Consider the following 42,712-nt stretch of genomic DNA (forward strand, 5'->3'; position numbering starts at 1 on the left):
CATGGCGGTCTTGTGGCAATTGACGCACTTGCCGTCCTTCATGAACACGTCGAGGCCGGCGCGCTCGCGGGGGCCGAGGGCGTGCTTGTCGCGGCCGTCGCGCCAGCGGTCGAACGGGCTGTCGTCGGACACGAGGGTGCGCTCGTAGGCCTGGATGGCGAGGCCCCAGAACAGGCTGAAGTTGGCCTCCATCAGGCTGAAGCGCTGACCCTCGGGGACGGCCTTGGGGTTGGCGAGCAGCTTGCCGTCGGCGTCGAACCATTGATCGGAGTCCCACAGCTTGTCCGCGAACGCCTGCTCGATCAGCTTGGCGTAGGTGGTGTTCAGGCCCCTGGTGGGCCTGGCCAGGTGTCCGAGCACGGAGTCCTGCGGGTGGACCTTCTGGTACGCGAGCGGGATGGTCGGGGCGCGCAGGAGCTTGCGGCCGACGTCGGGCAGGGTGCGGCCGGCGCACGAGGCCTCGAACTCGTTCAAAGGCGGGCCTACGGCCTGCGAGGCGAGCGCGGCGTTGACGAGCTCGAGCTTGCGCTGGACCGGCTTGCCGGCCTTCATCTCGAGGACGAAGGCGTCCTTGTTGCGGCGGCCGAACGGGTCACGGCCGTTGAAGATGCGATTGGCGCGGCCGTCCCAGAAGTTGCGGAAGTTGAAGGCGGCGTTGATGACGGTCGGCGTATTGCGCAGCTCGACCCGGCGGACGTTGATATCCTTGACCTGAAACGGCGGGTCGTCGACGACCTCGCAGATGTCGGCGAGCTGGCCCGGCTTGACGGCCTCGAAGCCGGTGCGGAGAACGCCCTGAGAGGATGTGACGTCGTCGGTGTCGAAGATGACCTTCGACTTGCGGTCGTCGGGGTCCTTCTTGACGTGAAACGGATAATCGTGGGCGACGAGCTGGAGGTTGACCCCCTGCCCGCCGGTCCGCGTGGGGTCGAATTTGCCGTTCCCGCCGAGCAGGCCCGGGCTCAGCTGATTGCGCGAGCGGTTGTCCGCGCCGGCGGCGAAGTGGCAGCTCGCACACGCCTGGCCGTCGCTGCCGGACTGCATGTCCCAGAACAGCGCCTTGCCGAGCGCCACGGCGGCGTCGAGATCCTCGATCAGGTCGGCCTCGACCCGCTTGCCGGTGATCCGGTCGAAGATCGGCGGCAGCTCCTTCGTCGCCAGCGATTCGGGGACGTCGGCCGGCTTTCCGTGCGGTCCGTGCGGTCCGTGCGGCCCATGCGGGGGCTTGCCGGGCCCGGGCCCGGGCGGCGGGTCCTCGTCCCAAACCCAGTCGAAGTCGCATGCGGCCGACGATATTGATCCGATACTTATACCTGTGATTGTGAGCGTGTAGATCCACGCACTCGAGCGAATACGCATGCCCGGTTCATTCGTCGCGGCGCAGCCTCGAGTTTGTGATCCGCTCGATGTCGTCGCGGCCCCTCATGGGGCAGGGGCGCGAACGATGTACCGGGGGGCTCTCTCGCCGGCCAGGGCATTCAACCGGCGAACTGCGGGGCCGACGCCGGCTTCGTGACAGCAACCACAGCGAATGCTGCGAATCACGGGTCACCCGATGTGGTATCGGGCGAGCCCCGGGCTTCGCTGCGGCGCGGGCCGTCGACGAGGCGGAGACGCGGGCTCACGCCGCGCCGGGGTCGCGGCGGAGGCGGGCGCACAGGTGGCGGACCGAGTCGAGGCTCATGTACGCGTAGCCCAGGAGCCACGGCAGATTGGGCGCGTAGAACAGGAAGAACGTGTAGGGCGACTGGTAGCGCATGTCCGGGTAGCCGGTGACGTGCGCGGCCCAGAAGTACAGCACCACCGAATAGGTGAGGTACGAGCCGACCAGCAGCTGCAGGACGTGGCGGTAGTAGACGCGCTGGACGATGGCCCAGATCAGCCAGACGTTGACGATCTGGGTGACGAACACGTTGATCTGCTCGAGGCCGATCGCCATCGGCGTGATCCGGTCGAAGTAGGCCCGGTCGGCGTCGCCGTAGATCTGGAACAGGCGGGCGAACAGATGGTGGTCGGCGCGGGCGACCAGAGAGTCGTTATAGACGATCCAGTACAGCTCGAGCGTGAAGGCGATGATGAGGAAGAAGGTGAGCAGGCCGATGATGACGCGCTCGCTGGCGGAGAGGCCGGAGGTCCTGGACATGGCGCGCGAGTCTAAAGGCCCGACCGGCGCCGCGTTGCCGGGCGGATCACACTGCGTTCGCGGTGCAGCGGATTGACGCGCGTCGCGGTTTGTCGCAGGCTCGCGACCACGGCGCCATGATCGAGGTCGGCACCCTGTTCGCGAGGTCGTGGCGGCGGAGCCAAGGCTGTCGCCGCTGCGGCTTCGTCGGTCGCGCCGATCGCGGAGGCTCGCTGTCGCAGCAGGAGCTGGCCTCGCTGAGGGTCAGCGCGGGCGCGGCACGTAGGTGACGTCGGCGATCGCGTCGGACAGCGCCTGGTAGCGCTCGGCGAACCGCGCCTCGACGTGGAGGGTGCCGCGGCCGGTGGCGGCGTTGTAGAAGCTGCTCTCGACGCGGGCCTCCTCGGCCTCGCCGGGGAGGCGGACGAAGCCCTCGATGAGGAATTGCCCGGCGTGCTCGGCCTCGCGCTTCAGGCCCGTGACGCGCACCTGCAGCGCGGTGCCCGGCTTGTCGCCGTAGAGCTCGACGGTGCCGCCGGCGGGCAGCGCCAGCAGCTGCTCGGCGGTCGGGTTGGCCGGGTTGGCCGGGTTGTTGACGATGTCGATCGACTGCGTGGCCATGGGCCGGATGGTACCAGCGCGCCGCGGCGGTCGGCGACGGCGCCGGCGAGCCGGCAGATCCGCGCGCGCGTCCCGGGGGCTATGCTCGACACGTGGTCGCCGTCCGCCCCGACGAGTTCCTGCTGCCGCTCCACTTCGACCTCGGCGCGACCCTGCTGTTCGGGCTCAGCGGCGCGCTGCTGGCGGCTCGTCGCGGCTACGATCCGGTGGGCCTGTTCGTGGTCGCGCTGGCCACCGGCGTCGGCGGCGGGCTCCTGCGCGACGGCCTGTTCCTGCAGCAGGGCCCGCCGGTGTGCGTGCAGGACGGGCGCTACTTGCTGGTGGTCCTGATCGCCAGCGTGTGCGGCTACTTCTTCGCGGCGGGGCTCGACAAGATCCGCGGGCTGTTGTTCGTCGTCGACGCGCTCGGGCTCGGCATTTACGCGGTGGTCGGGGCGCAGAAGTCGCTGGCGCTCGGGCTCGGCGTCGGCGCGGCCAGCTTCATCGGGGTGATCAACGCGGTCGGCGGCGGCCTGCTGCGCGACGTGCTGGTGCGCGAGGAGCCGTTCCTGTTCAAGCCCGGCGAGTACTACGCGCTGGTCGCCGGCGCCGGCGCGACGCTGTTCTGCCTGTTGGCGGTGGCGCTGGCGTGGCCGCCGTCGCGGGCCGCGGTGGTGGCGATCGCGGTGACGTTCGCGCTGCGGGTGGTGTCGCATCGCCTCGGCTGGACGACGCCGCCGGCGCGCACGGGGCCGCACCCGCGGGTCGAGGTCGAGCCGCGCGAGTGATCAGCTGGTGGCGACCTCGCTGCTGCCGACCCACCACGTCGGTAGGTCGCCGAGGGCGTCGGCCCCACACCCGATCGGTCCCCATGCCTCGTCCCCTCGCCGGCCATGATGCAGGCGAGGGGGACGGGCGCGTCAAGCCACGACTTTCGCGCGGCCGCTCGCGGCCCACGAGCGCCCGCGCCCGGGCTCATTGCGGGACCGGCGGCGGCGGCTCGAAGCCCTGAACGATGTAGATCCGGTCCTGGCCGGCGCCCCAGGTCAGGAACATGAAGTCGCCGGTGAGCGGCTCGAAGTAGGCGCCCCACGGGCTCGGGAAGTCGAGGTAAAAGTCCTTGCGCGAGGCCGGCAGCGGATCGCCCTGGTCGTCGACCTGGTACACGCCGACGGTCCCGGCCGACCACTCGGAGACGATCAGGTGGTCGACCTCGAACCCGGGCGAGCCGTCGGGCACGTAGGCGAAGCCGCCGGGGCCGAACAGCAGCGCGGCGGTCTGCTGGGCGTTGGCGAGATCGAAGGTGTTGCCATTGGCGGTGCGGTCGAGGTGATACCATTTGCCGCCGGGCCAGGTGATCGTGCGCATGCCCCCGGCGTCGGCGAAGCCGGGCGGGACGAACCCGAGGCCGCTGACCGAGTTCTCGACGCCGAGCGCGGCCATGTCGGTGGTGACGCCGGGGGCCATCTGGCCGGGCAGCAATTGGCTGATCTGGTTGACGGGCCAGGCGGTGTAGAACAAAAGGCCCGACTCGACCAGCGCGAGGTTGGCGTCGACGTAGGGGGTCTCGGCGACGACCTGGGCGACGCCCTTGAAGTTGACGATGTGGTCGCAATTGCCGCGCACGACCTCGATCGCCCACACCTTGCCGGTGGCGGTCTCGGAGTCGCCGGCGACCAGGAGGACGTTCGGGTCGGTGTTGGAGATGACGCAGCCGCCGAGCCGCGAGTCGGTGGGGATCCCCGGGACCTGCCCGAGCTCGTAGGTCTTGTAGAACTCGGCGAACTCGGGCGCGAGCACGACGTCGGGCCCGGCGGGGATCGGCGGCTCGTCGCTGCAATCGACCGGGCCGCCGGTGGTGGTGGTCGTCGTCCCCGGATTCGTGGTGGTCGAGGTCGCGGTCGATTCGTCGGTGGTGCTGGTGCCGGTGGTGCCGGTGGTGCCGGTGGTGGAGGTCGGCTCGGTGGCGGTCACGGCCATCGTCGTGGCGACGCCGGTGGTCGGGGTGACGTCGGTGCTCGCATCGGCGGTATCCAGGGTCGCGCTCACGCCGCCGGGATCGCCGGTCGGTCCGCCGGTCGGGCCGGTGGTGGCGGTGGTCATCATCCCGGTATTGTCGGGACACGCCGCGCCGGCGAGACCCGACAGCGTCACTGCGATCGCCGTGTGCCTGTGCATCGCCCGCGAGTCTAAACGAAGCTCCGCGCAGGGCCGCCCGATTCGCTCGTGGATGGGCGATGGCAGGCGGTTGGCGAGAGATTGCGGTCTTGAACCCCCAATGCCTCCGCAGGCGGCGACCGCGGCGTTCGCGGTCGCCTCCAGGTTCAATTCATGGGCGCGCCGAGGGCGGCCGGTACGGCTTCCCGGTCACCGTGTCGTGCTCGCGGCCGCGAGGGCATCGTCACCGCGTCCATGACGAATAGCGAAGCGCGTCGCGTCGGCCCACATGGGCGATCGACGCTGACGAGCCACCCCCCCGTGTCGGCTGCTCCGGGGCCGACAAGCCGCGTGAGCTTGGTGTTCGAATGCCGCGCCGGAATGTTCGCGTGCTCGAATCGAGTGACTCCGAGCCGCTGGCCGAGACCAGAGCGGGGTCATCGTCGCCCCGAAGGAGGCTCGCGTCGTATTGGCATGAGCGCGTCGTCTCGCCGGCGTGGGATCGACTGCCGCGGCCCGTGGCGAGGACGACACGACGGGCGAAGGCGTCGCCTCCAGCGGGCACGACCGGCGCGTGAGGAGCCCGGGCTCCGCGAGACGCGCGAGCGCGACGTGCTCGCGCTGTCGTCGCTCGGCGCGTCGCCGGAGGTGCTCTCGCACCCCAGCTTGCCAGATCTGCGGCGAGGTACCGGACGAGGTCTCGACGCGTGCGAGCGAGCCTCGTGCGGCGCCGTCACGCGGTCGCGCCCGGTCGGTCGTCCGCGCGTCGCTGCGATCGCCGCGCGGCGCGGAGAACCACGGCGCGGCGCGGTGTCTCGGGGACCCGTGCAAAAGGCGCGATCCAGCGCGCCGGGCCGCTACGGGGCGATCGGTGCGGCTGTGCAGATTCACCGCCGCGACGCCGGTATCCGCTCGGCGCCGAGGTGCACACAAGCTGCGTCGCTGCGGGGCGCCGAAATTTTCGTTGACGTGGCCGCGGGCCGTGCCTTTTCATGGCGGGGTGCGCCTCAGGGGTCGCTGTCTTCGCGTCAATGTCATGTTCGCGCTCGCAATTGCGGGCTGTCACAAGGAGCCGCCGCCGACAGCGCCGGGTGACGACTCGTGCTTCGGGGCGGAGTGCGTCGAACAGGCCGAGGCGGCCATGTACTACAAGGATTACGACAACGCCCGCGAGCCGTTGACGGCGGTGTGCGAGAAGAACGACGGCTTCCAGTGCTTCCGCCTGGCCGAGCTGTACCAGACGGGCAAGGGCGGGCCGGTCGACCTGGCCAAGGCGGCGGAGGTGTACGAGAAGTCGTGCGCGGCCGACTACCCGGAGGCGTGCGAGCGCCGCTCGGACATGGCGCGCGACGGGCAGGGCACGCCGCAGGTCGAGTACGAATACGCGGTCAAGGCGTGCACCGGCGGGCGCCAGCTGGCGTGCACGCACGCGGGCCAGATGCTGGGCGCGGGCCGCGGGGTCGAGCCCGATCCGGCGGGGGCGATCGAGATGTTCCAGAAGGGGTGCAAGCTCGGCGACATCGACGGCTGCACGGGCGCCGGTGACCTGCTGCTGCAACAGAGCTCGGCCGAGGCCAAGTCGCGCGGGCTGACGGCCTTCATCAACGCGTGCGTCGGCCACAGCGGCTACGGCTGCCTCAAGGCCGGCATCGCGTTCCACGAGGGCGTCGGCACCAAGCGCGACGTCATCAAGGCGGAGCAGCACTTCAGCCGCGCGTGCGAGTTCCAGATCGCCGACGGCTGTCACGTCGCGCAGCAGCTCAAGGACGCCGCGGGCAAGCCGGTCGAGCTCGAGCTGACGTCGAAGGCGGCGGAGCTGGCGGCCGGCGGGCTCGAGACGCGCGAGCTGTCGTGCCGCATGGCGGGGCAGGGCGAGCCGGCGCTGTCGCGGGTGATCGCCGGGGTCGCCCGCGGCAAGGACTCGCTCGACTCGTGCGCGAAGGACGGGGCGGCGGTCGGGGTCCGGTGGGTGTTCGAGGACGGCAAGTTCCGCGACGCGAAGTTCCTCGGGCGCGTGCCGAAGAAGCTCAAGCAGTGCGTGGCCTACGTGCTGCGCAAGAAGGCCAAGTTCTCGCGCAACGGCTCGTGCGAGGCGGTGCTGCTGCTCGGCGACCCCGAGGGCGCGGCCAAGGCCCTGGCCGCGCGGGCGAACGCGCCGGCCGACGACGGCAAGGTCCACATCCGCATCAGCAGCGAGGACGAGGAGTAGCGACACGATTGTCGCGGTGCGCCGCAGGGGCGACGCATGTCGCTGCGAACGCACGCGGGCCCGGCGCGGTACGGCCGTTGCAAGCGGGCCGGGGCATGCAACCTCGTCCGTATATCGTCACCTCCCTCCTGCTCGTCGCTGCCGCCGACCTCGCGTGCATCTTCGTCGAGCCCGGCCACGGCACGGAGGGGACCAGCGCCGCGACCACGGAGGCGTCGAGCAGCGGGAGCAGCAGCAGCGACGCGAGCAGCAGTGAGCCGACCGGGACCGACACCGACGCGAGCAGCAGCGACGCGAGCAGCGGCGACGCGAGCAGCACCGACGCGAGCACCACCGAATCGACCGGAACGGACAGCACGACAGCCGATCCCAATTACAAGCGCGACTGTCAGCCGGGCGACTTCGTGTGCGACGACTGGGGCTGCCAGGCGGCGACGGAGTCCGGCGAGTGCTACAAGCCGTGCACGCCGAGCGGCGAGATCGGCGGGACCGACAGCGAGTGCGACGAGCCGGAGCGGCCGTTCTGCAGCCAGGTCGGGCTGGCGTTCGGCGGCGACTTCGACTGCAACGGCTGCAAACACATCTGCGTGGCGGAGCCGCTCAACTGGTGCGACTACGGCGCGAACGAGTGTGAATAGCGGCAGGCTGTGAAATGGTGCATCGGACATGTCTGAAAGGGCATGAGCTCCGAGCGCGAACGGTCTTCGAGTCGGCGACGTCCGGCCCCGGGACCTCGCGCCCCGGCACGAGTCCTGGCCGGAGCGTGGTGGGGCGGTGCGGGCGCTGGGCCGCTGCCACCAGCAAGACGCGATCCTCACCGCGGGTGGCCGAGGCGGCGCGCCGGGGGCCGATCGAGGTGTGGTAGCGAGGCGGGGGCGGTTCGTGTACCCTCGCCGAGATGCGGCCGTGGCTCGCCCTCACGTTCGTCGCGGCCTGCCAGGCCGGCGACTCCGCCGCGACCGGGTTCGGTCCCGGCGACGCGGTGACGGTGGCACCGATGAGCGCGGGGAGCTCGACGGGGTCGGGCTCGTCGAGCACGACGTCGACGGGGGCCGAGACGACGGGCACGTCGGCGGCGGACACGTCCACGAGCCTGCCGGAGACCGGCGCGCCGCAGATCCCCGACTTCGGCGACCACAAGCCGATCGGCTGCAAGGGCAAGGTCGACCTGCTGTTCATCATCTCGCGGCAGGGCGTGATGGACGAGGTGCAAGAGCAGCTGCTCGCGGCGATGCCCGAATTCATCGACACGATCGAGACGGAGCTGCTCGGCTTCGACGCGCACGTGATGGTCGCGGACGCCACCGGCTTCTGGAAGATGCCCGATTGCAGCATGTGCGCCGATCCGCAGGACTGCGATCCGCTGGGTGAGCCCTACTGGTGCGGGGCCGAGACGGACCAGTGCGACCAGACGCGCGGAGCAGGCGCGACGTTCCCGGTCGGCGCGAACGCGACGAATCGCCGGTGCAAGCTGGCGGGCGGGCGCCGCTACATCATGACGAAGGAGGAGCCCGATCTGCTCGAGGCGTTCTCGTGCCTCGCGCGTGTGGGCACTCAGGGGGTCGAGCCCATGTCGTTCAATGCGATGATCGACGCGCTGTCCCCCAAGCTCAACGGGTCCGGAAGGTGCAACGACGGGTTCCTCCGCAACGACGCCCTGCTCGTGGTCACCATCATTCATGCTGGCGACAGCTACTCGACGGGGTATCCTGGCGAATGGGTCGAGGCGCTCTACGCGGCCAAGGGGGGCAACCGGGACGCGGTGCAGGCGCTCGTCATTGCACCCGATTCTCACACTGCGCACCCCGTCTGCCCGGACTCGGAACCAGGCGAGAAGAACCCCTCCTACGAATTCGTGCAGAAGATGGAACATGCCATCTTCGCGTCGGTCTGCGAGCCGAGCTACGGGCCCTACTTCGCTGACATGATTGCGCAGCTCACCGAGCTCTGCGCGACCTACATCCCCGAGTGATCAGGGGTGATAGACCCGCAGGAAGGCCTGGGTCTTGATCTGGGTCGTCTGCACGCCCCCGGCCGCGCAGAAGCCACGCTCGTCGCAGGCGGCGGCGTTGAAGCCGTCGAGGGAGGCGCCGCCGTGCTTGATGTCGTAGGCCAGCGGGCTGTCGGCGTCGCGGAAGGCGAACACCCGCCCGTCCGAGTCGCCGAGCAGCTCCTGGGTGCCGGCGCTGAACACCTTGCCCTCGCGATCGCAGGCGATGCCGCGAGTCAGTGTATTGGCGATCGATTCCGGGCGGCGGTCTGCAGCGGTCCCGTCCCAATCGATAAATCGCGTCAGTGGATTCAGCTCGCTGTCCTCCCGGCCCCATCCTCCCATCACCAGTGAATCGCCGCAGGCAGAGACCGCGCGTGCGCCGTCGTGCAGGGTCCAATTGCCGTCGGACGTCCATTGGCCCGAATACGCACCGTCCGGCGAGAACCGAGCGAGGAACCCCCGCTCTCGATCGACCGGAAACACCTTGGACCGATACGTACGTTCGCCGACGACGACCATGACGTCCTGCGAAGGATGCAGCGCGACCCCTCGAAGTCGTTCACTTCGAATGTTCAGATCGTCTGGATCCTCGTCGGCCTGCAGCGGGGCAGATAGCACGTTCACGACCGTGAGATTCTTGCTCGGTGTGTGCGACCACACAATCGCATCATGGGAGATCGGCTCCAGCGACGTCACCCGCGATCCGACGGCGAGCAGGTGCTCGTCGGGTGCATGCGCGGCGGCGACGCCGGCGATCTCGTCGCCGGGACTGCCGAGGTACTCCCAGATCGCCGAGCCCTCCGGCGACAGCAGGGCCAGGTACGGCTGCGACAGCGGCGCGGCGCCGAGGTTGGCGGCCACGGCCAGGTAGCCGTGGTCGTCGACGGCGAGCGCCGCGGCCTGCGACGTCGCGGCCATCCACTCGAAGTGGGCCGTCCACTGGGTCAGCGTGCGCGGCCAGCCGGGCAGGGGCGCGCAGGTGTCGGGGTCGAGGCGCCACACGGCGGCGCGCAGGCCGTCGTCGGTGGCGATCGTGCCGGCCGCGAGGAGCGCGTCGGTCTCGTAGACCACGCTCGCGATCCAGCTCATCGTGCCGGCCTGCTCGGCGAAGGTGCAGCGCTCGGTGCCGGCCGTCGGGGCCAGGACGGTCAGCGTGGCGTGGGCGACGGCCTTCGCGCCGTCGTCGTTGAACACGCGGACCTCGAATTCGTGCTCGCCGTTGGCCATCGCCGCGGACGTGGCGAAGAACTCGTAGGCGAACGCGTCGGGCGTGGTCGTCTGCGCGAGGGCGCCGTCGACCCGCAGCTCCACCGCCACGACGTCGGCGCTCGCCTCGAGGTGAAGCACCGCCGGGCCGGCCTCGCTGAGGAAGCTCGGCTCGATCGTGAAGGCGGCGATCGTCGGCTTTTTGAGCTCCGGCTCGCCCGTCGTCGACGATGACGAGGCGTCCGCGGACGTCGAGGTCGAGGTGATCGCGCCGGTCACCGTCTGCACGCTCCCGGTCGACTCGTCGCCGTCGCTCGTGCCGGTCGAGGTCGTCCCCGTCGAGCTGCTCGTCCCATCGATCGCGGGAAATTTCCTCGACGCGTCGGCCCACAGATCGGACAGGCAGCCCGACGTCATCAGCAGCAGTGCAGGGGTCAGCGCGCGCATGATCGATCTCCTAGAACCTGAGCGAAAAGACCAGTCCGGGGCCGGCGACACGGGCCGCGGCACGAGCTCGCGAATTCTTGTGCTTGTGCATGGTCCCGAGGAGCGCCGCGCCGACGGCGATCGTGACGGCAGCGGCGACGCCCGTGCCGATGGCCACGTGCTGCGCCTGCTCCGCCTTGCCGTAGACCTGCAGGAACTCCTGTTGCTCCGGCGCGGTCCAGTCGCGTCCCGGCGCCTGGCGGATGAGCTGCCGTCCTTCGTGCTCGTGGTCGGCGAACACGACCAGCGAGCCGAGCAGCGCCCCGAGCAGACCGCCGCCGACCGCGACGAGGGTGCCGCCGACGACGACCTGCGGGCGCACGGGCTTGCGCGGCGGGACGCGAGCTCGGGACCGCCGAGGAGGGGGCTTTTGCGAGCCGACGGCGATGACGACCTCGAGATCGCGGTGCTTGGCGGCGAGGGCGAAGTAGTCGTCGGGGTCGTGCGGTCGCCCGCAGTTCGAGCCGCACTTCGGCGCCTCGGCCGGCGGCGAATCCGGCGGCGGCTCCGGCGGCTCCGAATTGGCCGGCGGGGTCTTCTCGTCGCACGCGCCGGCGAGGCTGGCGAAGCGGCGCTCGAGCACCGCGGGACGGGGGTTCTCAGGCGCGGCCCGGTACGCCTGCAGGAGCTCGAGGGCCTTGCAGCGGGAGGCCGGCGTGGCCTCGAACTCGAGCCACACGCCGCTGGCGATCTTGGCGCCGAACTGCCGGTGGACGGCAGGCACGGCCGGATCGAGGGCCAGAGCCGCCGCGAGGTCGGCCGCCGCGGCGTTGTCTTCGCGTTCGAGCGCGTCGCACACGGGACGGATGACCGGAGGGCACACATCGAGCGTGAGGACCAGCGCGAGCACCATCATGGTCATCTCCTGCGGGGTAGGTTCTCGTTCGTTGACGCTACAAGATCCTGGGCCTGCAGCCAATAGCGCTCTCGGGCCGCGTGCCCGACGTGCTATCCGGTTGCACGAGCGGCGTCGAGTCTACGACGTTGACGGCTGATCAAACTCCTATGAGGTTGATCGCGCGACGGCCTGCGAATCGCCTCTTACGAGATGTTTAAAAAAACATGTCTGAACGGGCATGTCACACGGCTCGCCCGAAGCGCGCGGCAGTCACGCGCGTGATGCGAGCGGTGTCATGAGATGATAAAAGGGACATGTCGAATACGACATGTCCCTTGATGCTCATGACGGCGGCTCACGCCCGGCGCCGGCGCCGGCCCGCGAGGCCGAGCGCGGCCAGGCCGGCGAGCAGCGCCGCGGACCCGCCGGGCGCGTCGCTGCGGCAGCCGCAGCCCTCGCTGGCGCCCTCGTCGCCGCCGGGGCTGGTGTCGGTGCCGTCGACGCCGGCGGTGGCGTCGGTGCTGCCGTCGCTGCCGGGGCTGCCCGGGCCGTCGCCGGTGGTCGGGCCGTCGCCGGTCGTCGCGTCGGGGCCGCTGGTGTCGCCGCCGGGCCCGCCGGAGGTCGGCTCGTCGGAGGTGGAGCCGCCCTGGGTCGGGTCGCCGGGCTCGTCGCCGGTCGTGTCCGGGTCGGGGCCGGTCGGGCCGGCGCTCGTCGAGTCGTCGCCGGTGGTGGAGTCGTCGCCGGTCGTGCTCTCGTCGACGCCCCACTCGTACGCGCCGACGTCGGGCGCGCCGACGACCGGGCGCATCTCGGTCTGCAGCGGGTGGAGGTACTGCGTGTCGGGCACGAGGAGCGCGTCGAGGGCCTCGCCGACGTCGATCGCGGCGGCGCCGTCGACGAGGTGGTAGTCGTAGCCGGCGCGGTCGACGAGGACGGCGTCCTCGGTCTGGAGGTTGCCGAGGTCGACCACCATGGTGTTGGCGTCGTCGGTCTTGATCGGCGTGCCGGGCCCGACGAACAGGTTGTTGGCGACGTGGACCTCGGCGCCGGTCGGGGCGTGCACGAACGCCGCGTTCGGCGAGCCGTCGTTGACGAACGTGTTGTGGCTGACGAACAGGCGCAGGTCGGGGTTGGTGGCGCCCTCGCCCTTGTAGAAGACGATGCGGTTCTTGTTCTCGGCGGCCGGCCCCTTCTGGATCAGGTTGCCGATCACGTACGACAGGCCGCCCTGCGGCAGGTCGATCAGCGCCGAGCCCTTGCCGTCGGCCTCCTCCATCAGGCGGTTGTAGAGGATGTGGTTCTCGAGCGCGCGCGACTTGACGGCGTGGCCCGACTTGACGTGGTGCGAGTAGTTGCCGCGGAACACGAACTTCGGCCCGGCGCCGACGTAGATGTTGTGCTCGTAGCCGGCCTCGCCGTTGAACGCGAACTCCGAGTACTCGACGGTCATCGCGCCGTCACCGGCGAGGATGCCGTTCTGGTTGTCGTGGAAGTAGCAGTTGCGGACCGTCAGGTCGGTGCCCTGGGCGCGGATGCCGGCGCCGTTGTTGCCGTCGGCCGCGCTGATCTTGGCGCCCGAGAACTCGAGGTTCTCGACCGTCACCGGCCCGACGCCCAGCTCGACCACGAAGATGCCCTTCTTGTTCGGCGGCGGCACGGTGGCCTTGAGGTGGGGGCGGGTGTCGCCGACGCCGCGGATCGTCAGGTCGCCGACCTTGATCGACGAGATGTCGTTGACGTACTCGCCCGGATCGATCTCGATGACGTCGCCGCTCTTGGCCGCAGCGACCGCGTCCTTGACCGCCTTGTAGGTCTTGTCGGCGCCGACCTGCAGCGTGGCGGCGAGCGCCAGCGACGGCGCGAGCAGGCCGAGGACCGCGCCGCCGAGCGCCGCAGGGATGAAGTGTGCGTATTCGAACCGTGTCCGCATGCCAAATCTCCGGCGTGTCGTTTGCCCGCCCGCGTACATCCCGTCAAGTGCGTCCCCGTTCGCGGGGACGCGAAGACGTGCAGTTGGACGCCCCTAGGGGGCTATCCTGAGGGACGCTCGACCCCAATGTGCGGAGGCGAAGAGGCGCCGGACACGCACGATATGTCCACAGGGACACGTGCGAAATCGTCGGAGGCGGCGGACCTCAAAGGGCGCCGTACATGGTCCGCCAGACCGGCTCGAATACGTACATGTCGAGGTCCTTCGGCGAGGAGCCGCCGGCCTGGGTCGAGCTGTGGCCGTCGCCGGTGGGCGCCGAGGTGACGAGGCGGTGCGAATCCATGTAGGGCGCGGCGGCGCCGTCGACGACGAACGGCTCGCCGGGCAGCATCATGTCGGCGAAGCTCTGCAGGTGGCCGGCGTGCTGGTCGTCGGCCGTGTGGGTGAAGGCCCAGAAGCGGTCGATCGGGGTCAGCGGGGCGCCGGTGAGCCAGGCCTGGCCGCTGTCGAGCGGGCCCGACAGCATGACCACGCGCTCGACCTCGCGGTTCATGCCGATCACGCCCGAGCTGCTGGCGCCGTGGGAGATCCCCGAGATCACGATCTCGGACCAGCGCGGCTTGCCGTCCGCGATGAAGTACTGCCAATCGCCGCCGGGGTGGAGCGCCTGCAGGTGCTCGAGCATCTTGACGACGCGCGTCTCGATGCTGTCGGCCGGCGGGATGGCGATGAAGGGGTGGCGGTCGACGCCCTCGAACGCCTCGAGGCGGCAGCCGCCGATGTCGTCGCCGCAGTTGCCGACGCCGTAGTCGCTGACGTAGCACGGGTGAATGACGTGGAAGCCCATGCCCGCGAGCAGGATGCCGTGGGCCTGCGAGCCGCAGGTGGCCGGGGCGCCGGCGCCGTGCAGGTAGACGACCAGCCGGCCCTGCAGCGGCGCGGCGGTGTCGAGGTGGGCCAGCTGGGTGTTCAGCGCCAGCGCGGCCGCGGGGTCGGCCTCGTCCGGCTTGAACGAGAACTCGTACAGCTGCGGGCCGGAGACGTCGACCATCGGCCCGGCCGGCATCGCCTCGGTGGTGGTGCCCGGATCGGCGGTGCCCGTGGTGGCCTCGGCGGTGGTGCCGGTGGTCGCGCTCGTGGTCGTGGGTTCGAGCGAGGTCGACGAGGTGGTGGTGCCGGTCGGGGCGTCGGTGGTGCCGTCGTCGCCGCTCGAGGTGGAGGTGCTCGCGGTCGTCGTGGTCGAGGCGGTCGAGGTGGTCGTGTCGGTGGCAGAGTCGGCCGGCTCGCCGCCGCAGGCGGCCAGCAGCAGCGCCGCGCAGATCGATCGCGTGCTTCGCATGCGGGGGAGGATGCCAGAAGACGTCGCGCGGCGGTGCTCGCCGGACGTCGTGGTCTCACCGAGCGAATGACCGTGCGATCGTCACGCCGCAATTGCGTACATGGGGGCGGCCCGCCCGAGCCCGCCGTGCAGCTCGCGCACGCGCTCGCACCACGCGACGACAGAATCGTCGCGCTCGAGCCGCGGCAGGTCGTGATCGACGCGGACCACAGCGAGAAGCTCGCGGCGATGTCGTCGGCGTACCCCAGCGGTCGTCGATGCCGGCGAGATCGTGGCGGACGCGAGGCGCGGGCATGGTGGCAGAAGGCCGGGACAGCGGACGGGCGGCGGCGCCGGCCTCGCCGGAGCGCTCCGACGAACACGGCCGTGCGCGGCGCTGCCGTGCCGGCGGGTGTTCTCGGCCGTTCGAGCTGCGGACGCCCGGCCCGCCGGACCAGGTTCCGTTACCCTGGCCGGACGATGTCGACGGGCTCGCAGCAGGCGCACGCGCTGGCCGAGCAGCTCGAGCGCGACCGCCAGGTGATCATCGCGCGGTGGGTGGAGCGCATGCGCCGGCGTCACGTCGACAGGCAGACGCTGCCGACGCTCGAGACGCTGCCGACGCTCGAGCTGATCGACAGCCTGCCCGAGTTCCTGGTCCGCGTGGCCGAGGCGCTGCGCCAGGGCCTGCCCCAGGACGAGCTCGACGCCGAAGTGACGCAGCCCACCGTGGAGGTGGCCCGCGAGCACGGCATCCACCGCTACCGCCACGGCTTCGACGTGCGCGCGGTCGTCGACGAGTACGCGATCTTGATCGACGTGCTGCTCGACTATCTCGCGGAGAAGGAGCACCGAATCGAGTCGTCGGAGCTGCGCTCGATCCTCCGCGTGGTCTCGGTGGGGGTCGCCGCGGCCGTCGACCAGTTCTCGGCCGAGCGCGACGCCGCGGAGCAGGCGAGCCACGCCGAGCTGCTGCAGGCGCGAGAGTACGAGCGCCAGTTGATCGGCGTGGTGTCGCACGACCTGCGCAATCCGCTGGCGATCATCCTCAACTGTGTGACCATTTTGATGCGCAGCCCGGGCCTCAGCGAGCTGGCGATGCGGTCGCTGCAACGGCTGCGGAACAACGCGGAGCGGGCGGTGCGGCTGATCGGTGACCTGCTGGACTTCACGCAGGAGCGCAGCCTCGGCCGGATGCCGGTCCGGCCGGCGGACTGCGACATGCAGCAGTTGATCCGCGAGGCGATCGAGGAGGCCGCGTTGACGCATCCGGGCCGCACGATCGAGCAGTCGGGCGAGATGGGGGCGATACCGGGTCACTGGGACCGTGACCGGGTCGCGCAGGTGCTGACGAACTTGCTGGACAACGCCCTCAAGTTCAGCCCGCTCGATTCACGGGTGTCGGTCGACGTCGACGTCGACGAGGAGCAGGTGACGGTGGCGGTGCACAATTGGGGGAACCCGATCCCTCCGGAGCGGCTCGGCTCGGTGTTCGAGGCGTTCCAGCGCGCCGACCCGACGGCCCCCTCCCGCGGGTCGCTCGGGCTCGGTCTTCACATTTCGCGGGAGATCGCGCGCTCACACGGCGGCGGCCTCGACGCTGATTCGGCGGCGGACCGCGGAACGACGCTGACGCTGACGCTCCCGCGCCGGCCCCGGGGCGCGAGCAACGCGAGCTGACGCCGACCTCGGCCGTATGCGCGGCGAGCCGTTCGTCGGTGAGCCCGGAGCCGCGAGTGGCGGCGCGTGCCGGCGCCCGGCGGGCGGTCGGCTACCGCGGGGCCGCGACTCGAGTCATGGAAGCGGCCATGAAAGCCCTGCGCTACCAAGGTACCCGCGACGTGCGGATCGAGACCGTCCCCGATCCGGCGATCGTCGACGCCAGGGACATGATCCTCAAGGTCACGTCCTGTGCGATCTGCGGCTCCGACCTGCACCTCTACGACGGCCTCATCCCCACCCTGCTGAAGGGCGACGTCCTCGGCCACGAGTTCATGGGCGAGGTGGTGGAGGTCGGCCGCGAGGTGCGCTCGGTCAAGCCGGGCGACCGGGTGGTGGTGCCGTTCAACATCGGCTGCGGCGATTGCTTCTTCTGCAAGCGCGAGCTGTGGTCGCTGTGCGACCGCAGCAACCCCAACGCGGCGCTGGCGAGCAAGCAGTTCGGCTACGCGCCGGCGGGGCTGTTCGGCTACTCGGCGCTGTTCGGCGGCTACCCCGGGGGACAGGCGGAGTACGTGCGCGTGCCGTTCGCCGACATCAACCACGTGAAGATCGAGAGCGACCTCGACGACGAGCAGGTGCTGTTCATCGGCGACATCTTCTCGACGGGGTTCATGGCGGTCGACGTGTGCGGGGTGCAGTCCGGCGACGTGGTGGCGGTGTGGGGCTGCGGCCCGGTCGGCCTGTTCGCGCTGCGCAGCGCGAAGATGCTGGGGGCCGAGCGGGTGGTCGCGATCGACCGCTTCCCCGAGCGCCTCGCGCTGGCGAAGATGAAGTGCGACGCGATCACGATTGACTACGAGAAGACCGACGTGCTCGACGCGCTCAAGGAGCTGACGAGCGGCCGGGGACCCGACATCTGCATCGACGCCGTCGGCATGGAGGCCCACGGCCACGGGCTCGAGTTCTGGTACGACCGCGCCAAGCAGGCGGTCGGCCTGCAGCCGGACCGGCCGACAGTGCTGCGCCAGGCGGTGATGGCCTGCCGCAAGGGCGGCACGGTCTCGGTGCCGGGCGTGTACGGCGGGCACATCGATCACTTCCCGTTCGGCGCGGCCTTCAACAAGGGCCTGACGCTGAAGATGGGGCAGACGCACACGCACCGCTACGCGCCGGCGCTGCTCGAGCGGATCGAGGCGAAGGAGATCGATCCGTCGTTCGTCGTCACCCACCGGCTCCACCTCGAGGAGGCGCCGAAGGGCTACGACATCTTTCAGAACAAGAAAGAGGGCTGCATCAAGGTGGTGCTGAAGCCGTGATGCGGCACGGCCGCTCGAGTCGGTCCTGGTGCCCCAGTGCGACCAGACGTTCGTCGGCTGCTGCATCCCGTCCTGGACGTCACCGGGCCGAACGTCTGCGCCGCCCTGGGCCTCGAGTGCGTGCCGCTGTTCGTCGCGGGCGAGGCGCCCGGCAAGGAGACGCTCGGCACCTGCATGCCCGCCGTGGCGCAGCGCGGTGTGATCATTCGCCTGCGGCGGAGGCGCGCGAGCGATGAAGACCTCGTCGATCGCCGGCCTCGCGCGCGTGTCGTAAGGGCTCACCCCGACCTCTCGCTGTCGCTCCTCCAAGTCTGCAGAGCGCGCCGGATGGACACGCCGGCCGCCCGGGCGGTACAAGCCCTGCGGATGAACGCGACGAAGGCGGAGTACTCCGGGGCGGCCTTGAACTCGTTCGTGCTGGCGTTCGGCGCGGCGAACAGCGTCGTGCGGAAGATCCTCGCAGACGCCGGCGTCGAGCGGATCGACCCCGAGGGCTGGTACGACTACGAGTGGGCGAGCTCGATCTACTACCGGATCGGCGAACAGGTCGGGCGCGCCGCGGTCATGGCCGTCGGCCGCAAGATGATCGAGGCGGCCGTGTTCCCGCCGGGCATCGACAGCGTGCAGAAGGTGCTGATGAGCCTCGGCGCGGCCTTCAAGCTCAACACCCGCGGGGGCGACGTCGGCGACATCCTGTGCACGATCGAGGACGACTACAGCGCGACGATCGTCCGCACGCAGCGCGGCCTGTGCCCGTTCAACATCGGCATCATCGAGGGCTGCTGCGCCCGCTACGGGGTGAAGCCGCTGATCGAGCACGGGGCCGGCGGCTGTCAGGACGACGGCGCGCCGACCTGCACGTACCACGTGAACTGGTAGAGTCGCGGTCGCTGCATTCAGGCGCGACGCGTCCGCCCATGCCTGTCCTTTGGGCCATGTAGTTCGCCAGCGTGGCCGGCGGCGCGCGTGACCGCAGGGCGCTCGCCGCCCCCGGCTCGGGCTCGGCCTGATGTCTCGGGGCGCAGCGCGGCGCGCGTGGCCGCCAAGAATGCCCAAGCGGGGCGGCGGCGAGGCGCTATGATCGCCGGCATGGCCACCCGGGCTCAGCCCCTCCCTGTCTCGTTGCCTGGCCTGCACGCGGCGCGAGTGGCGAGCGACGCGCCGTTCGCCGGGGTGAAAGAGACCTTCCTCATCACCCGGTTCGAGTCGGGCCGCTCGGAGTTCTGGACGCACGGTCGCGCGTGGACGGGCGCGCCCGGCTCGATCGTCGTGTTCCAACCCGGCGACGTGCACCGCGACCTCAAGCGCGAGGGCCCGGTCACCTATCAAATGATCGGCTTCTCCACGCCCGAGGTCGACACGCTCCGCGTGCAGTCGTGTCTCGCGGCGGACGACCCGCGAGGCGGACCCTTTCGCCGCCTGCACGACGCGGTCGCCGTCGGGGCCGATGCCTTCACGCTCGAGTGTTTGCTCGCCGAGGTCATCGCGGCGATGACGGCGATGCGCGAGTCGAAGCTCGAGCCGACGCGACCGGTGCGGCGCGCGCTCGGGCTGATGCGCGAGCGACTCGCCGGGGCGCTGTCGCTCGACGAGCTGTCCGAGTACGCTGGGATGGACAAATTCCACCTCAGCCGCGCCTTCCGGGCGCAGGTCGGCATGCCGCCGCACGCCTACCTGACGCGGCTGCGCATCATGCAAGCGAAGGCGCTGCTGGCGGCGGGCACGAAGCCGAAAGACATCGCGCCGCAGGTCGGTCTGTACGATCAGAGCCAGCTCAACCGCCACTTTCGCCGCATCGTCGGGATGACGCCCGGACAGTTTTTCGCCAAGAACCGCCAATCCCCGGCGCAGGCGGACCGGTAGTTTCCTGGACATGAAAATCTTCGTCACGGGAGCCTCGGGCTTCATCGGCAGCGCTGTCGTTCGGGAGTTGATCCACCACGGGCATCAGGTGCTCGGCCTCGCGCGCTCGGACGCGAACGCGGAGGCGATCGCCGCGGCGGGAGCCGAGGTGCTCCGCGGGTCGCTGGCAGATCTCGCAAGCCTCGAGCGCGGGGCCGCAGCGAGCGACGGGGTCATTCACACCGCGTTCATCCACGACTTCTCGGACTACGCGGCGTCGATCGCGGTCGACCGCCGCGCCATCGAGACGCTCGGCAATGCGCTGGCAGGCTCGGGGCGGCCGCTGGTGGTGGCGTCCGGGACGTTGCGGGCGCCCGGGGGCGGCCCGGCGACCGAGGACACGCCTGTCGATTCGACATTTCCTCGCCTCTCGGAGGCGACCGCGCTGCCGTTCGCGGAGCGTGAGGTCCGCGTGTCGATCGTGCGACTGCCCCCGACCGTGCACGGCGACGGCGACCACGGCTTCGTGCCCGAGCTGATCCGCATCGCGCGGGACAAGCGGGTGTCCGGGTTCGTGGGTGACGGCAGCAATCGCTGGCCCGCGGTGCACCGGCTCGACGCGGCGGTGGCGTTCAGGCTCGCGGTGGAGAAGGCGCCCGCGGGGACGCGGGTCCACGCGGTCGCCGAGGCGGGGGTTCCGACGCGGGACATCGCGGCGGTGATCGGCCGAAGGCTCGAGGTTCCGGTCGAGGCGCGGCCGGTCGAGCACTTCGGGTGGCTCGGGCCGTTCTTCGCGCTCGACCTCCCGACGGCGAGCGAGAAGACGCGCGAGCTGCTGGGGTGGCGCCCCGTTCAGGCGGAGCTGCTGACGGATCTCGACCACCCCCGGTATTTTGCGCGCTGAGGTGTGACAGTGAGGGAGGGTTCATCTATGCTGACTGCCCTTGCCTCGCGCCACGCCATGAAGCTCCTCGCCCCGCTGCTTTGTTGTTCGCTCGTCGCCTGTCAGGTCATCTCCGATCTCGGGCACGAGCGCGAGTCCGCGATCGTCACGTCCTCGCTCGCCATGGTCTCGGAGGGGCAGGAGCTCGCCTTCGACAGCGAGCGTGAGGGCTGGGCCGCCGACCCGACGGCGTCGTGCGAGGTGGACGGGAGCGACAACGAGGCCACCGGGCGGTTCAATCGCAGCTTCGCGTTCGCCATGGCCGCCAACGAGGCCGACCCCGTCGCGTTCGGCGTGGCCATCGAGTTGGACGAGAGCGGCGTGTGGGACAACGAGATCGGCCTCCACGCGCGCGGCAAGGACGGCTGGCGGCCGGCCGAGGGCTGCCGCCTGGAGCTGGGCGAGTGGGACTACGAGGCGCGGTTCTTCGAGTTCAGCGCCGACTGCACGTTCACGCTGGAGGGCGAGGCCGACATCACCGTCGTCGGCGACCTCCGGGCCGAGCGCTGCTTCGACCGCAGCGCCGTGTCGATCGAGCTCGCCAAGTCGATCGTGTCCGACGGCGTGGACGTGGCGGTGGACCTCGGCCGCGCGCTCGTCGACGATCCGGTCGGCTTCGCCAGGACCATCGCGCTGCTGCCCCTCTACGCCGCGGGCGGTCACTGAGATGTCATCAAGGACATGTCACGCAGGACATGTCCAAGGTTGCAGTCGCTCAGCCCGCGCGCTCCAGGAGTGAGGAGTGAGCCGCGCGCGCGGACGAGGTCGGGGGTCCGCTCGACGGAGCTCGACCGCGGGCCGAGACCACGGCTCGCTCATGACATGTGCCAAGGGACATGTCAGGCGAGCCCTCGACCTGGACATCGCCGTGCTCCTGCGCACCTCGCACGGGAGGCCGGGGCGACGCGGAGCGCGCCGACTTGCGCCCGGTCCCCGGATGCGGCTATCTTCGGGAGGTCGAACCTCTTCGGAGCTGGCCCGCCCTTGAAGCTGCACGCCTGAATCCCGCTGTCCCCCAGCTGCCCGCCTCGCGCCGCCCTGCGGCGAGCGACGGGCGAGATTCAGGAGCATCTTCATGGCCACCATCCTCTGTCGCGACCTCGCGTTCTCGTACGGCGACGTCCCCCTGCTCTCCGGCGTCGACCTGCACCTCGTGCCCGGCTGGTCCGGCCTCGTCGGGGCCAACGGCGCCGGCAAGACGACCCTGTTGCGCCTGCTCGCGGGCGAGCTCGAGCCGAGCGCGGGGTCGATCCAGCGCGATCCGCCGGACCTGTCCCTGACGACATGTCCCCAGAGCGTGGAGGTGTGCACGCCGGAGATCGAGCGGTTCGCGGCGCGCGACGACGGGGCCGCGCGCCGCCTGCTCGGCGAGCTCGCGCTCGAGCCCGGCGACCTGCGGCGCTGGAGCAGCCTGTCGCCCGGCGAGCGCAAGCGCTGGCAGATCGGGGCGGCGCTGCTCGACGAGCCCGACGTGCTCCTGCTCGACGAGCCGACCAATCACCTCGACAGGGCCGGCCGGCGCCTGTTGATCGCGGCGCTGCGGGGCTTTCACGGCGTCGGCGTGGTGGTCAGCCACGACCGCGCGCTGCTCGACGGGCTCACCGAACGCACGCTGCGCGTCCACGGCGGCGGCGTGCACGACTGGTGGCTGCCGTACGGGGCGGCCCGGCAGACGTGGGAGGCCGAACGCGCCGAGCACAACGCGACCCGCGCGGCCCTGCAGAGCCAACACCGCCGGCTCGAGGGGCGCCTCGACGACCAGCGACGCGCCCTCGCCGGCGCGACGGCGAACCGCAGCCGACGGGTGCGCAGCAAGGGCAAGCACGACAGCGACAGCCGCACGCTCGGCGCCGCCACCCTCGCCGAGTGGTCGGAGAAGTCGCTCGGCCGGGGCGCGAGCGTGCTGCGGCGCGCCATCGATCGCAGCGCGGCGGCCCTGGCCGACCACGCGTACGAGGGCGAGCTCGGCGGGCCGATCGCGGTCGCCGCGGAGCGCGCACCGTCGGCGTACCTCGCCGCGCTCGACCTGCCGGAGCTCCGCGCCGGTCCACGCCGCGTCCTCGGCCCGGTCCAGATCGCGCTCGCCCGCGACGCCCACGTCCGCCTCGCCGGCCGCAACGGGGCAGGCAAGACCACGCTGATCCGCGCCCTGCTGGCGCACCTGCGCTGCCCGCCGGCGCGCGTTCTGTATGTCCCACAGGACATGTCCGAACAGGAGGCCGTGGAGCACCTCGAGGCCGTGCGCGGGCTGGCCCCGGAGGAGCGCGGCCGCGTGCTCTCGGTGGTGGCCGCGCTCGGCGTCGACCCGGGGACGCTGCTGCGCTCGGCCCGGCCGTCGCCGGGCGAGGCGCGCAAGCTGCTGCTCGCGCTCGGGCTCGGGCGGCCCGTGTGGGGCCTGGTCCTCGACGAGCCGACGAACCACCTCGACCTGCCGGCGATCGAGCGCCTCGAGGCGGCGCTGGCGGAGTTCCCGGGGGCGCTGGTGGTGGTCAGCCACGACGACGCGTTCGCCCGCGCGTGCACGAGCGTCACGTGGCGCATCGAGGACGGAGAGCTGCGCGAAGAGACAGGCGCCTGAGCGGCCCGCGAACCCCGACGAAGTCGGTGCCGCGACCCGGGCACGTCGAGCAGCCCTCGCTTGTTCTCCGCCGCTGGTCGCGTCGCTCGTCAAATACATTTTCCCGACATGCGCCCTCCTCGCGCCTTTGCCAGCTGTCGGATCTCCGCGCGAGGACGATGCTTGCAACGGGCGACGCGCTCGGTTCGTGACGATCTCGGCGTCGCCGTACATTCCATCAATACGTGCATCTGCGGAATCATCGCACCCGCGGCTCCGGGGGGACGAAATGCGGGCGCCCGCGGATCTCGGCGGGAGGCGCGGAACGCGGTTTAGTGGCGGCTGCGGCGCCACTGCTGCCTTTGTGGAGGTTCCTGCGGCGACGGCGCTCGCCAACAATCTCCAGGAGGTCTCCTTGGCGGAATCAAGCGAGTATTCACAACAGGACGCGGAGAGCGAGCTGGCGCAGCTCCGCAAGCGAGTGGCGGAGCTGGAGGTCGAGTCCCGGCGGTTTCGCGCGCTGGTCGGCTCGAACGTCGTGAGCGTGCAGGTCTACCGCGCCGACGGCCTGACGGCCGAGGTCAACAGCGCCTACGAGAAGCTGTGGCAGGTCAAGGCGGCGGACGTGGCCGAGTACAACGTGCTCGCCGATCCGCAGATCCGGGCATTCGGGATCACGCCGCTCGTCGAGCGCGTGTTCAATCAGGGCGTGGCGATGCACATGCCGTCGATCCGCTACGACCCTCAGGAAACCGAGTCCATCAGCGCGGGCCAGGCCGCGTGGGTGGCGTCGGCCATGGCGCCGGTGGTCGACCCGGCCGGCCAGGTACAGGAGGTGATCCATATCCACCTGCCCGTCGGCGAGCTCATGCAGAGCGAGGAAGAACTGCGCGAGCAGAACCGTCGCCTCGAGGAGGCAGTGCGCGTCCGGACGGCGGAGCTCGAGAGCAAGCTGGCGCTGATCGGTTCGCAGCAGCAGGCGATCCGCGACCTGTCGGTCCCGGTGCTGCAGCTGTGGACCCGCGTGCTGGCGTTGCCGCTGATCGGTCACATCGACGCCGACCGCGGGAAATTGATGCTCGAGAGCCTGCTCCGCGCGGTCACCGAGTCGCGCGCCGAGTGCGTGCTGATCGACGTCACCGGCGTACCGGAGGTCGACGTCGAGGCGATCGCCTACCTCCGTGACGCCATCCGCGCGACCGGTCTGCTCGGCTCGCGCTGCATGCTGGTCGGCATCTCGCCGACGATGGCCGAATCGCTGGTCGCCCTCGACGTCCCGCTCGAGCGCGTGCCGACGTTCGCCACCCTGCAGGACGGCCTGCGCGAGGCGCTGACGATGACGAGCCGCGCGCTGCGGACGTAGCTGTATTCGCGGCGGCTCCGGCCGCCGCATCGCTCGTTCGCGCAGGAACATGTCCTGAGGACATCTAACCGTTGAACACGGCGAGGGCGGCGGCCGCCGTGCGGACGGCGTCGCGGTCGGGCGCCTCGGCGAACAGCTGGCGCAGGGGGAGGTCGACCAGCGTCAGCGCGTGCTTCTCGAGGATCAGCGTGCACTCGCCGTGCTCCGCCTCGACCTTGTGCGCCAGCTCGGAGGTGATCTGCCAGCCGCTGGCTTCGAGCTTCGGGACGCAGCGCGCGGGCTCGCAGCGGCGGCGCAGGGCGAAGCGGATCCGGTCGGGCTCGAGCTGCAGACACTCGAGCAGGGCGCCCATCTGGGCGTGCGCGTCGAGCCACGCCGGCTGGAGCGCGAGCTCCTCGACCAGGACGCCGCGCGTCTTCTCCGTGGCCTCGTAGCGGACGCTGTAGTGGCCGTCGGGGAAGGTGACGCCCGCCCCCTCGGCGGTCACCGCGGAGGACGCCCACTTGAACCGCGCGCGCAGGCGGCTGACGACGCGCCCGAGGTCCTCCGCGAGGTGCTCGCCGAGGGCAGCGTTGGCCCGCTGCTCGAGGTACGACTGTGAATAGTGGGTGCGCGAGAGATCTTTCAAAATTTCCTTGACGGACACGGGCCGCGGGTCGCCCGTCAGCTCGACGGAGTCGAACAGCCTGCCGTCGAGCTCGAACGCGCCGGGGCTCAGGAGCGGGCCGCTGAAGTCGGCGAGCACCGGGGTGTCGGCCGACTCGTGGAGGAACGGCCGCTGCACCGAGCCCGCGGACCCGGACCAGCGGCGGAGCGCGGCGGACAGGAACTCGTGGAGGCCCGGGATGGTCAACAGCCGGGCCGTGAGCGCCTCGGGCTCCTCGCCGCGCAATGCCGGCAGGAGGAGGGCGGTGAACAGGCTGTGCTGCGGGTTCGGCGACCGGGTGGTCGTGGGGGCGTCCGCGGCGGACGAGGCGAGGATCGCCGCGCCGGCGGGGTCGCGCAGGGAGTCCTCGAATTCCGTGACGGGTGAGGCGCCGGGGCCGGTCACGCAGACATCGAGGATCATGAGCTTGTGCGTCGCGGGCGAGCCGGCGAGGAGCTGCTTGACGAGGGCGAGGGAGACGAGGCAGCCCGGATCGTCGGCGGCGAACGCGTCCTGCGGCACCAGATAGGCCGCCGGATCGCCGGCGAACCGGTGCGCCCGGCCGCTGAAGTAGACGATCAAGCGATCGCCCGCGGCGCTCGACTTGACGAGCTCCCGCAGCGCCTTGACGATCTCGCCGCGCGACGGCATCGTCCCTCGACCCGATACCAGCGCCCTGACGGCGCCCGCGTCGGCGCCGAGCTGCGGGATGTCGCGGAAGCAATCGGCGAACCCGAGGGCGTCTCTCCGCGAGGTCGTCCGCGGCGCGAAGCCGCAGTCCGGGTCGTAATCGTCGATCCCGATGGCGAGCACCCGGGCCCGGCCGAGCCCGAACTGCCGGAGCAACGCGTCGCGCTGGCGCTGGCTGAGTCCCGCGGCCATGGGAGCGGGCTGCCTAGCACGGGGCCCGACCGCGAGCAACCGGCTGCCCGCGAGGATCCGGCGGAGCTGCGCGAGCGGCGACCGTCGCAAGCGCGGTCACCTGGTCGATCGCACACCGCGCCGCCTTCGCGCTGCGCCTGCCGCGGGACGGGCCAGGGCTCGCCGCCAGCATGCTTGAAAGGAAATGTTTCATGGGGCAGGTGATAAGAGGCATGTCCGATGAGACATGTGAGAGCGGGCCGTAGCCAGGCGGTCGCTCGCGTCGAGGCGCCAGGTCGCCGCGGGGCATGCAGCCGCCGGGATGCTCGCTGCCCGAGCGCGGCCTGCACGACCTGGGAGCGGCACGAGGATCTTCTCGTGCTCGCCGGTGTCGAGGTGTTGCTGCGCGGTTGACAGTCGCCCGCGCCCCGGGCGAAAAGCTCGCGCGATGGCCAGGCAAGATCCTGCGGTCCTCGCCCTGTTGCCTCTGTTCAAGGATCGGTCGCCGCAGGGGTTGGCCCGTCTGCTCGCCAGCGTCACCGACCTCGGCAGCGATGGTCTGCCGGCCCTGCGCCGGGCCGCTCGCGGCAGCAAGCAGCGGGCGCACAGGCGCGTCGACGTGCTGCTCGCGCTCGGCGACAGCGACCCCGGCGGCCTGCCCGATCGCGAGGTCCGCGAGCTCCTGGGCGTGCGCGACGACACGCGAGGCTGGCTGGTGCAGGGCATGAAGTCGCGGCCGCGGTTCATCCCCGACCTCCGCGCGATCGCCCGCGACCGCGACGACCCCGACTGGGCGTGGGCCGTCGACGCGCTCGGCGAGCTGCGTGACCGCGACGGCGTCGAGGTCCTCATGGCGCACGCGGCAGGTCAGCACACGCCCTTCGTCCTGCTCGACGCGCTGCGCAAGATCGCCGATCCGATCGCCGCCCTGGTGTTCGAGCCCAACCTGACGCACCCCGAGGCGCGCACGCGGGTGTTCGCGCTGTGGGGCCTCGCGGCTCTCGGTCACGCGACGCCGATCGCCGGCCTCGTCGCGCTGCTCGACGACCCCGAGGTGCGGACCCCGACGTCGTACGAGCCGGGCGAAGCGCGCCGCGCCGCCCAGGCTCTCTGCGACGTGCTCGGCTGGCCGTTCGAATGGAACGCGGAGGCCGTGCAGGCGACCCGCGAGCGAGTCCGGGCCCGGTTCACCGAGGCGTACCTCGCGGCCTGCGCCGAGGCGCTGGCACGGGGGGCGTTCGACCTGCCGCCCGACCACGACGCGCAGCTCGCTTGAACTGCGAGAGAGCGATCGTCGCGGTGAGGCATGGCGGAAGGAGCGGGGTTCGTGACACCCGCCCGGCTGCTCGCGCTCGCAGTCGTCCGCCGCGCTCGCGGCGCGACGGGGAGAACCCGAGGGCGTTCGAGGCTTGGCGGACCGCGGGCCGGTCGGCACTCTCGGGTTCCGCATGCGCACGCTGGTCCTCTCGCTCTCCCTCGTCGCGGCCGCTTGCGACACCGCCGACAGCGCCGCGACGGACGGACCTGCGGACACGGGGGTCGGCGGGGCGACCGGGACCGGCGAGCCCGCGACCACGACCGACGCGCCGGCACCGACGAGCGAACCGACGAGCGAGCCGACCGGCGAGCCGGACGCGGTCTGCGGCGACGGGGTGGTGCAGTCGTCGGAGATCTGCGACTTCGGGGCGGGCAACGCCGACGACGGCCCCTGCACCCTCGCGTGCCAGTTCGCCCGCTGCGGCGACGGCCTGGTGTACGCCGGCGTCGAGGTGTGCGACGACGCCAACCTCATCGACTCCGACGATTGCCCCAACGACTGCCTCCCGGGCGGCTGCGGCAACGGCTTCCTCGACCCCGGCGAGGCCTGCGACGACGGCAACGACAACGACGAGGACGACTGCCTGAGCACCTGCGAGGCGGCCCGCTGCGGCGACGGCTTCGTGCACGCGGGCGTCGAGGTGTGCGACGACGGCGACGACAGCGACGACGACCTGTGCACGACCGCGTGCGTGCCACCGAGCTGCTCCGACGGGGTCGCCAACGGGTACGAGCCGGACGTCGACTGCGGCGGACCACACTGCGCCGCCTGCTCGCTCGGGGAGAATTGCTTCGGCAACCAGGACTGCGACCAGTCGGTGTGCAAGCAGCAGCAGTGCGTGCCGCCGCTGCCGCTGGTGCCGCTCGACTGCGCGCCGGCCTCGGTCAGCGCGGCGCAGGCCTGGCAGGCCGTCAAGGGGTCGTGCAACTGTCACGGCAACGGGGTGGGCACGAGCCTCATCTTCAAGGACGGCGACAGCTTCCGCGACAGCATGGTCGGCGTGCCGTCGACGATGGCGGCGATCGACATCGTCACCGCCGGCGACGTCGATCGCAGCTACCTGCTGTTCAAGCTGCTCAATCAGCAGACCAATGTCGTCGGCGGCGGCGGCAACCCGATGCCGATCGGGAAGGTGCTCACCGACGCGCAGCTGTGCACGGTGATCGAATGGGTCCGCAGCGGGGCGAATTGACGGGCGCCGCGTGACGAGCGTGGCGACTGCCAGGCGTCGGCGCTCGTCGGCGCGCGCTCGGCCGTGTGGGAACGCGCGAGAGCTCGGCTCCGCCGGCGAGGCGATGCCGCCCTAAACTCGTGCGACCCATGTCGAGCCCTGTCGAGGCGATCGAGGCCCGGCTCCTCGCCGACCCGGACGACGCCGGCGCGTGCGCGTGCGCTGGGCACCCCTGAGCATGGCGATGCGGGACTGCGTGTGGCGCAACGGCTTCGTCGTCGCAACCACGATGCATATCGCGGGGCGGGGCGACGCTCGCATGCTCGCCCGGACGATGGCCGATCCTCGGTCGCGCCTGCTGGGCAGCCTCCGCCTGGAGTTCGCCGCAGGCGTGCCGTCGCGCGCCCTCGACTGGCTCGCTCAGGCCGACCTCGGCCGGCTGCGCTCGCTCCGGGCCGGTTACTGCGAGCGAGGCAACCGCGTCGCGCGCGTGCTCGAGGTGTACCGCCGCGCGCGGCACTGGGCGATGCGGCGGATCTTCGCCGCCCCGGTCGTGATGCTCGGCAAGGAGCTGTTCCTCGACCCGGACCGCTTCGTCGTCGAGGGCGACAAGATCCACGTGCTGTCGCGCGAGTCGCTCGGCCCGCTGCACTTCGCCGGCGCGGTGTTCTTCGAGCCGGCCGACTTCGTGGGCGTCGACGTGACGCTGGACGCGCTGCAGCCCCTGGTGCCGCCGATGTCCTTCCACGAGACGGACGAGACGCTGCATCTGTGCTGCGATCTGTTCCGCAACTCGTGGATGGTCAGCCATAGCCGCGAAGAGGTCCCGGTGCCGCGCGTGCTCGACGGCACCGACGTCGACCCGGAGGCCACGCCCTGGCTCCACGCCGCGTCGCTCGACCTGGCCCGGCTGCGCGCCGAGGCGGGCGAGGAATAGCGGCCACCGCCGTTCATGCTGCCCGAGGAGACATGCTCGAAGAGCTATGTCGCATCGAACAGCTCACAAGCCGCCGGTGACCTTGACCACGGCGCCCGAGACGTAGGACGCGTGGTCGGACAGCAGCCACAGGATCGCCTCGGCGACCTCGTCGGCGCCGGCCACCCGGCGCAGGGGGGCGATCCGGGCGACCATCGCCGGGCGGTCGGGGTTGCCGGAGCGGGCGTGGATCTCGGTGTCGGTCGTGCCCGGCTGGACGGCGTTGACGCGGATCCCGAGCGGGCCGACCTCGCGGGCGACGCCGATCGTGAAGGTCTCGAGCGCCGCCTTCGACGCGGCGTAATGGACGTACTCGCCCGGGCTGCCGGTGACGGCGGCGATCGACGAGACGTTGACGATGACGCCGCCGCGCCCGCCTCGCTCGGTCGACATGCGCCGGATCGCCTGCTGCGTGCAGAAGATCGCGCCGGCGACGTTGACCGCGAGCACGCTGTGGACCGTCGCGGCCGCGACGTCCTCGACCCGCGCCGGCGCGCCGATGATCCCGGCGTTGTTGACCAGATGGGTGATCGCCCCGAGGTCGCGCTCGCAGGCGACGAAGAGGCGCTCGACGTCGGCCGGCGAGGCGACGTCGGCCTTCACCGCGATCGCGTCGGCGCCACAGGCCCGGCAGTCGGCGACCACCTCGCGGGCGCGGGCGTCGTCGGCGGCGTAGTTGATGCAGACGCGATAGCCCGCGCGGGCGGCGAGCCGCGCGGTGGCGGCCCCGATGCCCCGGCCGGCGCCGGTGATCAGGACGGTTCGCGGTGAAGCGCTCGTCTCGTGCATGCTGCAGCTCCCTGCGTTCGTCGTGACGAGTATATCCGGGAGCAAGCGGGAGCCCCAGGGGTTCCGTGGTCAGGAGCTCTTGACCCCGCTGTCCTCGCGCACGAGGCCCTCGCCGAGGGCCCGGACGGCCGCGACGACGCGGGGATCCAGCGCAGGTGCCCGGCTCGCTCGCGCCAGGGGGGGCCGGATGCGGCTGCCCGCGAGACGATGCAGTGCTCGGCGTCGGGGAGCCACGGGGCTTTCGTGCCCGGGCGGCGCGATCTGGAGTAGGATTCGCCGGGCAACCCGAAAGCTCTGCCATGAACTTCTTCGAGAGCCCCTTCAAGGGCAAGCTGCTGTCTGAGCAGATCAAGAACCCCAACATCGTCGCCGGCCGCTACAGCTATTACTCCGGCTATTACCACGGCCATTCGTTCGACGACTGCGCCCTCTATTTGATGCCGGACCGCACCGACGTCGACAAGCTGATCATCGGCAGCTTCTGCTCGATCGGCACCGGCGTTGCGTTCATCATGGCGGGCAATCAGGGCCACCGCCACGACTGGGTCTCGAGCTTCCCGTTCTTCTACATGCCCGAGGTGCCGGCGTTCGCGGGCGCGCGTGACGCTTTCCAGAAGGCCGGCGACACGGTGGTCGGCAACGACGTGTGGATCGGCGCCGAGGCGATGTTCATGCCTGGCGTGCGGATCGGCCACGGCGCCGTCATCGGAAGCCGCGCGCTCGTCACCCGCGACGTCGAGCCCTACACCATCGTCGGCGGGAACCCTGCCAGGCCGATCCGCAAGCGCTTCTCGGAGCCCGAGATCGCCACGCTGCTGGAGATGGCGTGGTGGGATTGGCCGCTGGAGCAGATCCACGAGGCGATGCCGCTGCTGTGCTCGAGCGACATTTCGGGGCTCTACCGCATGTGGCGGGAGGCCGGCGCGAACGCCGGCGCGAGTGGCGAAGGCTGAGGCGTGCCCGCTCCCCGGCACGCGCCGCCGGGGCGAGCGAGACCGGACCTCGGCGACGTGCCGGTGTCGCCGCCGGCCCCCGGGGCGGCGACGAGGGGCACCCTTCTAACGACGCCCGTCGTGCCACATCATGGCAGCCATGACGGCGCTGCAGGTGCGGAGGGTGCAGTTCGACTTCGACGGGGACGTGCCCTTCCTGTGGCAGCCGGAGAAGCCGGCGTTCTCGCTGATGACGAACATGATCAGCATCATCGCCATCGCCTTTGAAAAATACATCGTGCAGGCGATCCGCCAGGCGATGCCTCTGATCACGGAGCCGTCCGTGGCCGCCGAGGCGGACGCGTTCCTGCGCCAGGAGGCCCAGCACGCGCGGGTCCACCGGCAGCACTTGAAGGCGCTGAGCAGGACGTATCCGGGCCTGCAAGAGACGGTGGAGCGGGCGATCGGCTGCTTCGACGAGCTGTTGGCGACCAGGTCGCTGAATTATCACCTCGCCTACATCGCCGATCTCGAGGCTTCGTTCACCCCGACGTTCAAGCTGCTGCTCGACCACGAGGAGCAGCTGTTCCGCCCGGGCGACGAGCGGGTCGCGTCGATGTTCCTGTGGCACTTCGTCGAGGAGGTCGAGCACCGCAGCTCGGCGCTGATCGTCTACCGGGCGATCGGCGGCGGCGAGGCGTACCGCCTGGCGGTGCTGCCGTCGGTGGCCCTGCACATGGGGCGTGTGCTGCAAGTGATCGTCGAGGGCTTCAACGCCCACGTGCCGCTCGAGGTGCGCAAGATCGACGCGCGCGTGCTCCTGCCGACCTTCCGGGCCCGACACTTTCTCCGCTCGCTGCTGTCGTTGTTCCGCGGGGGCAGCGACGGCTCGCTCCCCGACGGCCTCGCGGGCGTATCAGGGCCGGCGCGGCGGGCGGCGTCGTGGCGGATCTTGAGGTCGCAGCTGCCCAATCATGATCCCGAGCACCAGCCGCTGCCTGCCTTCGCCGCGCAGTGGCTCGAGCGGTACGAACGCGGGGAGGACGTCGTGCGCTGGTACTCGTCCGAGCTGGCGCGCTGAGCTCGTCGTCCGGCGCGCCTTCGAGGTCATCGCCCCGGCGCTGCGCGCCCGGGCTTGCGCGTCTGGTCGATGCAATACGTCAGGCCGTCGCGCAGGGTGGCGAGCACCGTGAGCCTGGACAGTTCGACGCCGATCGAGACCATGGTCTGGGCGATCGCGGGGCGAATGCCGGTGATGATGCAGCGCGCGCCCAGCATCTCGGCCGCGAGCACCAGCCGCAGCAGGTGCTCGGCGGTCGAGGTGTCGATGAGCTCGACGCCCGTCAGGTCGATGATCGTGTATCCGGCCTTCTTCTGGAGGATCGCCTCGAGCAGGCGGCCCATCATGTCGGCGGCGCGCTGGCTGTCGATGACGCCGACCAGGGGCAGGGTGAGCACGCCGTCCCAGACCTCGATGATCGGGGTCGCCAGGGCGCGGATGGCGTCCTCCTGGCGGGCGATCAGGTCGAGCTTCTCCAGCAGCCGCTGCTCGGCCTCGACGCGCTCCTCGACCTCCTTGCGCACGCGCTCGAGCGCGACCGCGAGGTCGGCCCGGGTCGCGTCGTCGGTGGCGAGCATGCGCTCGAGCCGGTCCTCCAGGCTGGCGTTCGACGGCGTGATCACGAATTCGTCGTACTCGTCGCCGTTGGTGACGAACGCGACCTGCTCGGCCCAGCACTGCGCGACCCCGAAGTGGCGCTGGAAGATGCCGGCGAACTTGCCGCCGAGGTAGCTCGAGCCCCAGCTGACGTCCAGCACCTTCTGGATGTTCGCCTCCCAGTGGTGGTGGACGCGCACGACGGCCCGCTGGGCCTGATCATCGAGCGAGACGAGCTCCCAGCGGCCCCACCCGAAGGTCGCGGCGACGTGGACGAGCGCGGCGAAGCCCTGCTCGAACGTCGGGAACTGCGAGATGTAGGCCCAGTCGTCGGCGACGCCGTCGCGGCCGCCGCCGTGCAGCGCGAGGCGGAAGCGGTCGGTGCCCACCATGCGCTGCAGGCCGGAGATCAGGCCGGCGAGGGTGCTCTCGGTCCAGATGAAGATCGCCGGGTGACCACCCATTCGGATGTTGCCACGCTCGGTGTCGTACTCGAATTCCAGGCCCCCCAGAGTCGCGCGCTCGATCATGTGGTGGGCACGAATGAACCACGTTCTGGCCGCAGGCACCACGAAGAACTTCGCTCGCGGGCTCCTGCCGCGGCGCGCGCTCCGCATCGTCGCGCCAATGAGATTGCCTGCGATCGATGACGAGCCCGCACGCCGCTGCGAGAGATATCGGCGCGAGCGGGGCCGCGCGGCGAGCTGTGGGACAGCGTCGGGAGCGGGCGAACGTGAGGCCAGTTTGAACATCGGAGTCATTCCCCGCACGCCGATCGGGCTGTGCCCCGCAGGCACAGGCAGGCGCCGACGATGCGCGCTCGTCGATCGATGCGCGTGCAATCATCCGACGACGAATACGCGGCCCGTCCGGAGCCGGCCGGGGCTCACGCGCCGGGTTCGCCGGGCAGGTGAGACAGGGTCGCGAGCGCCTCGTCGGCCCAGGCGAGCACCGCGCGCGAGACGTGTTCGCCGAACGAGAGCGTCAGGCCCATGTAGGGATCGACGCCGCCCTCGGCCGCGGTGGTCTCGCGGATCTTGGCGTAGGCCGCGAGGTGCCCGGCGGCCTCGTCGCGGGCCGCCGTCACCAGCGCGCGGCAGGCCGCGGCGCCGAGGACGCGGCCGAAGAACAGGCGCAGGAGCAGCCCGTTGCGCGGCGGGGCGGTCTGGATCGGCTGCGAGAGCAGGGCTTGCAGCCGCTGCCGCCCCGCGGGCGTCAGCGTGAACACCGAGCTGCCGGAGCGAGCCCCGGGCTGGCGCGCGACGAAGCCCTGCTCCTCGAGGCTCGTGAGCGCGGGGTAGATCTGCCCGAAGCTCTCGTTCCAGAAGTGGCCCAGCACGTCCCGGATCGCCTCGCGCAGCGCGTAGCCCGACATCGGCTCGACGCTCAGCGCCCCGAGCACCGCCATGTGGGTCTGCTCCTGTCGACTCACGCTTCGCACTTCTAGACCAGTCACGGAGCGCCGTCGACGGGCAGCTCGAGGGTCGACCCCGCCGGGCCGCGCAGCACCGTGAACGTCGCGCCGTGAGGGGTGATCGGCGCGAAGGTGTCGGCGTCCCCGCCGGCGAGCGAGAGGCGGATCCGGTGCCCGGCCGCGATGCGCGCAGAGGTCGGCAGCAGCGGGATGACGAGCTCCACGAGCTCGCCCGGCGCGTAGTCGCGGGCGTCCGCGCGACGGTAGGTGCGGCCGGTGACGCGCTCGCGGCCGGGCCCCGGATCGCCGGTGGCGCGGTGCAGGAGGCGGAGCTGGCCCTCGGTGACGTACCGCGTCGCGCCGTGGTCGTCGACGTCCTCGAGGTAGACGAACACGGCGGCGTCGGCCGCCGAGGCGCGGAGCTGAAGACGGACGACCGGCGTGCCAGTGATGCGGGTGTCGGCGTCCAATGGCTCGGTCGTCCACGACAGCAGGCCCGGCGCGGCGGCGCGGTCGGGGTAGCGGACCGGCGCGCCCTGGAGCGCCCCGAGCCAGCGGTTCTCGCGGCCGGTGGTCGCCGAGCCGTCGACGACGAGCGTGTCCTCGCCGGCGTCGGCGAGGCCGTCGCGCAGCGAGCCGCCGGCGGCGAGGGCGAGGAGCCGCGGCGTCACCGAGGGCGGCGGCCAGGTGGTGGTGGTGCGCCAGGTGCCCTCGCCCAGGGTGACGTAGCGGAGCTCACGCGCGGGCGCCGGCGCGCCGCCGAGCTGCTCGCCGAGGAACTGCAGCGCCTGCACGTACTGGGTCGCGATCGCCGGATCGGCCGCCGGCAGCGGGTCGCGCAGCGGGTCGGAGTCGAAGATGCCGCCGTGGGAGTAGGCGCCGATCTCGACGACCATCGGGCCGTCGTGGCTGGCCCACGCGTCGAGGGCCCCGGCCGCGGTGCCTCCGTCCATCCAGCTGGCGGTGAGCAGGGTCGGGACGGCCGCGCCCTCGGCCGCCCAGCGGTACGGCGCGATGGCGTCGAAGCTCTCGCCGCCCGTCGCCAGTGGGTCGTCCTTGAACGTGATCCGGGTGAGCGCGGCGGCGAGGTCGAGGTTGCCGGCGTGCCCGGCCACAGCCGCGGCGAGGTCGTCGGGGACGACCGGGCGCGGCCCGGCGATCATCGCCTGTCTCTCGGGACAGGTGCGTCCCTCGAAGGTAGCGAGCGCGCAGGCGTCGTTGCGGTCGAGCGCCGCGGTGTAGGCGCTCCACTGATTCATGAACCCGATGTTGGCGATCCCGCCCGGGAAGGCGAGGTGGGCGAAGGGATCGTGATCGTGGAACCGGGTGACGACGGCCTTCACGGCCGGGTGCCCGCTGGCCGCGATCAGGGCGGCGGTGTTGCCCTCGTAGCTGACCCCGAGTCCGACGACCTGTCCGTTCGACCAGGGCTGGTCGACGATCCAGTCGAGCACCGCCACCCCGTCGGCCCGCTCGTCCGCGTTCCACGGCCCGGCGGAGACCCCGAAGGACGCCCCGGTGCCGCGCGCGTCGACGGCGACGACCGCGAGCCCCTGCGAGACGTACAGGTTCGCCAGCATCTCCTCCTGATCGGCCGCTCCGGCGTCGCCGAGGTACTCTGTGGCGCGCCAGTAGCGGGTCAGCCGCAGCATGGTCGGCACCGGCGCCGTGGTGTCTGCGGGCAGCCACACGTCGGCGGCCAGGCGCGTGCCGTCAGCCGCGGTGACGTAGATCGAGCGCCGGCCCGGCCCCAGCGGGGTCGGCTCGGACGCTCCGCCCTCGCACGCGGCGAGGCAAGCAACAGCCAGGAGGTTCCACGAGCAGAAGGAGCGCAGGGACATCGGTTTCGCCATGATTTCGTGTGTATCTCCAAGATATATCTTGGAGATACTATCTGCAAGATATATTTGAAAATGGCGATTTCGCGCAGACTTCTCGTCGCCGGGGCGCGAATCCGCCCTCTCGACCCGGGGGTTGTCCGGCATCCGAATCGGCCTCGCCCACGATCTCGGGGACGAGCCGCGCCGTCGGCTCGACCTGGCCGAAGAGTCAGGCACTGGGTTCGCCGTGAGCCTCGCGGCGCGCGTCTCGATCGCCGTGTTCGAGAGGCGACGGCGTCACGGTCGCTGTCGCAGCCGTCGCGCCCGGTCGAGTCTCCGCGGGAAATGGCAGGAGGAGGCGAAGCGGCCCTGATGCGCGGATCGCGAGCGGCCGCTCGTGCCCGCACGCGTCGTTTTTTGCTGCGGACGGAATGCGCGCCGTTCTAAAGTCGCGGACGACGATGACCACCTCGGCCGACGGTCCATTCGCAGCGGAGCTCACCCTCGACAAGCGCGATGTCGACAGGCTCTGGGAGTCCTTCCGGATCTTCGACACCGACGGCAGCGGCACGATCTCGGCCGACGAGCTGGGGGCGGTGATGCGATCGCTGGGGCAGGACCCCACCGAGTCGCAGCTGCGCGGGCTGATCGAGGAGGTCGACGGCGACGGTTCGGGCCACATCGATTTCGGCGAGTTCACGACCTTGATGCTGGCCCGCTACGGCGATCGCCGGAGCCGGCTCGAGCTCGCGTTCGCCGTGTTCGACCGCGACGGCAGCGGCCGGATCACCGCCGAGGAGATGGGCGGGGTCATGAGCCAGGTCGGGCTGACCGCGCGCGAGCTCGACGAGATGATCAAGGAGGTCGACGTCGACGGCGACGGCTCGATCGGCTTCGCCGAGTTCTGTCAGCTGGCGCAGGCCGTGCCGACGCGGCCTTCGGGGGCGCTCGAGACCGCGGCGCCGCTCGGCAGCGCGGCCGCGAACGCGGCGGCGATCGCCGGCGCGGTCGATGCCCGCGAACGGGCCGAGGCCGCGCCGGAGGCTGCGCCCGCGGCGGACGAGCCGCAGGCCACCGTGGAGGTCGAGATCGCCCGCCTGCGCGAGCAGAACGCCCGCGACTCGCAGGCGGGCAAGGTCCGCGGGACGTCGGTCCTGCAGCTCCAGATCGGCCTGTTTCGCCTGATCCAGGGCGCGGCGTACCGCTGCTTCCGCGAGAGCTTCTCCGCCAACCACGAGACGCACCTGCGCGTGCGCAACCTGCCGTACCGGATCACCGAGTTCGTGCCGTTCGTGCGCACGGCGATGGGCCTGTACAAGGCGCTCGGGGTGGTCGAGGAGGTATGCCACCCGACGCTCGACGCGGTCGTCGAGTCGCTCGAGGCCGAGTACGCGCGGCTGCAGGAGCGCATCGCCAACTGGCAGACCGTCCCGAAGACCGCGGAGATGCTGGCCGAGCACCAGGCGATGGTCGAGGCGCGCAGCCGGTCGGAGAACACGCGCGAGAAGTTCGCGGCGGGCGTCGAGTTCGCCATCAGCATGCGCAAGCAGCGGCTCGGCCTCGGCGATGTCGTCGAGGGCGTGCTGGCCCTGGGCGAGCTGAGGCGCCTGCGCGCCGAGGAATTGGCGCAGGAGTCGGCGCCGCAGCGGGCGCAGCCGGCCGGCGACCCGAAGACCTACCTCGACCGGTGGCACCGGGTCATCCTCGACAACGCGCTGGAGACGGTCGACGGCGCGATGATGCCGGTCCGCTACTGGTACGAGGACTTCATGCCGAAGCTCCTCAGCGCGTTCTCGGTCAGCAACGCCAGCCACGTCGCCACCTGCGAGGGGCCGACCGACGTCGTGATGGACGGGTGGTTCAAATGGATGCACGACGCCGGCGAGTTCGCGTATTACGGCAAGGAGCTGGTGGCGGCGTTCCCCGGCTGCAGCCCGCCGGAGAAGCTGCGCCTCCTGCAGAGCTGGTGGCTGTCGCGCCATTACCTGAACGGGGTGCAGAAGCGGCGCGAGCGGGCGGAGTTCGGGCGCGACTCGGGCAGCATCTCGCAGTACGTGAGCTTCGTCGACGTGTACGTCGGCCGCAACGACGTGCGGGACGCGCAGATGCGCGTCAGCTTCCCGTACTTCATCGGTCCGCCGGTGTGGCGCTTCCTCCACACGGTGGCGGAGATCGTGTGTGACAAGCCGGCCGGGGAGCAGCAGCGTCTGGTCCCCGTGTTCAAGCAGTTCTTCAAGCTGTTCGCCACCATGTACCCGTGCCCGTACTGCCGGCACCACCTCAACGCCTACGTGGTGCAGAACCGCGAGGTCGACATGTACCCGGTGGAGTACCTGCTGCTCGGGCACGACCTCGAGGCGACCAGCTTCAACATGTCCATCGACGACAAGCTGGGGGCCGTGTCCGACGGGCCGTCGCTGCGGCTGTTCCTGTGGAAGCTCCACAACACCGTGTCGTCCTCGATCGCCCGCTCCGAGGAGTGGTACCACCGCGACGACGCCGCCTTCTACACCACGCGCTACTGGCCGAGCCTCGCGTCCGAGCTCGCCCGCGCCCGGGCGTTCAATCAATCGAGCATCCCAGTCGAGCGCGTCGAGAGCAACTTCCGCATGATGGGGCCCGTCGGCAAGCTCGCGGGCGTGCGGCTCGAGCTGCACCGGCTGCTCGCGCGAGGTGACGCCGCGAGCGCGCTGCAGGCCAAGAAGATCGCGCAGGACTACATCCGCGAGCTCGAGTCCCGCGTGATCGCCGAGCGCTTCCTGCAGGACAATTATCATTTCGATCCGGACCTGGGCGATCCGCTGACCGTCGGCTTCTCCGAGGAGGAGGAGCGGCTCGGGCGGAGCGGGCTCTACACCGAGGATTGACGGCGCGCCGCGGGACGGGCGAGTCGGTTGACCGGCTCGCCCGGGCGTGCTGATGTGGCGCCGATGCGGGCCGCACGGACGGGAGTGCTGGTGAGCGCGGCGCTGGCCGTCCTCGAGAGCGAGGCGCAGGCGTGCTCGTGCGGGCAGTCGATCGTCGGCGCCGGGCGCTTCTACGTCGGCGCCGGGGGGCCTGCTCCCGCCCGATGCCCCTGGGTTCCCGTGGGCAGGTCCGGAGTCGCTCGCCGGCGCGAAGGACCGGGTGAAGGTGGTGCGCGTCGAGGGCGAGCGCAGGCTGCCGGTGAAGCACACGATCCGGGATATGGGCGGTATCGACGTCATCGTGCCGGCGAAGAAGTTCGAGCCGGGCCAGGTGTACGAGGTGACGGTCCGCGAGAGCGCCGCGGCCAGCGAGTCGCGCAAGCACGTGCGGGACCCGGGCTCGCTGCCGCCGGCGGAGCTGACGACGAGGGTGACGATCGCCGCGGCGCCGCTGCGGCTGACCCGGGCGACCTTGCACGCGGGGCCGCAGACGCAGGACGTCGTGGCGGCCGGCGGTGATCCGCGGGTCCTGTCAGGAGGAGTTCGGCGCGGCCAGGGTGCCGCTCCGGGTCGAGCTCCCGCCGGAGGTCGAACCGCTGCGCGACTACCTGGTCTATGGGACACGTATCGACGGCCACACGTGGGACGCGCGATCCAGCCTGTGTGAGGAGATCGATCCCGGGCGCTCGTGGGCCGGAGAGGCCGGCACGGACCTGGTGTTCGCGGTGTGCGACCGCAGCGAGCTCCGCGAGCGGTACCCGCTGCCGGGCCCGCACAGGGTCGAGATGCTGGTCGGCACGGTGGACCAGAGCCAGTTGATCACGACGCCGGCGCTCGTGGTCGAGTTCACGTGCGCGCCGCCCGGGGCCCCGCTCCCGCAGCCGGTCGAGGAGCCGCCTGCGTCGGTCGAGCCGCCGAAGCCGCCGGAGCCGCCGGAGCTCCGGAGCCGCGGGTGCACCCTCGGCGAGCCCGGGTTCGCATGGGTCCTGGGCGCCGTGGGGTGGGCGCGGCGGCGCCGGCGCGGCGGCGAGCCCGCGCGGTAGACATGGCCGAAAGGACATTCGCGGCACGCCGGTGCGAGCGCCAGGCGCGAGCGCGGCAGCTCCTCACCGGGAGCGCGACGGGCTTGACGCGGCCGGCGGTCGCTCGGCACGCTGGGAGCGACCGTGGCCCGCTCCTCCTCTGATGATTCGATCCGCATGTACCTGGTGCTGCTGGGCGCGATCGCACCGGCGATCGTCGCCTGGCGCGTGGCCGACACGATCGACTGGGCCCCGTGGTTCGTGCTCCTGGTCGCGGGCGTGGTGGTCGCGGCGCTCGTGTGGCGCACGCGGCCGATGGCCCGGGCGCGGGCGGCGGGCTTCTGGTTCGTGGCGATCGCGCCGCCGCTGTGGGTGCTGGCGGCCGGGCTGCTGGCCAACGCGTTCCTCGGCGGCGGGCCGCTCGAGCGTCACCCCTCCGAGGTGCTGCGCGAGGCGAGGGCGCGCAAGGGCGCGGACGCGCTGGTGTTCCGCGACTTCCGTTCGGGCGGCGACGAGCTCAAGATCTCGCGCCTGAACCCGCACCTGGTCGGTCTCGCCGTCGGCGATCGCGTGGTCCTCGTCGTTCGCCCGGGCCTGTTCGGCTGGCCGCGCGTGGCCGGGATCGAGAAGGTCGCCGCGGCGGAGTAGCCGGGCGCGCGACTGCCATCAATGTCCCAATAGACATGCTCGAAGAGACAGATGTTTGGGCGCGTCAGGTCCGTCGCGGCGTCAGTTCGGCGTCGGCGGCGAGCCGCCGTAGATCGCCGCGAGCCAGATCGCCAGCAGCACGTCGACGACGTGCGCCTCGTCGATCGTCGGCGCGTGACCGGCGAAGCCGGCGTGGAGGACCCGCTCGTTCATCCAGTTCAGCGCGACCGCGAGGTCGCGCGCCGGGACGCCGGGGCGAGCGGCGCCGCGAGCTCGCTCGCCCTCGATCGCGGCGGCGGTCTCCTCGACGAGGTTCGTCATCACCTGCGACCACAGCGCGCGGACCTCGGGGTTGGTCACGCGCGCGTCCGCGGCGGCGACGCTGACCGCCCGGTGGGCGCGGAAGATCCGGTAGTACGTCTCGATCGCGGCTCGCCACGCCCGGGCTGGATCGCCCGCCGCGCTGGCGAGCGCCGCGTCGCGCTCCGCTCGCGCCTGCTCGACCATCCGATCGAGCAGCGACAGCAGCACCGCGTCCTTCGAGGGGAAGTAGAAATAGAACGTCGGCCGCGAGATGCCGGCGCCGCGGGCGATGTCGTCGATCGAGATCTCGGGCAACGCGCGGCGCTCGAGCAATTCCTCGAAGCTGGCGAGGATCGCCTGTTCGCGGTCGTCGCCGCTGGTGCGGCGGGTCCGGCGGGCGCGCGACGGGCGGTCCTTGCCGTCGCTCATCGCCGGCCCCGCGCCGCGGCCGTCAGCCGGCGTCCGAGGGCGACGGCCGCGCGCTGGTAGGCGACGGGGAACGCGCGGACGAGGAGGTCGACCGCGCGCGCGTCGTTGCCGACGAGCACGCGGGCCTGGTCGCGCGCGACGCCGGCGAGGATCGTCTCGGCCGCGAGGTCGGGGCTGAGCTTCAGCAACTTCTCGTTGTACATCCGCTCGCGGGCCTCGTCCTCGGCGGTCACCGGCAGCCCGGAGGCCCGGGCCCGCGCGAGCGCGGCGCTGGCGATGTTGGTCTTCACGCCGCCAGGATGCACGACGGTGACGCGGACCGGCAACCCGGCCGCGAGCATCTCGATCCGCAGCGACTCCGTGAAGCCGCGGACCGCGAACTTCGCGGTGCAGTAGTGGCTCATCTGGCCCTGCGCCATGAAGCCGTTGAGGCTCGAGATGTTGACGACGTGGCCGTCGCCCGACGCGATCAGGTGCGGCAGGAAGGCCAGCGTCCCGTGGATGACCCCGCGTAGGTTGACCGCGAGCACCCGCTCGTAGTCCTCGTACGTCGATTCGATCACCGACCGCGAGAACGCGATGCCGGCGTTGTTGTAGATCTGGTGGACGACGCCGAAGCGCGCGGCGACGGCGGTCGCGTACGCCTTCACCGCGTCGCCGTCGCTGACGTCGAGCCGCGCCGCATCGACCTCGGCCGCGAGCAGGCGCGCCACCCGGGCCGTCTCCGCCACAGCGGCCTCGTCGACGTCCGACAGCGCGAGGCGGGCGCCCCGGCGCGCCAGCGCCAGCGCCAGCGCGCGCCCGATCCCCGACCCCGCCCCGGTCACCGCCGCGACTTTCCCCGTAAACGTGCTCATGGCCGCATTCTGGACCGATCTGCAGCGCCAGTCAACACGGTGTTGACAGACTCGACATGGTGTCGAAGAATGCTCGAGCCATGACGGTCGAACATCTCGACGTGCTGATCATCGGCGCTGGCCTGTCCGGCGTCGGCGCCGCCTACCACTTGCAGCACGGGTGCCCGGGCAAGCGCTTCGCGTTGCTCGAGGCGCGGGCCGACCTCGGCGGCACCTGGGATCTGTTCCGTTACCCGGGGGTGCGCTCCGACTCGGACATGCACACGCTCGGGTACAGCTTTCGCCCGTGGACCGAGGCGCGGGCGATCGCCGACGGCCCGTCGATCTTGCGCTACCTGCGGGACACCGCGGCCGCGTACGGCATCGACCGCAAGATCCGCTTCCATCACCGCGTCGTCACGGCCCGCTATTCGTCGGCCGA

Annotated in this window: 37 protein-coding genes (1 of these 37 cut by a window edge); 21 read left to right on the forward strand and 16 right to left on the reverse strand. The window is 71.2% G+C overall.

Annotated features, from left to right (window positions below):
* The 3 genes from K7C98_RS32070 to K7C98_RS32080 form a co-directional block, all read right to left on the reverse strand.
* On the reverse strand, positions 1-1,359 hold the 5' portion of the coding sequence (locus tag K7C98_RS32070; protein ID WP_224195629.1) for a cytochrome-c peroxidase. The gene continues 1,257 nt to the left of window position 1, outside the view; 1,359 of the gene's 2,616 nt are visible here — the first part of the coding sequence; it begins with the start codon at positions 1,357-1,359; the stop codon falls past the left edge of the window.
* A gap of 262 nt (positions 1,360-1,621) precedes the next feature.
* Positions 1,622-2,143: an EXPERA domain-containing protein gene (locus K7C98_RS32075; RefSeq protein ID WP_224195630.1), complete on the reverse strand. Its 522-nt coding sequence runs from the start codon at positions 2,141-2,143 to the stop codon at positions 1,622-1,624.
* Between the two features lie 243 nt (positions 2,144-2,386).
* Positions 2,387-2,743 carry a hypothetical protein gene (locus K7C98_RS32080; RefSeq protein WP_224195631.1) on the reverse strand — a complete coding sequence of 119 codons (357 nt, stop codon included), beginning with the start codon at positions 2,741-2,743 and terminating at the stop codon, positions 2,387-2,389.
* 92 nt (positions 2,744-2,835) lie between these two features.
* On the opposite strand from K7C98_RS32080, the gene K7C98_RS32085 reads away from it, so the two are divergent.
* Positions 2,836-3,510 (forward strand): trimeric intracellular cation channel family protein, encoded by a 675-nt coding sequence (locus K7C98_RS32085; protein ID WP_224195632.1) that lies wholly within the window; start codon positions 2,836-2,838, stop codon positions 3,508-3,510.
* 187 nt (positions 3,511-3,697) lie between these two features.
* Here K7C98_RS32085 and K7C98_RS32090 read toward each other — a convergent pair whose 3' ends face one another.
* Complete coding sequence (locus K7C98_RS32090; RefSeq protein WP_224195633.1) at positions 3,698-4,900, reverse strand: hypothetical protein; 1,203 nt, start codon at positions 4,898-4,900, stop codon at positions 3,698-3,700.
* Positions 4,901-5,915: 1,015 nt separating this feature from the next.
* On the opposite strand from K7C98_RS32090, the gene K7C98_RS32095 reads away from it, so the two are divergent.
* From K7C98_RS32095 to K7C98_RS32105, 3 genes are all read left to right on the forward strand, one after another.
* Entirely contained in the window at positions 5,916-7,088 is a 1,173-nt protein-coding gene (locus tag K7C98_RS32095) for a tetratricopeptide repeat protein (RefSeq protein WP_224195634.1), read from the forward strand.
* A 95-nt stretch (positions 7,089-7,183) separates the two neighbouring features.
* Positions 7,184-7,726 (forward strand): hypothetical protein, encoded by a 543-nt coding sequence (locus K7C98_RS32100; protein ID WP_224195635.1) that lies wholly within the window; start codon positions 7,184-7,186, stop codon positions 7,724-7,726.
* A 260-nt stretch (positions 7,727-7,986) separates the two neighbouring features.
* Positions 7,987-9,060 (forward strand): hypothetical protein, encoded by a 1,074-nt coding sequence (locus K7C98_RS32105; RefSeq protein WP_224195636.1) that lies wholly within the window; start codon positions 7,987-7,989, stop codon positions 9,058-9,060.
* Here K7C98_RS32105 and K7C98_RS32110 read toward each other — a convergent pair whose 3' ends face one another.
* From K7C98_RS32110 to K7C98_RS44070, 5 genes are all read right to left on the reverse strand, one after another.
* Positions 9,061-10,734, reverse strand: coding sequence for a hypothetical protein (locus K7C98_RS32110; RefSeq protein ID WP_224195637.1), 1,674 nt, complete (start codon positions 10,732-10,734; stop codon positions 9,061-9,063).
* A gap of 10 nt (positions 10,735-10,744) precedes the next feature.
* The gene (locus K7C98_RS32115; protein WP_224195638.1) at positions 10,745-11,635 is read right to left on the reverse strand and encodes a hypothetical protein; all 891 of its coding nucleotides are present in this window, start codon (positions 11,633-11,635) and stop codon (positions 10,745-10,747) included.
* Positions 11,636-11,966: 331 nt separating this feature from the next.
* Positions 11,967-13,541 (reverse strand): right-handed parallel beta-helix repeat-containing protein, encoded by a 1,575-nt coding sequence (locus K7C98_RS32120; protein ID WP_224195639.1) that lies wholly within the window; start codon positions 13,539-13,541, stop codon positions 11,967-11,969.
* Positions 13,542-13,746: 205 nt separating this feature from the next.
* Complete coding sequence (locus tag K7C98_RS32125) at positions 13,747-14,880, reverse strand: BPSS1187 family protein (protein WP_224195640.1); 1,134 nt, start codon at positions 14,878-14,880, stop codon at positions 13,747-13,749.
* Positions 14,881-14,961: 81 nt separating this feature from the next.
* On the reverse strand, positions 14,962-15,090 hold the full coding sequence (locus tag K7C98_RS44070) for a hypothetical protein (RefSeq protein WP_263430009.1): 129 nt from the start codon (positions 15,088-15,090) through the stop codon (positions 14,962-14,964).
* A 249-nt stretch (positions 15,091-15,339) separates the two neighbouring features.
* Between K7C98_RS44070 and K7C98_RS32130 the strand changes: the two genes are divergently transcribed.
* The 8 genes from K7C98_RS32130 (at position 15,340) to K7C98_RS32165 (ending at position 24,542) form a co-directional block, all read left to right on the forward strand.
* On the forward strand, positions 15,340-16,539 hold the full coding sequence (locus K7C98_RS32130) for a sensor histidine kinase (RefSeq protein ID WP_224195641.1): 1,200 nt from the start codon (positions 15,340-15,342) through the stop codon (positions 16,537-16,539).
* Between the two features lie 128 nt (positions 16,540-16,667).
* Positions 16,668-17,837, forward strand: coding sequence for a zinc-dependent alcohol dehydrogenase (locus tag K7C98_RS32135; protein WP_224195642.1), 1,170 nt, complete (start codon positions 16,668-16,670; stop codon positions 17,835-17,837).
* Positions 17,838-17,873: 36 nt separating this feature from the next.
* Positions 17,874-18,716 carry a heme NO-binding domain-containing protein gene (locus tag K7C98_RS32140; RefSeq protein WP_224195643.1) on the forward strand — a complete coding sequence of 281 codons (843 nt, stop codon included), beginning with the start codon at positions 17,874-17,876 and terminating at the stop codon, positions 18,714-18,716.
* A gap of 210 nt (positions 18,717-18,926) precedes the next feature.
* Positions 18,927-19,700, forward strand: coding sequence for a helix-turn-helix domain-containing protein (locus tag K7C98_RS32145; protein ID WP_224195644.1), 774 nt, complete (start codon positions 18,927-18,929; stop codon positions 19,698-19,700).
* Positions 19,701-19,710: 10 nt separating this feature from the next.
* Entirely contained in the window at positions 19,711-20,583 is an 873-nt protein-coding gene (locus K7C98_RS32150) for an SDR family oxidoreductase (RefSeq protein ID WP_224195645.1), read from the forward strand.
* Between the two features lie 27 nt (positions 20,584-20,610).
* The gene (locus K7C98_RS32155) at positions 20,611-21,288 is read left to right on the forward strand and encodes a hypothetical protein (protein WP_224195646.1); all 678 of its coding nucleotides are present in this window, start codon (positions 20,611-20,613) and stop codon (positions 21,286-21,288) included.
* Positions 21,289-21,697: 409 nt separating this feature from the next.
* Positions 21,698-23,200 (forward strand): ATP-binding cassette domain-containing protein, encoded by a 1,503-nt coding sequence (locus K7C98_RS32160; RefSeq protein ID WP_224195647.1) that lies wholly within the window; start codon positions 21,698-21,700, stop codon positions 23,198-23,200.
* 394 nt (positions 23,201-23,594) lie between these two features.
* Positions 23,595-24,542 carry an STAS domain-containing protein gene (locus tag K7C98_RS32165; RefSeq protein WP_224195648.1) on the forward strand — a complete coding sequence of 316 codons (948 nt, stop codon included), beginning with the start codon at positions 23,595-23,597 and terminating at the stop codon, positions 24,540-24,542.
* 64 nt (positions 24,543-24,606) lie between these two features.
* Here K7C98_RS32165 and K7C98_RS32170 read toward each other — a convergent pair whose 3' ends face one another.
* Positions 24,607-26,070, reverse strand: coding sequence for a caspase family protein (locus K7C98_RS32170; protein WP_224195649.1), 1,464 nt, complete (start codon positions 26,068-26,070; stop codon positions 24,607-24,609).
* 427 nt (positions 26,071-26,497) lie between these two features.
* Between K7C98_RS32170 and K7C98_RS32175 the strand changes: the two genes are divergently transcribed.
* From K7C98_RS32175 to K7C98_RS32185, 3 genes are all read left to right on the forward strand, one after another.
* Positions 26,498-27,325 (forward strand): HEAT repeat domain-containing protein, encoded by an 828-nt coding sequence (locus K7C98_RS32175; RefSeq protein WP_224195650.1) that lies wholly within the window; start codon positions 26,498-26,500, stop codon positions 27,323-27,325.
* 172 nt (positions 27,326-27,497) lie between these two features.
* Positions 27,498-28,559: a DUF4215 domain-containing protein gene (locus tag K7C98_RS32180; RefSeq protein WP_224195651.1), complete on the forward strand. Its 1,062-nt coding sequence runs from the start codon at positions 27,498-27,500 to the stop codon at positions 28,557-28,559.
* A gap of 313 nt (positions 28,560-28,872) precedes the next feature.
* Entirely contained in the window at positions 28,873-29,475 is a 603-nt protein-coding gene (locus K7C98_RS32185) for a hypothetical protein (RefSeq protein WP_224195652.1), read from the forward strand.
* 63 nt (positions 29,476-29,538) lie between these two features.
* Here the strand turns inward: K7C98_RS32185 and K7C98_RS32190 are convergent, their stop codons facing one another.
* Positions 29,539-30,303, reverse strand: a complete 765-nt coding sequence (locus K7C98_RS32190) for an SDR family oxidoreductase (RefSeq protein ID WP_224195653.1) — start codon at positions 30,301-30,303, stop codon at positions 29,539-29,541.
* A gap of 299 nt (positions 30,304-30,602) precedes the next feature.
* Here K7C98_RS32190 and catB point away from each other — a divergent pair, with 299 nt between their 5' ends.
* Both catB and K7C98_RS32200 read left to right on the forward strand, forming a co-directional pair.
* On the forward strand, positions 30,603-31,256 hold the full coding sequence (gene catB / locus K7C98_RS32195) for a type B chloramphenicol O-acetyltransferase (RefSeq protein ID WP_224195654.1): 654 nt from the start codon (positions 30,603-30,605) through the stop codon (positions 31,254-31,256).
* A 139-nt stretch (positions 31,257-31,395) separates the two neighbouring features.
* Positions 31,396-32,316 carry a metal-dependent hydrolase gene (locus K7C98_RS32200; RefSeq protein ID WP_224195655.1) on the forward strand — a complete coding sequence of 307 codons (921 nt, stop codon included), beginning with the start codon at positions 31,396-31,398 and terminating at the stop codon, positions 32,314-32,316.
* Positions 32,317-32,342: 26 nt separating this feature from the next.
* Here K7C98_RS32200 and K7C98_RS32205 read toward each other — a convergent pair whose 3' ends face one another.
* From K7C98_RS32205 to K7C98_RS32215, 3 genes are all read right to left on the reverse strand, one after another.
* Positions 32,343-33,422 (reverse strand): STAS domain-containing protein, encoded by a 1,080-nt coding sequence (locus tag K7C98_RS32205; RefSeq protein WP_224195656.1) that lies wholly within the window; start codon positions 33,420-33,422, stop codon positions 32,343-32,345.
* A gap of 356 nt (positions 33,423-33,778) precedes the next feature.
* Positions 33,779-34,324 carry a PadR family transcriptional regulator gene (locus K7C98_RS32210; RefSeq protein ID WP_224195657.1) on the reverse strand — a complete coding sequence of 182 codons (546 nt, stop codon included), beginning with the start codon at positions 34,322-34,324 and terminating at the stop codon, positions 33,779-33,781.
* Positions 34,325-34,344: 20 nt separating this feature from the next.
* Entirely contained in the window at positions 34,345-36,147 is a 1,803-nt protein-coding gene (locus tag K7C98_RS32215; protein WP_224195658.1) for a CocE/NonD family hydrolase, read from the reverse strand.
* Positions 36,148-36,587: 440 nt separating this feature from the next.
* On the opposite strand from K7C98_RS32215, the gene K7C98_RS32220 reads away from it, so the two are divergent.
* The 3 genes from K7C98_RS32220 to K7C98_RS32230 all read left to right on the forward strand — a co-directional run bounded on the left by K7C98_RS32220 (position 36,588) and on the right by K7C98_RS32230 (position 40,702).
* The gene (locus tag K7C98_RS32220) at positions 36,588-38,993 is read left to right on the forward strand and encodes an EF-hand domain-containing protein (RefSeq protein ID WP_224195659.1); all 2,406 of its coding nucleotides are present in this window, start codon (positions 36,588-36,590) and stop codon (positions 38,991-38,993) included.
* Positions 38,994-39,547: 554 nt separating this feature from the next.
* Entirely contained in the window at positions 39,548-40,075 is a 528-nt protein-coding gene (locus K7C98_RS32225; RefSeq protein ID WP_224195660.1) for a hypothetical protein, read from the forward strand.
* Positions 40,076-40,198: 123 nt separating this feature from the next.
* Positions 40,199-40,702, forward strand: a complete 504-nt coding sequence (locus K7C98_RS32230) for a hypothetical protein (protein WP_224195661.1) — start codon at positions 40,199-40,201, stop codon at positions 40,700-40,702.
* Between the two features lie 81 nt (positions 40,703-40,783).
* On the opposite strand, the gene K7C98_RS32235 is transcribed toward K7C98_RS32230, so the two are convergent.
* Together K7C98_RS32235 and K7C98_RS32240 are read right to left on the reverse strand one after the other, a co-directional pair.
* The gene (locus K7C98_RS32235; RefSeq protein ID WP_224195662.1) at positions 40,784-41,434 is read right to left on the reverse strand and encodes a TetR/AcrR family transcriptional regulator; all 651 of its coding nucleotides are present in this window, start codon (positions 41,432-41,434) and stop codon (positions 40,784-40,786) included.
* Positions 41,431-42,291, reverse strand: a complete 861-nt coding sequence (locus K7C98_RS32240) for an SDR family NAD(P)-dependent oxidoreductase (RefSeq protein WP_224195663.1) — start codon at positions 42,289-42,291, stop codon at positions 41,431-41,433. The genes K7C98_RS32235 and K7C98_RS32240 overlap by 4 nt, the downstream gene beginning before the upstream one ends.
* An 80-nt stretch (positions 42,292-42,371) precedes the next feature.
* Here K7C98_RS32240 and K7C98_RS32245 point away from each other — a divergent pair.
* The coding region (locus K7C98_RS32245) for an FAD-dependent oxidoreductase (protein WP_224195664.1) at positions 42,372-42,712 on the forward strand (341 nt) is incomplete at its 3' end.

Source organism: Nannocystis pusilla, assembly GCF_020073745.1.
Classification (GTDB): domain Bacteria; phylum Myxococcota_A; class Polyangia; order Nannocystales; family Nannocystaceae; genus Nannocystis; species Nannocystis radixulma.

Coding starts and splice junctions, on each gene's coding strand:
- K7C98_RS32160 (WP_224195647.1), top strand. CDS start 21,698: ATGGCCACCATCCTCTGTCGCGACCTCGCGTTCTCGTACGGCGACGTC.
- catB (WP_224195654.1), top strand. CDS start 30,603: ATGAACTTCTTCGAGAGCCCCTTCAAGGGCAAGCTGCTGTCTGAGCAG.
- K7C98_RS32145 (WP_224195644.1), top strand. CDS start 18,927: ATGGCCACCCGGGCTCAGCCCCTCCCTGTCTCGTTGCCTGGCCTGCAC.
- K7C98_RS32185 (WP_224195652.1), top strand. CDS start 28,873: ATGGCCGATCCTCGGTCGCGCCTGCTGGGCAGCCTCCGCCTGGAGTTC.
- K7C98_RS32205 (WP_224195656.1), bottom strand. CDS start 33,422: ATGATCGAGCGCGCGACTCTGGGGGGCCTGGAATTCGAGTACGACACC.
- K7C98_RS32075 (WP_224195630.1), bottom strand. CDS start 2,143: ATGTCCAGGACCTCCGGCCTCTCCGCCAGCGAGCGCGTCATCATCGGC.
- K7C98_RS32175 (WP_224195650.1), top strand. CDS start 26,498: ATGGCCAGGCAAGATCCTGCGGTCCTCGCCCTGTTGCCTCTGTTCAAG.
- K7C98_RS32130 (WP_224195641.1), top strand. CDS start 15,340: ATGTCGACGGGCTCGCAGCAGGCGCACGCGCTGGCCGAGCAGCTCGAG.
- K7C98_RS32215 (WP_224195658.1), bottom strand. CDS start 36,147: ATGTCCCTGCGCTCCTTCTGCTCGTGGAACCTCCTGGCTGTTGCTTGC.
- K7C98_RS32155 (WP_224195646.1), top strand. CDS start 20,611: ATGCTGACTGCCCTTGCCTCGCGCCACGCCATGAAGCTCCTCGCCCCG.
- K7C98_RS32220 (WP_224195659.1), top strand. CDS start 36,588: ATGACCACCTCGGCCGACGGTCCATTCGCAGCGGAGCTCACCCTCGAC.
- K7C98_RS32080 (WP_224195631.1), bottom strand. CDS start 2,743: ATGGCCACGCAGTCGATCGACATCGTCAACAACCCGGCCAACCCGGCC.
- K7C98_RS32125 (WP_224195640.1), bottom strand. CDS start 14,880: ATGCGAAGCACGCGATCGATCTGCGCGGCGCTGCTGCTGGCCGCCTGC.
- K7C98_RS32095 (WP_224195634.1), top strand. CDS start 5,916: ATGTTCGCGCTCGCAATTGCGGGCTGTCACAAGGAGCCGCCGCCGACA.
- K7C98_RS32235 (WP_224195662.1), bottom strand. CDS start 41,434: ATGAGCGACGGCAAGGACCGCCCGTCGCGCGCCCGCCGGACCCGCCGC.
- K7C98_RS32135 (WP_224195642.1), top strand. CDS start 16,668: ATGAAAGCCCTGCGCTACCAAGGTACCCGCGACGTGCGGATCGAGACC.
- K7C98_RS32120 (WP_224195639.1), bottom strand. CDS start 13,541: ATGCGGACACGGTTCGAATACGCACACTTCATCCCTGCGGCGCTCGGC.
- K7C98_RS32170 (WP_224195649.1), bottom strand. CDS start 26,070: ATGGCCGCGGGACTCAGCCAGCGCCAGCGCGACGCGTTGCTCCGGCAG.
- K7C98_RS32110 (WP_224195637.1), bottom strand. CDS start 10,734: ATGCGCGCGCTGACCCCTGCACTGCTGCTGATGACGTCGGGCTGCCTG.
- K7C98_RS32200 (WP_224195655.1), top strand. CDS start 31,396: ATGACGGCGCTGCAGGTGCGGAGGGTGCAGTTCGACTTCGACGGGGAC.
- K7C98_RS32240 (WP_224195663.1), bottom strand. CDS start 42,291: ATGAGCACGTTTACGGGGAAAGTCGCGGCGGTGACCGGGGCGGGGTCG.
- K7C98_RS32180 (WP_224195651.1), top strand. CDS start 27,498: ATGCGCACGCTGGTCCTCTCGCTCTCCCTCGTCGCGGCCGCTTGCGAC.
- K7C98_RS32150 (WP_224195645.1), top strand. CDS start 19,711: ATGAAAATCTTCGTCACGGGAGCCTCGGGCTTCATCGGCAGCGCTGTC.
- K7C98_RS32105 (WP_224195636.1), top strand. CDS start 7,987: ATGCGGCCGTGGCTCGCCCTCACGTTCGTCGCGGCCTGCCAGGCCGGC.
- K7C98_RS32190 (WP_224195653.1), bottom strand. CDS start 30,303: ATGCACGAGACGAGCGCTTCACCGCGAACCGTCCTGATCACCGGCGCC.
- K7C98_RS32100 (WP_224195635.1), top strand. CDS start 7,184: ATGCAACCTCGTCCGTATATCGTCACCTCCCTCCTGCTCGTCGCTGCC.
- K7C98_RS32090 (WP_224195633.1), bottom strand. CDS start 4,900: ATGCACAGGCACACGGCGATCGCAGTGACGCTGTCGGGTCTCGCCGGC.
- K7C98_RS32115 (WP_224195638.1), bottom strand. CDS start 11,635: ATGACCATGATGGTGCTCGCGCTGGTCCTCACGCTCGATGTGTGCCCT.